The sequence below is a fragment of the Streptomyces sp. NPDC001415 genome (assembly GCF_053597395.1).
On sequence record NZ_JBSFIE010000042.1, the window covers coordinates 1 to 54,378 of the forward strand.

The following is a 54,378-nucleotide window of genomic DNA, read 5'->3' on the forward strand; positions in this document are numbered from 1 at the left end:
CCAGGGGGTACCCCCATCGAGGACGCTCCGGCGCCTTGCGATCGCACGCACCAGACGCCCCGGCCTGATCCGGACGGGGTTCAGACACAGGCTCTGAGAGCCTGCGTCTGAACCCCCGGGCCGCCGGCGCCCGCGGCACATGCGGAAGGGCCCGCCGGATACTTCCCGGCGGGCCCTTCTCACAGCTCGACAGCTCGGCTGCCGAATCGCTCAACTGCCTAGTGCGGTACGGGAGTTGTGTGCTTGACCGCGTTGGTGTCGGCGGCTGCCGGGCGGGGTGCGAGGACCCGGTCCGCCAGGTGGCCGAAGACCAGCCCGAAGGTGGTCCACAGGGTGAGCTGGATGGCGAGCGCCGCGAGGCGGAACTGCCAGAGCAGCGTGGCGGAGAAGTCCTTGGGGACCTCGTTGACGGCCGGAAGGAAGGCGTAGGCCAAGCCGATGACCAGCGCGAAGAACGCGCCGGCGGCGATGGTGGCGTTCCAGTTCCCCAGGCGCGGCGCGAGGCGCTTGCCGAGGATCACGGTGGCGATGGACAGCAGCACGCCGAGCGCCATCATCAGGAAGTACAGCAGGGTGCGTTTGCCGATGGTGTCGGGTTCGCCGACGGACGGCGGGTTCGCCGGGTACTTCAGGAACGGCACCACGTAGACCGCGATCAGTGCGGCCGACGACAGCAGCAGCGCCGTCGCCCGCGGGCCGAAGCGGCCGATCCTGCCGAGCGCGAAGCAGAAGGCGAGCGCCGCGATGCCGCCGAAGGCGACACCGTAGACGAGCACGCCGGTGGCCAGGCCGCCGGTGGACTGCATCGTGCGGCTGACGGCTTCCATGCCGTGTTCGTGGGTGTGGGCGTCCTCGTAGGCGATGGCCGCGTCCACCCGCGGCTCGCCGAGGAAGTACGCGACGGCGAGCGCGAGCAGCCCGGCGGCCAGGCCGGCGAGCATGCCGCGCACGAGGAGGCCCCGTACGGTTGCGGAATTCATGAGGTCGGGTCCGCTGCCGGTCAGTGGCAGGGGAAGCCGAGCAGGTGACGGCCGTCGTGCACCCATTCGTGCACGTTCTCGCCGGAGAGGAGAGAGGTGGCGCCCTGTTCGGCGCCGATGAAGTAGAGCAGGACCAGCATCAGGATGCCGAAGAAGGCCGCCCAGGGGGCGATCGCGCCGATCGGCAGCTTTGCGGGTACGGCGGTGGGCATGCTGGTCGGCTGGGCTACGGACTGCGCCATGGCAGAACCTCCTGGGGGAACTCGCGTCCCATCTTGGTGGTGCACACGACGACGGCTACGGGTCTGACTTGCTCGGCGTTCCCCACTCCCGAGGGAGGTGGATGGTGCTGGGCATACAGTGGCGCGACCGTGCCGGATTCTCACCGGCTTCCGTCCTGCCGTCGTCATCAACGACGAGACGGTAGCGCGAAGCGGAGAACCGGCCAAGGGCGCACGGCGGGGGCGGGGGCGCGCGGACCGGCCGAACGCCCCTGATAACAGGCTGTTTGTGCCGGATTACCGCTGAATGCTGTCGGCTTGTCGAGGAGTGCGATGACCACCCGGGTGATGTTGATCTCGCCTGCGTTCAGCAGGGCGCTGCGGGAGGCGCGTTTCGAGGACGGCGGTCCGCTGGAGGCGTCGGGTCTTGCCCGGGCGAGGTCGGCGGCGGCCGGCCTGCCCGCCGCGGACCGGTCGCTGACCTCGCCGACCGTTCGCTGTCGGGAGACGGCGGAGGCGTTCGGCGGGGAGCCCCGTGTCGTTGCGGAGCTGGCCGGTCTGGACGTGGGCCGCTGGCGGGGCCGAGCCCTGGCCGAGGTGAGCGAGGCCGAGCCGGACGCGGTGGGCGCCTGGCTGACGGACCCGGGTTCGGCCCCGCACGGCGGCGAATCCGTACGGGAGTTGTGCGCGCGGGCGGGGACCTGGCTGGACGGGGCCTTCGCCGAGGGCGGTCGCACGCTCGCGGTGGTGGAGCCCGAGATCGTACGGGCTCTGGTGCTGCGGGCGCTGGGCGCGCCGGAGTCGGCGTTCTGGCGCATCGACGTCGCGCCGCTGACGGCGACGGAGCTGAGCGGCCGGGCGGGGCGCTGGAACGTGGGGGTGGGCCGGCCGCTCTGAGAGCTTGTGTCTGAACCCCGTCCGGACCCGGGCGGGGTTCAGACACAGGCTCTGAGGCGGGTGAGGGTCGCGTTCGGGGGTCAGGCGGCGGCGAGGGAGATCTCGGTCGACTTGATCAGGGCGACGACGGAGGTGCCGGCGGCCAGGTTCAGGTCGGCGACGGCGTCCTTGGTGATGGCGGCGGTGAGCCGGCCGCCCTGGACGTCGAGCTTGACGGAGGCCATGGCGCCGCCCGTGGCGACGTCCGTGATCGTGCCCGGGATCTGGTTGCGGATGGACAGGCCCGCCACCGGACCGGTGGCCAGCGCGACCTCGGTGGACTTGATCAGGGTCTTGACCGCGGAGCCCTCGGCGAGACCGAGCTCCTTGACGGCCTCCAGGGTGATCGCGGCGGTGATGTCCTGGCCGCCGTCGAGACGGACCCTGACGGTCGCCATGACCTCGCCGGGGGTGACGGCGGTGACGGTGCCGGCGATCTGGTTGCGGATGCTCAGGCTCATGAAGGGATGCCTCACGTAGGTGGTTCCGAGTTGTCAGGCTTTGGCTTGCAGCATGCTTCACGCGGTCGGTATCCGGGGGCTCGTGGCGAGGGGTGTCGCAGGTCTCCACACGGCTGATTGAGCCTCAGGTACCCGAATGGCAGCCTCGGTGAGCGCTGCGGGAGATATCGGATTAGCCTCCAAATTGAGCGCAAAGTGGATCTTTTGGTGATGCGCTCCACTGACCTAAGGAGGAGCAATGCGCAAGCTCTACAAGGCCGCTGTCGCGGCCGCCATGCTCGGGAGCATGAGCTTCATAGCCACCGGCACCGCCACCGCCCAAGGCGCAGAAGGCAGGGGTGGCCACCACGGCCATGGCTCCTACTGCAAGAGCCACGACCTGAACGTCGACATCCTCGGCCAGGTCGGGATCCTGAACGGCCTGCTCGGCAATGCGCTCAACGGTGAGGGCAATCCAGGTGCCCAGTTCGACGGCGTCGGTTCCTCCTGCGACTGAACGACCGTCACTGATCAACAGGGAATCGCGTAACAACAGGGAATCGCGTAACGCAGTTCGCTGAAATGGGGCTCGGCGTCCGGGGCACAAACCCGGCGCCGGGCCCCGTCTGTTGCGCTATGCGGGCATATGGGCCCGGATTCGGGTCACCAAGTCCTAGGCGGCAAGGGGTAGTTGGGGTCGACCCTTGGCAGGTCTAGTGCAATGTGAAATATTACTGATGCCCTCACGGGAACTGCCGCACCGGCTCCGGGTGGGCCTGCGGGCGCCAGTCGGGGCGCCTGGCAAAACCCAGTAAAATGTCACATGCCATAGAGAGGCTTCCGTACATGACCGCCACCGCTTGGAACGTCACCCGCCCCTGGCGCGGCATCATGGTCGCCACCGCGCTGCCCCTGCGCGACGACCTGTCCGTCGACTACGACGCGTACGCCGAGCACGTCCGTTGGCTGATCGACAACGGCTGCGACGGTGTCGTGCCCAACGGTTCGCTCGGCGAGTACCAGACCCTCACCGCCGAAGAGCGTGCCCAAGTGGTCCGCGTCGCCGTCGACGCGGCGGGCGACGGCGCGCGGGTGATGCCTGGTGTCGCGGCCTACGGGAGCGCCGAGTCGCGCCGCTGGGCCGAGCAGGCGGGCGAGGCGGGCTGCGGCTCGGTCCTCCTGCTGCCGCCCAACGCCTACCGCGCCGACGCCCCGGCGGTCCGCGCCCACTACGCCGAGGTCGCCAAGGCCGGAGTGCCGGTCGTGGCGTACAACAACCCCATCGACACGAAGGTCGACCTCACCCCCGCGCTCCTCGCCCGGCTGCACCAGGACGGCAGCATCGTCGCCGTCAAGGAGTTCAGCGGCGATGTGCGCAGAGGGTACGAGATCGGCGAACTGGCCCCGGATCTCGACCTGTTGATCGGCGCCGACGACGTCCTGCTCGAACTCGCGACGGCCGGGGCGGTGGGCTGGATCGCCGGATATCCCAACGCCTTCCCGGCCACCTGCGCCGAGCTCTACCACGCGGCCGTCGCCGGTGACCTTCACACCGCGCTGCCGCTCTACAAGTCCCTGCACCCGCTGCTGCGTTGGGACTCCAAGACCGAGTTCGTGCAGTCCATCAAGCTGTCGATGGACCTCGTCGGCCGCCGCGGCGGGCCCGTGCGCCCGCCGCGCCTACCGCTGGCCGGGGAGATCGAGGCCGGGGTGCGCGAGGCCACCGAGAAGGCCACCGCCGCCGGCCACCGTTGACCCGTTCCCCGGCCGACCCCTCCCCCTTCCCCCCGGAGGCCCCCTCCCATGACCACCGCCGTCTCCCTCCTCACCTCCCGCAACCCGGCCGACCCCACGGACGTGCTCGTCCGGATTCCGGCCCCCGGCGCGCTCGCCGCGGTGGACGCCGTGGAGCGGGCCCGCGCCGCCCAGACCGGCTGGCTGTCCGGCGGGGCGGCCGCCCGCTCGGCGGCGCTCGGATCGGTCGCCGCCGCCGTCGAGGCGGCCGCCGACGAACTGGCGGCCCTCGCCGTGCGCGAGGTGGGCAAGCCGCTCACCGAGGCGCGCGCCGAAGTCGCCCGGACCGTCGCGATCTGGCGGTACTACGCCCAGGCTCCGTACGAGCCGACCGGCGCCGTCCACGAGCCCGCCACGGGAGCGGGGCTGCTGCTGACCCGCCGACGCCCGTACGGGGTGGCCGGGCTGGTCACACCCTGGAACTTCCCCTTCGCCATCCCGAGCTGGAAGTCCGCTCCCGCCCTGGCGACCGGCAACGCCGTCGTACTCAAGCCCGCCCCCGAAGCCACGGCGTGCGCCCAGCGCCTGGCGGAGATCGTCCAACAGGCGCTGCCCAAGGGGGTGTTCACCGTGCTGCCCGGCGGTGCCACCGAGGGCAACGCGCTGATCCACGCCGCCGACATCGTGTCCTTCACCGGCTCGACCACCGTGGGCCAGGCGGTCGCGCGGGCCGCCACCGCGCGGGGCATCCCCGTCCAGGCGGAGATGGGCGGCCTGAACGCGGCGATCGTCCTTCCGGACGCCGACATCGGGCAGGCCGCCACCCACATCGCCGCCGCGATCGCCGGGTACGCGGGCCAGAAGTGCACCGCCACCAGCCGCGTGATCGCGGTCGGCGCCGCCCTCGACCCGTTGCGGGAGGCCCTCTCCGAGGCGCTGCGAGCCACCCCGGTGGGAGACCCGGCCGACCCGGCGACCGTGTGCGGGCCGCTGATCAGCGAGCACGCCCGCGACCAGGTCGCCGACGCCTGGCACGGCCTGCGCACCCCGGCCGGAGGCGTCGTGCCCGACCGCTCCGGCTGGTACGCGGCACCGACCTTGGTGGAGCAGGTGCCCGCGGGGCACCGGCTGCTGCGTGAAGAGGTGTTCGGCCCGGTCGCCGCGCTGCTGCCCGCCGACGACCTCGCCCAGGCGGTCCGGATCACCAACTCGGTCCCGTACGGCCTGGTCACCTCGGTGCACACCGGAGACCTGGACACCGCGCTCGCCGGACTGGACCGGATCGACACCGGAATGATCCGCCTCAACGCCCCGTCCAGCGGCGTCGACTTCCACCTGCCGTTCGGCGGCGCCAAGTCCTCCAGCCACGGCCCCCGCGAACAGGGCCGCGCGGCCCTGGAGTTCTACACCTCCAGCCATACGTACACGCTGCTCCCGGCCCGTGAAGGGGACGCATGAACCCCGCCCACACGACCGTCGACCACGTCTTCACCGTCCCCCTGGACCACGCGGTCCCGCACGGTCCGACCATCCAGATCTTCGCCCGCGAGGTCGTCGGTGCCGGTCGTGAGGGCGAGCGACTGCCCTGGCTGCTCTATCTGCAGGGCGGACCCGGCGGGAAGTCGCCCCGCCCGTCGGCCGGTTCGCCGGGATGGCTCAGCCGGGCGCTCAAGACGCACCGGGTGCTGCTCCTCGATCAGCGCGGCACCGGCCGCTCCACCCCGGTCACCGCCAGATCGGCCGCCCGTTTCGCGGACCCGCGCCAACTCGCCGCGTACCTCGGTCACTTCCGTGCCGACGCGATCGTCGCCGATGCGGAGCTGATCCGCCGGGAGCTGTGCGGCGACGAACCCTGGGAGACGCTCGGCCAGAGCTACGGCGGCTTCATCACGCTCACCTACCTGTCCCGGGCGCCGGAGGGCCTGCGGGCCTGTTACGTGACCGGCGGCCTGCCCGGCCTCGACGCCACCGCCCGCGACGTGTACGCCCGCACGTATCCCCGGGTGCGCGACCGCGTCCTCGGCTTCTACGCCCGCTACCCGGACGACGCGCCCCGCCTGCGCGAGATCGCGGACCTGCTCGCCGCGACCGACGTGCGCCTGCCCGACGGCGACCGGCTCACCACCCGCCGGCTGCGCACCCTCGGCCTCGCCCTCGGCATGGGCGACGGCTTCGAGCGGATCCACTGGCTGCTCGACGAAGCCCTGGATACACACGGGGAGTTGACCGACACCTTCCTCCACCAGGTGATGGGCCTCACCGGCTTCACCGACAACCCGCTGTTCGTCGTCATGCAGGAGTCGCTGTTCGCACAGGGGGTCCGCGGCCCGACCGGCTGGGCGGCCGAGCGCGCGCTCGCCGACTTCCCCGAGTTCGCCGAGGACGCGGACCCTCTCCTGCTCACCGGGGAGATGATGTACCCCTGGATGGTCCGGGAGACCAGGGGCCTGCGCCCCTTCGCGGAAGCCGCCGACCTGCTGGCCGAACGCGCCGACTGGCCGCCGCTGTACGACCCGGAGCGGCTCGCCGCCAACCGGGTTCCGCTCGCCGCGGTCGTCTACCACGACGACATGTACGTCGACGCCGGGCTCTCCCTGCGCACCGCGAGCGCGGTCGGCGCCACCCGGGTGTGGGTGACCAATGAGTGGGAGCACGACGGAGTCTCGGCATCCGGGGGCCACGTCCTGGACCGCCTCATGGACATGGCCGCGGGCCGCGCGTAGCCCCGGCCCACTCTCGTCCCCCCACCCCCCGGCCCACTCTCGTCCGCCCGCCCACGGCCCTCCCGATCGGAGTGACATGCCCGCCCTTCCCGTCCGCCTGCGCCCCCTCGCCGCCGCCGTCGCACTCATCCCCTGCCTCGCCGCCCCCGCGACGGCGGCCACCCCGACGCCAGCCGCACCGGCACGCGTCAACTCGGCTGCCCCCGCCGCGAGTTGCGCCCTCCCCGGAAAGACCGGCTGGACCGACGAAGGCCACGACACCGACCGCGCACAGTTCCAGACCGCCACCGGCACCCATCGGGTCCTCACGCTCTTCGTGGACTTCCCGGACGCCCCGGCCGCCGACTCCACCAGCGCCTACGCCACCCAACTCGCCCCCGCCGCCGACTGGATGGCCAAGGCCAGTTACGGCCGCTCCCGGCTCGCCATCGGCTCTCTGCGCCGCTGGGTCCGCATGCCGGCCGCCTCCACCTCGTACGGCTTCGCGCGCGGGCTCACCTTCGAAGCCCATGAGAAGTACGTGCGCGACGCGATCACCGCCGCCGACCCGTACGTGGACTTCTCCCGCTACGACATGGTCTACGTCGTCCCCGACAGGGCGGCGACCGCGATCCCCTTCTCGCCGACGTACCTCTACGACCCGACCACGCCCGGCATCACCGCCGACGGCACCCGGCTCAAGTGGGCCGTCACCTTCGGCCAGGACATGTGGCACTGGGGACCCAAGGTCGCCGACCACGAGACCTCCCACACCTTCGGGCTGCCCGACCTCTACTCCTTCACCGGCGCCACCCACCAGTACGTCGGCGGCTGGGACGTCATGGGCAACATCGCGGGCCCGGCCCCGCAGTACCTCGGCTGGCACTCCTGGAAGCTCGGCTGGACCCGCGACGACCAGGTCGCCTGCCTGCCGGCACCCGGATCCCGCACGGTACGACTGACGGCGGTGGAACGCCCCGGCGGCACCAAGATCGCCGTACTGCGCACCGGCGGTACCACGGCGTACGTCGCCGAGTCCCGCCGAGCCGAGGGCGGTGACAGCTCCGCCTGCTCCACCGGGGTCCTCATCTACAAGGTCGACTCCGCCGCACAGACGGGCGCAGGGCCGGTGCGCGTCATGAACGCCGACCCGACCGCCACCCCGCCCGCCGGTTGCGCCCAGCTGGACCTGGCCGCGTACAAGCCGGGCCAGACCTTCACCGACCCGGACACCGGCGCCCGCATCGATGTCCTCGCGGGTGGCAGGGCGGGGGACACGGTGCGGATCAGCAAGGAGCGATGACGAGACGGGCGCCCCGGACCAATGCCGCCAATCATGCTAGTACCGTCAAAGCGGCTAGAACGTACGCAACAACCCTCCATCCAGAGTCTGTTGAAGCTCGATCACAGGGCGGAGAAAACGCTGGGGGGACGGTGATCGTTCTGATAGCTTTCAGTCGACCGTGACGCCGCGCGAGGAGGTGAGACCCGTGAACGCTGTATCGATGTGGGTGCTCCCCCTTGCTGTCACGGCCGGCGATTGACGTAGGTGTCGCCGGGAGCGCCTCACCAACCAGGCCCTCCCGAAAGGCAACACCCATGCACTCTCCGCACTTCACCGCCGAGTCCTCGTCGAACGGCATCCTTGAGCGCGACTTCACCGTGAACGGTGTCCCCGGCGTCCTGTGGTCGCCGGCCTCCGGCGCGGCCGAGCGCGCGCCCCTGATCCTGATGGCCCACGGCGGCGGCAACCACAAGAAGCACCCGGCGATGTCCGGCCGCGCCCGTCTCCTCGTGACCGGCTGCGGCTTCCACGTCGCCGTCATCGACGCGCCCGGTCACGGCGACCGGCCGCGCACGGCGCACGACGAGGCGGAAGTCGCCGAGCTGTTCCGGGCGAGGGCGGCGGGCGAACCGGAAGGCCCGATCGTCGTGCGCTACAACGACCACCTGGCGGAGCTCGCCGTGCCCGAGTACCGGGCGACCCTGGACGCGCTCCAGGAGCTCCCGGAGATCGGCACCGACGGGCCGGTCGGCTTCTGGGGCATCAACATGGGCACCGCGATCGGCATACCGTTCGTGGCGACCGAACCCCGGATCACCGCCGCGGTCTTCGGCCAGCACTGGCCCGATGTCCTGGCCGAGAAGGCGAAGCGGATCACCATCCCCATCGAGTTCGACCTGCAGTGGGACGACGAGCACATCTCGCGCGAGGAGGGCCTCGCGCTGTTCGACGCCTTCGCCTCGAAGGAGAAGTCGCTGCACGTGAACTCGGGCAGGCACAAGGAACTGCCTCGGTACGAGGCCGACAGTGCGACCCGGTTCTTCGCCCGCCACTTCGGCGGCGCGGCCACCACGTCGGCGTGACCCGAGCGGTGGCGGCGCCCGGCACACCGGCCGGGCGCGGCCACCTCGGCCCGGGTCCGCGATGTGAGGGCTCCGTGACCTTCCGACGCGAGTTTCGCGACGCTCTCACCGGCCCGGGGTGGAATCGCGAGGATTCGGAAAAGTCCTCCCGGGATGTCCTTGTTGAGCTCCCTGATCTCCCCTGCTTACGGTGCGAGTGCGGCGGAACGACCACCTGCCGCGAAAGCACGACAAACGGGATTCAGCATGCGCGCACTCGCACATTTCGCTACCGGCACCGCACTGATAGCCGGGATTCTCGGCGGAGCCGCCGGCGCTTACGCCGCAACACCCAGCAGCGCACAGACCACTTGCTGAGCACGGTTGTCTGTCGGCACGGTGTCGAACCGGGAGCGATCCACATGACCGAGGCTCACATGAGTGCAAACCGAATCAAGGCTCTCGCGATCGTGGCAGCGGCCTGCGCGGCGGGGGTCCTGGTGAACAACGTCGGCGGCTGGCTCGGATGGGTATCCGCCATCGCCACCGCGGCCGTCATCGGCGGTATTGCCCGCTGGTGGCAGCGAAGGTGAATGAATCGGCGTGAACCGGTTACGCCCCGGCCTTGTTGTCAAGGCCGGGGCGTTGCGGTGTCAACTTCCCTGTGGCAAAAGGGAGTTCGGCCGCGCAGCGCCCGCTGTTCGGCTCTGATGGACTTCCGGGCGCGGCCTTTCGCACCTTCGGCCACGCCGCGCGCCGGGCGGTGAAAGTCTCTAGAGTGCATGATCGTCAGGTGGCGAGCGCAGGGCGCGACAGAGGGTTGAGGGGGCTGTTGTGAGAGTCGAACTTCCGCCGGAGCCGGTGCACTTCGTCAATCGCGACCGCGAGCGGGAACGTGCCTTGCGCGCGGTGGCGGAGTGGCGAGGCCGCTCCCGACCGCTGGTCCTGTCGTTGAGCGGGCCGGTCGGTCTGGGCAAGACGGAGACGGCCGGCCTGCTCGCCCGGACCCTGATCGACAGCCACCGCTTCCCGGACGGTGTGCTCTCCGTCGACCTCGACGACTTCCGGGTGGACGGCATCCTGGACCCGGGCGATGTGCTCTCCCAGCTGCTGATCTCCCTCGACGTGGCGCCGGACCAGATCCAGGCCCAGTACGCGGCTCGGTGCAGGCAGTACTGGAACAGGACCTCCCAGGCGAAGCTGGTCCTGCTGCTCGACAACGCGCGGTACGCCTCCGAGGTCGTCCCCCTGCTTCCGGCGTCGGGCGACAGCGTGGTGATCGTCACGAGCCACGGTCGGCTCCACGATCTCGAAGGCGGGGCCGCGGTCGATCTGGTGTTGTCGCCGCTGGAAGAGCAGGCGGCGGCGGAGCTGTTCGAGCTGATCGCCCGCGATCACCGGCTTGCCGCGGACCCGGAGGCGGCAAGGGCGGTGGTCCGGCTGTGCGACGGGCTCCCCGCCGCGCTGCACGTGGCGGGCCGCTGGGTGCGCGCGCACCGCCTGCGCCCGCTCTCCCGCATCCTCGCCGACCTCCAGGCAGAGTTGGACGAGAAGGGCGTGTCCGGCGTGGAACACATCTGGGACACGGCCTACGCCGACCTGTCGCGCCCGGCGGCACTGCTCTACCGATTGCTTCCGCACCATCCCGGTGAGACGTTCACGCTCCACTCCGCCACCGCGCTGTCGGGACTCGGACCGGACGCCTGCGAGGACGCCCTGGAGGAACTGGACCGGGCGGGGTTACTGGACCTGCGTCTGCTGTCGCTGACGGAGGCGGGCCAGCTGAGACTGCCGGGACCACAGCGTGGGCACGCCTTGCGCAGGTCCCGCCGCGAGGCGGCCGAGGGCGAGGCGGCCGAGGCGCAGGTGCGGCTGCTGCGCTGGTTCGTACGGCAGGCGCAGCTGGCCGACCGGTTCGCCGCCGGCCGCCGCCTGACCGTCGTGGACCTCTTCGACCCCGTCCCCGGTGCGCCGGACGTCCCCCTTCAGGATCCGGAAGCGGCCGCTGACGACGAAGCACGGGCTGATCGCGCCGAACGCGCGGCCCGCTGGCTGGACGAGGAACGCCACGTCCTGTTCGGCTGCTCGCGCCTGGCCCACGGCCGTTGCATGGACACCGAAGTCGTGGCCCTGTCCGAGCCCGTGTGGACGCATGCTCTGGACCACCCCCACCAGTCCGAGGTGATCGAAGTCTTCCGGCGCGCCGTCGACTCCGCGGTCCGGGACGGGGGCGACGCGGGATGGCTGGTGCGCACGCGCTGCCAGCTCGCCAGGCCGCTGTGGGAGGCGGGCGAGCTGAGCGGGGCCGAGGATCAGCTCAACGCCGCGCTGTCCGCCCGCCGCCTGCTGGGGGACTCCGTACGGGACCGTAAGCTCGCCGCCTCGGTCGTCGAGCACTGCGGCATGCTCAAGGGCGCACGGGGTGAGTGGAGTGCGGCGCTGGCGGACTTCACCGTCTCCCGCGGCATGCACGAGTCGATTCCCAACCCCTATGGCGTCCTGCTCCAGACCTATCGGATGGGCGAGGCGAACGCGAAGGCGGGAGACCTTGAGACGGCGCACGGTCTGCTGCGTGAGGCACACACCGGGTTCGTGGCCGGGAACCGCGAGAGGCTGATCGGGCGTTCGGCGTTCGCCCTCGCGGGCGTCCTCCACCGGCTCGGGCGTACGGCCGAGGCGCGTGAGCTGTACGAGCGGTCGCTGGCGCGCGCCGACCGGCGGCGCTCGGGTTTCGACCGGGCACGCGTCCACGATGCCCTCGCCGAGCTGGACACGGCCGAAGGGAACCCGGCGGGTGCCGAGGAGCACCGTACGGCCGCCCAGGCACTCCGCCGCCGCAACGGCCTGACTCAGAACGGGTTGTCCTAGATCACTTGCGCCTCTTCGGCGTCCGTGGCCGGCCGGAGGGTGACGTGGAAGGCCCGTTCACCGATGAGGCAGGTCACGTGGGCCGGGCCGGCCGAGGGGGAGTCCGGCCCGGCGGAAAGAGAATTCGGGACGTCCGGGACGGAATTCAGTTCGGCGGAGAGGGAATTCGGATCGGCCGAAAGGGCATCGGGGGAGAGCAGCCGGGCATGCACGGCCGACAGCGCGACGAACGGGTCGATCCGTACGATCCGGCCTTCCTCTGGGCGCGGTTCGACCTGGACGGCGTACGCCTGCGCATGACCGCGAACTCTGAGCAGGCATTGACCGGAGGGCAGCAGCGCCGCGGCCGAACCGCAGCTCGGGTAGGCGGACAGGGCGTGCCGGGCCCATCCGTCGGCGGTCCAGGCCACGTCCACGGGTGCGGGGGACGCCGGGAAGTGGCGGCGGTACAACAGGCCGGCGGAGCGGGCGAGTTGTTCGCTCGCGGCGCCGTGTTCCACGGCCAGGTGGTGGCCCGGCGGCCCGGTGTGGGCCGGGTGTCGGCTGATCCGGACGCCGGCCGGGGTGGGCTCCACCCGGACGTCGAACGCCGCGGGGACACGCGCGGCGGGCGCGGGCGGGGGCAGCAGCCGGGGTGCGACGCGATGGGCGGGAGGCGCGAGACCGAGCAGGGCGTAGACCTCGGTGCGCAAGGAGTCCGCGGCTTCACCGCGGCCCGCGGCTTCACCATGGTGGGCGAACGCCATCCGGGCGGCGGTCCGCCCGGGCCCCGGCCGATAGGCGCGCAGAGTGTCGACGATGTCCTCGGCGCGCCCCAACTGCGGGACATCGCGCAGAAGTTCGTCCATCGGGCTGCCGGGAATCAGCTCGCCACCGGCTCGGTGGACACTCACGACGGGGCGATCCTGGGCGGCGCAGTAGTACAGCGCCGCCGACCCGTGATCGGTGACCAGGGCATCGGCGGCGATCAGCACGGAGGCCCACTCCTCGTGCGGATCGGGAAGGATCATCCCCGCGTCGAGGGCCGGCGCCAGGCGTTCGGCCAACTCGTACGTCCCGAGCAGGCTGCGCTCGTTGGGGTGGGCCACGAGTGCCAACTGGTATTGGTCATGAGGGAGTTGGGTGGCAAGCCGGGCCGGTAGGCCGGGGTGCTGGCGGAGCAGGGACTCGGGCCCCCAGGTGGAGGCCAGGACCAGCAGCTCGCGCGCTCCGGTGCCGAGCGCGGCTCGGTAGCGGTCGCGCAGGGACGCCGAGGCGAGGACGCGTGCCAGGGTGGGATCGCCGGTCACCTTCGCGCGCCGGGCGGCCTGCGGGTTCGTGGCGGCCAGCCTGGAGACCTGGTCGGGGTGGGCCAGGGCGTGCAGCGCTATCGGGGCATGGTGGTGGTTCCGTCGCAGATATGCCGGGTCAAGTCCGGACGCCGAGTCGGCGGAACCCTCCCCGGGGATCGACTTGTTGAAGCCCGCGCCATGCGGCAGGAGGACCTGCGGGCCGCGCAGCAGACCCAGATCGCCTTTCGGGCTCGCGGCGAAGACCAGGTCGTACTCGCGGCTGCCGGCTTCGCTCCAGGGGACAGTGCGGCCCCCGAGGGCGTCGATCGAGGAGAGGGCGTCGGCTCCGAAGTCGGAACCCGGGACGAGGGTGAACAGGCGGGTGATCCGGTCGTCACCGGAGAATATGGGGAGAACGTCGAGCAGGCGGTACAGCGCCACCGCCGACCGAGCCGCGAACAGAACCGTTCGCCCGTCGCCCGTCGCCCGTCGCCCGTCGCCCGTCGCCCGTCGCCCGTCGCCCGTCGCCCGTCGCCCGAAGTGTCCAGCTTAGTGGAATCTGGTGGGCGGTGGGGGCTGTTTCTGCAGGTCGGGGCGGGTTTGTTCGCGTCGTCGGACGACATGGCCCGATCCTATCCCGGGCTGTTCCGCACCTTGCCGGGAGTGATCCACGCCGCACAATCGGCATGGGGGTGCGGGAGGGCTCGGCCGCTCGCGAAGATGGCGGCATGAGTGACTGGGGAATCGCGGTGATTACCGCGGGGGCGGCGGTCGCGGGCAGTGTCGTCACTGGCTGGTACGGCCGGAGCGCGGGCATCCGGCAGGCCGTCGCGGCCCGGCATGCCGGTGATCGCCAGGCGGACGCACTGCTGGAATCCGTTCGCCTGACGCTCCATGCCGAGTCCCGCCACCGCGAGTTGGCGCTTCGCCGTCAGACGTACGCCGAGTTCCTCGGGGCCGCGGAGGCCAGGATCCTCACCGAGCGGAACGGGCGGGGGCGGCCTGACGACGATGTCGTGCTGCAGCGTGCCTTGGGTGCGGTGGTCCTGGAAGGGCCCGAGGATGCCGCGGCGGCGGCGCAGCGTCTCGTCGACTGCCTGCGCCGCCATGCGCGGCCGGACGAACTGCGAGAGGCGAAGCTGGCCTTTGTCGCGGTGGCCCAGGAGCACTGCCGACCTGGTGATCTCCCTTGACAGGCCGCTGACCTGGAGATGAAGTCGGCGGCCTCCGCCGGGACATGGCCCAGCTATTGCCCGGCGGCCACGGTCGGCTCCGCCTGCTGATAGAGCGCCACCAACACGCCGTGCACGGGCTGGTCCTCCGGGTTCTCCTCGGCCTCGTCGACCAGTTGGGCGAGGGTTTCGCCGAGTTCTCTTGCCTTCGCGGGACTGAGGCGTAGGTGACGCAGTGTCAGGTGGGGCTCGACGGGCGCGCGGTCCAGCTCCTGGGCGATCGCGGCGAGCATCGCGGCGGTGCCTGCCGCCTGGGGCTCGGCGACGACCATGTGGCGGGCCGTGCGCTGGTAGTACTGCTCGGTGCCGCCGCGGACCTGGCGGGTCTCGGCGATGTGGACAAGCCCGGCCTCGCGGAGCACTTTGAGGTGGTGGGCCACGTTGCCCTTCTTCGCATCGAGCTGCGCCGCGAGCCGGCTGACGGTGGCGGGCCGTTGGCCCAGGGCGAAGAGCAGTCGCTGACGCAAGGGATGGGCGAGCGCCGCGAACTGCGCGGGCGCACCGATCTCCAGGACGTCCTCGGGAGGCGGGGGGTGGGAAGGCTGATCTCGCATACCGAAAGTGTCTAAAACCTTTGACGCTTTCGCAAGGGTGGTGCTCTACTCCCTGCCATGACAACTCTCACGAAGCTTCAGCCCGCCCCCGTCATCGACGAGACAGCCCGACTTGTGACCGAGCACTACGTCTTCCCCGAGACGGCCGAGCAGCTCGCCGGCCTGCTGCGACGACGCCTCGCCGAGGGCGCCTACGACGTGGACGACGCGGAGGAGCTCGCCGGTCTGGTCACCGCGGACCTGCAGTCGGTCAACGGCGACCGCCACTTGAGACTGAAGCACCACGCCGAACCGGTGTCACCGAAGCAGGGGGCCGCCACCCTGGACGCCATGCGCCGGGACTTCGACACCTCGCTGGGCGGTGCGCCCCGGGTGCAGTTGCTCGACGGAGGGGTCGCCGTGGTGGAGCTGGCGCCCATGCTGTTCCCGCTGGAGTGGGCCGCCGAACCGCTCAGCGCCGCGCTCACCCTCGCCTCCCGCGCCCAGGCACTGATCGTGGACCTCCGCGCCAACCGGGGCGGCGACCCGGACACGGTCGCCTTCGTCTGCAGCTACCTGCTGGACGAGCGCACCCACCTCAACACCATGCACTGGCGCGATGGCGGGCGCAGCGAACAGTCCTGGAGCCTGCCGCACGTCCCCGGCGCACGCTTCGGCGGCAGCAAACCGCTGTACGTGCTCTCCAGCGGCGCCACCTTCTCCGCCGCGGAAGAGCTGGCGTACAACCTCCAGCAGCTCGGCCGCGCCATAGTCGTCGGCGAGCCCACCCGCGGCGGCGCCCACCCGTGCAGGGGCTGGACCGTACACCCCCACCTGGAAGCCACCGTCCCCGTCGGCCGCGCCATCAACCCCGTCTCCAGCACGAACTGGGAAGGCACCGGCGTGCAGCCTGACATCCCCTGCGCCGCCGCCGACTCCCTCGACCGCGCCCACGCGTCGGCCCTCGCCCACCTGTCCGGCTGACCCGGTCCACCGCCTCTACCTGCTGAGGAGCCCGTCGGCTGCTGGCCCTGCTGGCCCTGCGTGTCCTGGAAGGCGAACGTTTCAGCCTGCGCGACACGGCAGTTCCCGACGTGCCATGTTCGGGGAAGGGCCACCAGTCGTTCCGCGGCAGCGGTTCGCCGGGCCCTATTCCGCCGCCCTGGTCCGCAAGGTGCCAGGAGTTGACGCGGCACACGCTGTCGACCGGCGACGGACTGCCCCGGATCGCCCGCGCGGACGTCCGGGTTCGTCCCGACCGGCGTCCGACGCGGGAGAACCTGTACTGGCCGCTTACTGGGCGAGGAGGCGCTGCTCGTGATCGGCGTCCAACTCGGCACGCGGCCTGCCCTCCAGGACGGCATCGCGTGCTTCGCGAGGTACTGCTCCTGCAGCAGCTTGTGGCTCCCGCGGATTCCCACCGCGGGGAGCCGGCACGAGGCGGTGTTGATGCTCTCCAGAGCGGCATCGTGGTCGCGGACCATGTGCTGTCCAGAGGCGAGACGGAGATGGACTGGTCCAGGAAGCGCAGCCGCCAGTAGCGATACGCGCAGATCAGGTGCGCGTCTGCGGCGAAGTCCGAGGACGCCACATGGAACGGCGACTCCGTGTCGTCGGCGTACTGCGCCGCGGCGACCTCCTCGCAGACTCGGTCCAGCTCGCGTGAGTCCGATGGCAGTCGTTGCTCGACCAGAGCCGTACCGCATGGCGGGGCCGGTCCAGATCGACGGCCCGCCCGCCGACGTGCTCGACGCGCTGACGGAGTGCGGCGCCGCCGCCGCCGACCCGAGGGCGCACTCGGACCATGATTGGCAGCGCCACGGAGCGGCTGGGCTGGACGGGGTGGTGCGTGCCGGCCGGGCCCAACGCCAGAAGCGGCAGAAGAGGCAGAAGGGGCGGAGGAAGAAGGGAAGCGACCCTAGTGGTACGGCTATGGAGCGGGACCACCGAATAGGTCTGGACAACACAAAGGCCCCGGCTTGGGATCATGTCCCTGGCCTGGGCCTTGACTGCTGTAGCGAGTGACGGGAATCGAACCCGCGCTCTAAGCTTGGGAATCAACGGGTCTCGGAGCGCCGGAAGTGCTATTGACCTGCGAGAACAGTCACCGCGCGAGCCTTCCGGGCGGGCGGAATCACACCGCTGGTGACTGCATTTACCCGCCGCTTCGGGCACGGACTGGGCACGGGAGTTCTGTGGGGGGACCGACAGCGCCTGATCGCCCTTCGGGGTCCGCTTGGCTCCCCTGGGCGTGGTGAGGCAGGGGCGGAGGCATTGCAGATGCAAGCCGGGAGGGAGGTGTCGGTCTTCCGGCAAGACCGCCATGTCTGACCGAACCTGCCTAGGTGGACAGGAATTGAGAGCCTGTGTCTGAACCCCGTCCGGATCAGGCCGGGGCGTCTGGTGCGTGCGATCGCAAGGCGCCGGAGCGTCCTCGATGGGGGTACCCCCTGGTCTTCAAGACCTTGGGGGAGGAGCTACTAGGGCGTTTCGGCAACGCGGCATGGGGGTCCCCCCTGGCCCTTAAGGCCTTGGGGGAGTGCGTGCCAGGCGCCACGGGCCCGGGCGGGGTTTAGACACAGGCTCTGAGCCGGACGCCGGCTTCGTCCTGCCTCCACGGCCGGGGATACCTCTCGTCTTGAGGTCGCCAGTGCGTGATGGCCCAGGAAGCGAGGCGGCCGTGACGGTGCCGTTCGAACCTGCGACGCGCCCCGAAGTCCGATGCGGGCGCAGCCTGCGCTGCGCCTTTGGCCACTGGTTCGAGATCGTTCATGCGAAGCCTCTCAGGTCATCTGATCTGAGAATGGCTCAGGGGTCTCGCCCCAGTTGAAATATGCTCGACCGCTGACCGGATCGAAAGAGGCGGTGATCCCGGAGCTCGACAACTCGAACTCTTCGTGCAGCCATCCGTCCATTGTGCAGGCTGCTACCTCTGCCCGGTAGTCACTCAAAGGGAATTCAAGAGACAGGACTTTGATGTGAAGTCCTTGGGGGAACAGGGCGTCCAGCTCGCGGGCGTTCGCGGATACTCCGAAAGCAAGCCAGGCCGCATCCTTCCAGTGCAGGCCGGAGTCCGGAAGAGAGACCCATACTTTCCTGTGAACCTGCATGGCCCCCTTGGGCAGGGTCTCGAGAGGCCCTGCCTCGGCGGTAAGGTTCGCGGCAAGACCGGCCATTTTACCGTGAAATCGGAATTTAAAAACACGTGACATGTGCGCTCAATCGTGAAACTTTAGAAGGTGGAATATGTCTTTGGTGAAGTAGTGTTCGTCGCCCATTCCGGTGTGACCGCGAATGTAATCGAAGTCGTGAGGTTCTCCGTCGCCGTACAGCCGACTGTAGCGATCCATGAACGCCTCTGCCTCTGCAGGGTTCATTTTTGTCACATCGGCTCGGTTTAGTGAGGAGAAATCGTCGGCGGAAATCTTGAAGCGCAAGACTTCGACGTCGGCCCCCCGGCCCTGGAGGCGCTCAGCGTATCGGGCTGCCTCTTCTGCTGAACCCCAGGAATAGACTCCCTCGCCGTACTGTCCGCGAATGTCCTCGGTCGGCCAGGGCGTACCGTCGCCACGCAGGCGGGTCGCGTTGGGACTGTCCTGCACTGTGTGGAACTCGTGGTAGTCCGGTGCGAGTCCAAGAGGGTCAGCCCAGGTGTGCGGGTTGGTTACGTATGTGCTGGCGTTCGGCGCCGGAGCAAGACCGAGTGGGTCCGGGGTGAGGTACCTGGCTGTTTCTGGGTCGTAGATGCGGAAGTGATTGTGGTGGAGTCCCGTCTCCGGGTCGTAGTACTGGCCGGGAAACCGGAGGGGTGTATAAGCGGTGCTGTCCGCCGCCCATGTAGTCGTCCCCCAGAGGGTGGCTCGGGTGTGCCAGACGATGTCGCCCTGTTCGTCGACGAGTTCGCTGGGGGCACCGACGAGGTCAGTGATGATGCTGAAGAAACGGGAATCGATCTCTTCTTGGGATGCATCGAGGATGCGTTCGGTCTGGGCCAGCGGACGCAGGCCCAGGTGGTCCCAGGTCAGCGTGACCGGGCGGGGCAATCCGCCGCCCGTCGATGTCTGTTCGCACAGTGTCGTTCCGTCCCACGAGAACTCCACCCGCTCGATGACGGTGTCCGAACCGTCTGCGGCGAGGCGGAGTTTGGCGGTGCGGCGCCCCATCGGATCGTACGTGTAGCGCCAGCGGGTGCCGTCGGGTGTGCTCACCGCGGTGAGCCGGTCCTCTGGGCCCCACTCGTAGCGCCAGGTGTCCGGTTTGCGGGAGAGGCGGGTCTTCTGGCGGAGCACGATGCGACCGAGCGCGTCATGTTCGTAACGGATGCTGCCCGCGCGGGTGATGCGGGTGCCCTCGTAGGCGCGGGGGCCGGTGGCGTCGCGGCCGCCCGGGTGCTGTTCGGGCCAGTGGGCCTCTGTCTGGTTGCCCGCCGCATCGTAGGCGTACCGCTCGCTCCAGCCGTCCGCGTGTACGGCGGTGACGCGGCCGACCTGGTCCAGGTCGAAGGTACGGGTGCCGCGCAAGTGGTCGTCGATGCCCGTGAGGTTGCCGTCGGGACGGTAGCGATAGGCCCGGTGCGAGACTTTTTCGCCGGCCGTGGTGGTCGCACCCTGTGCCAGCAGTCGGCCGAGGGCGTCGTAGGTGCTGGTGAGGGTGAGAGTGTCTGCGATGCGGCGGTTGGTTTCACGGCCGGCCGTGTCGTGGTCGAAGGTAACGGCACGCCCTGAGGCGGTCAGGCGGACGCGGTTACCCGCGGCGTCGTACGACCAGGTGCTCACTGCGCCCGTGGGAGTGGTGCGGCCCGTCCGGCGACCCAGCATGTCGTAGGTGTACGTGGTCGTCCGGCCGTCGACGGTCTCGGAGCGCAGGCGGCCGTGGCGGTCGCGCAACAGAACCACGCTGGTGCCGGGGCCTTCGGCGTGGGCGAGTCGGTCGGTGAAGTCGTAGGTATACGTGGTGACGGTGCCGTGGGCGTCTTTGCGTACGACCCGGCCCAGCGGGTCGTGGTCGAAGGCGATGGTGCGGCTGAGTGCGTCAGTGCGGGTGGTCAGCCGCCCTGCTGGGTCGTACGCGTACGTCAGGGGACGGTCGTCGAAGTCGCTCTCCCGGATCAATCGGCCCGCCAGGTCGTAGACGTAATCCCAGGTCAGGCCCTGTGGGTTGTGTACCCGGATCAGGCGTAGTTCCGCGTCGTGCGTGAACTCGTAGCGGACGCCATCCGGTCCAGTGCGGGCGGTAAGGACGTCGAAATGGCTGTACTCGGAGCGGGTTATGCCGCCCATCGTGTCGATGTGGGTCGTGCAGTTGCCTTCACCGTCGTACGTCCAGGACTCACTTGTGCCGTCCGGCAAGATGCGACGGGCGAGTTTACCCTCGATGGTCCATTCCAGGCGGGTCGTGGCACCCAGTGGGTCGGTTACGGCGGTTGGGCGGCCGAAGGGGTCCCGCTCGTAACGGGTCGCCGCCCCAAGGGGGTTGGTGACCGCGACCAGTAGGCCGGCTCCGTCGCAGACGACGGTGGTGCGCTGCCCGAGTGGGTCCGTCACGGACGTGAGGTGGCCTGCCGCGTTGTACGCGTAGTGGGTGGTGGCGCCCGTGGAAGTGGTGGTCGAGGTGCGATTGCCCCGCTCGTCGTACGTGTGGCGCAGGGCCGTGCCGTCGAAGGCCTTGATCTTCACCGGCAGCCCGAAGGACGAGTAGTCGGCCCGGGTCTCCCGGCCGTCGGGCCGTACGGCTCGGACAGGGTTGCCCACCTCGTCGTACTCGAACGACGTGCGGTGCCCGAGCGGATCGATCCGCGCGAGCAACCGGTTGCGGGTGTCACGTTCGTAACGGGTGACCGCGCCGAGCGGATCGGTCTCGGTCACCACCTGCCAGTCACCGTTGATCAGGAAGTGCCGGGTGGCGCCCTCGCCGGTGACGGTGGTCGTCGTGCGCATCCCGGTGATCGGGTCGGGGCCGGTGTAGGACAGGCTCAGGGCCATGTGCCCCTCGGCGCCGCCCTCCCGAACGCAGCGGTCCTGGTCGTCGTACGCGTATGTGTACGAGCGGTCGTTGGTGTCGGTCCAGGACGTGACCCGGCCGCGCTCGTCGTAGGTGAAACGCAGTGGAAGGCCGGAGGAGTTGATGACCGTACTGACGTTGCCCGTGGCCTCCGCGTACCCGTACTCCAGCAACTGAGTTCTTGTGGAGCTGAGTTGAAGGCCAGTGATCCTTCCCTCATGGGTGGTGAATGACAGCCCCCGCCCGTCGCCCGCCGTCATTGCCAGCGGGGTGCCCTCGTCGTCGTACTCGAAGGTGATCCAGTTGCCGTTGCGGTCGTCGATCTGCTGCAGTACGGCGAGTTCACCCGTGACGTTGGTGAAGTGCCAAGTCCGTCCACTTTCAGGGGCGTTGACCGTGTAGCCGCCGTCTTCCCGGTCCAGCGGCCACTGCGGACCGTGGGAGGGGAGTGTGGGTACGCCGGTGGCCGGATGTGGGTAGGCGAGGAGGAGGCCGTCCTCGGTGACGAAGACGACGCCCTCGGAATCGATCTCCAGTCGCTGGTCCACGGTGGATGACCAGGAAGGACCGAACCACCGGCCCAGGTGGTAGCCGGATTCCACGCGCCGTGTGAAGACCAGGGGCAGGGTCCCGGGCAGGACCACATCGGTCTGGGGCAGGAACATCTTGCCGGTGGCCATGTCGACCGGGTCCGAGCCCTTGGTCTCGACGGCGTCGGGCTGTCGCGCGTGAGCGTTGGGCCGCTCGCCAACCGCGTCGCGAGCGGCCTTCCCCGCTCCGTTCTCGACGCCTGCTTCCAGGCCGTCCTTGAGGCCGAGGCGGAGTCCACCGCGGGCGAGGCCGGCGCCTTTGGTGCCGATGAGTTCGGGTATGAGGCGGCCGACGAACTCCGAGGGGTCTTTCATGAAGCCGTCGACCGTGGCCTGTACGACGCGCTCCGGGTGGGTGGCGGTCGAGACCAGCCCGGAAAGCGTCATGGAGACGTTTTGCGCGTAAGCGGCCGGGTGGGTGAGGTTGTAAGGATCGGTGGGATTGAGGCCGCGGGCGAAGTTGGCCAGGCCCGCGGCGCCCTTGATGACACCGCCGGCCACGTGAGTGAGTTCGGTATTGGCCGCCTGGTAGCCGTCGGTGATGTCGGCCCCCAGCCGGTTCAGGGGCGGCGGCTTGGCGGGGGCGTGGGCGAGCGCGGACTTCACGGCGGTCGCTGCCGTGCGGCCGGCTTCGTTGCGCTGGCGGCGCGCATCGGCGAGGGTCTCGGCGGCCTTCTTCAGGTCGGTCGTGCCCGGGTCCTGGAAAGGCTCGGGGCGTGGACCGGGGTCCTGATCGGCCTTCAGTTTGGTGTTGTACGCATCGACGCGTTGGTTGTACGCCTTCACTGCCGAATCGGAGGCGTTCTTGCCCTTCTTGTACAGCTCGATGGCGTCCTGGGCCTGTCCCTGTGCCCACTTGATCGTGTCTGCGTACCGCTCCAGGGCCCCGGCGGCCTTCTCGCAGGCATCCGCCGCGTGCGCCCACTTGACCGGGTGCATCTCGAACTTCTTGCGAAAGGAGTCCGCGCCGTTGCCGTGCCAATGACTGGAGTCGAGCCCTTTCATGCCCTGGCCGACGTGGTCGAAGGCGGTGAAGAAGTCACGCAGATGCTTGGCACTCGCACGGATCTTGGTGTCGTTGCCGTGGACGAGCTCGTTGGGCAGATCGGTCTGGCCCAGCTGCCGCTCTCCCGGGGTAGCGCCGAGGTCGGACGCCAACTGGTCGCCGAGGCTTTCGACCACGTTCGCGGCATTGTGCAGGCCGACATGGTCGAGCCCTTCGCCCACCTTGCCGGTGGCCCAGTCGATGCCCTTGCCGAGCTCCTTCTTTCCCGCGTCGATTCCGTCCTCGACGGCGCCGAGCCCCTTGTTGATTCCGTCGCCGACCTGGCTCAGGCCGTCACCTATATCGTCGAGCAGGCCCATCAGCCCTGGTCTCCGCCCTGCTGCTCGGCGGCCTTGGCACGTTCTTCGGGGGAGGGCCCGAAGGTTTCGTCGAGCATGTGGTCGTATTGGGAGTCGGAGACCCCGAATGCCGAGTGCAGATTTTCGGGATTCACCCCAGGCGCCAGGCCGATGGTCTTGGACGTGAGGATGTCGCGTCCCGCGTCCTTCCACCCCTGGGCGCTGTTGTCCGCCGCTTTGTCGAAGGATTCCTGGCTGTAGTCCGCATGCGCGTAGGCGTTGTTACGGGCCAGTTCGCCCCAGCCCATCTTGGTGATGTCGTCCTCGGACGCGTATGGATTGCCCGCCAGCGAATTCGCTCCGACCTTCAGCGAGCCCTCCACGTACTGGTCAGTCTCGTAGAAGGTGCCCGCCGACAACCCCACGTTCAGTGCGAACTCGTTCCCCTCGTGAATGAGCGTGCGTACGCCCCACTCCCAGCGCTCGCAGAAGGACTTGAAGGCATCGGTCAAGTCCTCGTAGCCCAGCTCGAACCCCGACAGCGCCAGATCAGAGAATCCTCGCCCGGCACCGGCCTCACCGACCATGCCGAGTTCCTTCAGCTCGCCCAGCGCCTCTGTAAGACCCTTGGCGATCAGATCGAGCCCGCTGGCCGCCAGGTCCTTCCCACCGTCCCCCGTCATGCCCGGCGCTCCCCCTCGTCGCCAACATCCACCGCCACCGCGTCCGGCACGATGCCCTTCACAGGCGGGAACACCATCCCGTCCTCCCCGTCCGCGGCGTCCAGTGCCACCCCGCAGGGCACACCTGCCGCCGGGACCGCCACATCCAACAGCCGTGCCCCCAGGATCCGCTGGTACGTCCACTCTCGTGCGGCTTCACCGCGAGCGACTGCGAACCGGGCCAGCGCCGCCTCGTCGGAGAACGCGTAGATCCACCGGATCCCATTCCAGTCGCCGGTCAGCACCCCGCGTTCCTCGTCTGCTCCTGGGCCGTCCCCCAGCGGTACCAGCACCGCTGTCCGCCGGAACTCTCCCAACAGAGCCGCGAATCGGCGCCGGATCCTGGCGCCCTCCGGTGACTCAAGCGGGTCGGTCGAAGGCTGCCGATCGCGTTGACCGGCCATCAGCGCAGGCACGACGGACCCGGAGTGCGCTGCAACGGCGATCTGCGAAGCAGGTGATTGCTCCTCGATGCCGCTCTGCGACAGAGAGTCGGCCATCGCCGCGTAGTCCGTCAGCCGCGAACGCTGCTCGGGTATGCCGCTGCTGTCCCCCTGGCCACTCATGCCTCAGAGGTTCACACGGCTGACTCCCCGGGTGCAACGGCGATCTCTGAGGGCCGGGTGGTTTCCAGACCGCTTGCGGCCGGTTCTGCGGGTGCGGGTGCGGGCTGGGCTCACTGGCCCCGAACCTCTCCCAACAACAAACAACCCCCAGGATGCAGACCTGGGGGTGGAGAGAATGGAGCGAGTGACGGGAATCGAACCCGCGCTCTAAGCTTGGGAATCGCGTGGGGCTTGAGGGGCTGGCATGTGGCCTGATCTGCGTAAACGCCATAGATTTGGGCGTTCTTCGGGAGGCCGAACGGAGCCCCTGCCAGCCGCTGTTTACCGTCCTGAATGGCACGTAGTGGCACGGGTGATGAACGCACCCGGCGCAGGCGCGGCGAGCGCCGCCCCGGTGGAGCCACTGCCGCTGCTGGCCGGGTGGGCTCAAGCGGTGATTTGCGGAGGCGGATTGCGATCGGTTGTCCGAACGGTCGGACCTGCGCCGGATCTGGCGGCGCGAGGGCGGGCGGCGTCCCTGGCGTTCGTCATCACCCCCGAGCAGTGGGGTGACGCCCCGCAGATGGTCAAGGTTCTCGCCGTCCTCCTCATCGACGGCCCCTCCGCGGCCTCCACCCCACCCAGGCCCACGACGTCGGCCAGCACGTCATCGACGTGATCGAACGCGGCATCTGACCCCACCACTAAGCCCGGCAGAAATCTCTCGACACCCTCGACTCATCAGACACGCTGTAGGGCCGTACTGGGCAGTGCCCGTTCTGTCCCGAGTCGGTCCGCCTGCTCTCGCGCGTACTGAGCGGCATGTGGAACTCGACCCGCCCCGACGCCCCAGCCGTGTACGGGCACTGGGACGGGGAGGAGAGGATGGGGAGATGGTCGATTTCAGGAAGGCTGCCGCGCACTGGCTGGACGGCGTGTCGCCGGGCGGTGCCAGGAGGAGGGGATGGCTGTGCAGGTCACGATGAGTGGCGAGGACCCGCTGTCCGACCCCGTTGCCGAGTCCGTCGCGGCCTATAGCGACCACGCGGGCGACTATGAGGCCACGCATGCCCCGAAGATGTCGGACCGAGTCGAGCGGTTCGCACGCTCACTGCCGACGCCCTCGCTGATTCTTGACGCCGGCTGTGGACCTGGCCGTGACCTGGCCCGGTTTGGGGCGTACGGCCATGCCGCACGCGGCGTCGACCTCAACCCCGTGTTCGTCTCCATGGCCCGCGCCCACGCGCCCACCTCGCAGTGCGATCTGCGCGAGGTCGGGGCGCGGTTTCCGGCGGGGACGTTCGACGGGATCTGGGCGTCCGCATCGCTCGTACACCTGCACGAGGCGGAGGCGGTGGACGTGCTCGGACAGTTCGCCGAGCTGCTGCGCCCCGGCGGCAGGCTGTATGTGTGCCTCAAGGCCACCGGGAGCACCGGATGGCTGGACGAGCCCGACGGGCGCCGCTGGTACACGGTCTGGGACGCGGAGAAATTCGCCGGGGCCGTTGCCGACGCGGGGTTTGAGGTCGAGCACGTGGACCGGGGCCCCTACGTCGAGGTGTGGGCAACGCGCGCCCGCTGAGCGTCGACGGGGATGTGGGTGGCCGCCTCGGAGTTCGGCCGTTTGGCGAATCGTGCACCGTCATGAGGAGGCGTGGGCGGCGGGGGCGACGTGCCTGAGACGGCTTGCTAGTGCTGTGACAGGAAGGGGTCACCGGGGTGGGCGGTCGGTGGGGCGGGGGAGATGCTGGGGGGATGACCGCAAGCTCACGCGCTCATTCGTTCAACGCGGCCGCTGACCAGTACGCGGCCAGCCGACCCTCGTATCCGCCCGAACTCTTCGACTTCATCGAAGAGTTCACGAGGCGTCCCTTGGCGCGTGCCCGCGCTGCCGATGTCGGCGCGGGCACCGGAATCGCCACCGCGCTGCTGCGCGAGCGCGGGGCCGAGGTGATCGCCGTTGAGCCGGGCGGCGCCATGGCCGCCAAGTTCCACACTCTGCTCCCTGATGTGCCGGTCATCAGAGGTGACGGCAACGCCCTCCCCCTCGCGGACGCCTCCCACGACCTCATCACCTACGCCCAGTCCTGGCAGTGGACCGACACCACCCGCTCGGTCCCGGAGACGCTGCGGGTCCTGCGGCCGGGCGGTGCGCTCGCGATCTGGTGGAACACCACCGCCTTCGACGTGCCGTGGATCCGAGAGCAGCACCAGAGGATCGCCCATCACTGCGGGGTGAAGCCGACTTCCCGGAAGCGTCCCGACGACAGCGACGCCATCCGGCTCGCGGGCCTCTCTGGGCTCCGGGTCGCCCGCCGCCAAGTGAGCTGGAGCCGCGTGATCCCGCTCGAAACGCATCTCGCCAACATCAGCAGCCGCTCTGCCTTCCTCGTCCTCGCCGAGGACGACAAGCGCGCCTTTCTCTCCGAGGAGCGTGGGCGGCTGCGCGACCTCTTCCCCGATGAGGCGGTGGAAGAGACCTACGTGGTTGATCTGCTGGTGGCCACTCGTCCGTGACCTGCCCGGTGTCCTGGAATCCAGAAGGGCGGCTATTCCGGCTGCGTGTCCTGTGCCGCGAGGATTTGCAGGCGGGGCCCGTCCGGAGGCAGACATGCTTTCCAAGTGTTCGGCTGGGGGCGGAGGCGTGCGGGAGTGCTCTGACCTGTGGTGCGGCGATCAAGCGGCCTCGGTGCCCAGCTCGGCCTCCAAGAGATCGGTAGCCGGATCAGGTTGGCGAGCTTGGCGTAATCCGGCTACCTGACCACGCGGGCGGTCGAAGCCCGGGTCGCCTGTGACGAGACGAGCGCGACGACCGCCCGATGGGCTGCGCCGTCCCGCCGTCCCGCCGCTGCCCGAGGACGCCCGGGACTCCTCGGGGCCCGGATCCGTCGACGGGTGCTTCCCCTACCTGATGTCCTGAACCTTCGTACTCCGGCCGGCACCCGTAGCAGCAGACGCGCCCAACGAGGTCTGTCCGCCGGTCATGCGCGACTGAGTACGCGCGTGAGCCGCCGGGTGCGGTGGCGGAAGACGGCCAGCCCCATCGTGGCGAACCCGGCCGCCCACAACAGGCCGAGGGCGAGGTGGCCCCACAGGGCGGTGTGGGCGAAGGCGCCGCCGACGGCGAACTGCATGGGCCCGAAGGACGGAAACCACTCCAGGACGGGTTTGTTGGCGATCGGGTTGCCGAGCGGGTTCTGCAGGAAGGTGTCCATCAGGCTGCCCATGATGATGAGGAAGAAGCCTTCGAGGTCGCTGCGGACCAGGACGCCGAGGAGCAGGCCGAGGGCGCCGTAGGTGAGGGCTATGGCGGTGAAGGCCGCCAGGATCGTGAGCCAGCCGCTGGGCGAGGGCAGCCAGAACGGCAGCAGGGCGAGCGCGGTGTAGCCGGCGACTGCCGTGGTGATCAGGGCGACGGCCAGCATCTTGGCGCCGATCAGGACGGGCTGGCGGTATCCCGCGTGGACGAGCCGTCGGTCGAAGGCGAGGGATGTGCGGACGGCGTCGAAGACGACGAACCCGCTGATCATGGTGAGGGAGTTGAGGCCGGCCGAGATCAGCGTCAGGTGTCCGCCGTCGACGTGCAGGACCCGGCCGGTGGCGAACAGTTTGAAGTCGAGGGGCTGGTGTCCGGCCAGGGTGACCATCATCAGGTACCAGGCGGGCACGAAGAGGACGAGCAGGAGTCCGGCGAGGCGGTTGCGGGTCTGGTCGCGCAGGCAGAACCGCAGGGCGGTGGGGAACTGCCCTGACGATGTGGGCAGTTGAGTGGCTGTGGCGGGTTCAGGCGTCGGCATGGTCGGCCGCCCTGGTCGTCGTGCGCGGGGTGAGCCGGCCGTCGACGAGGTCGGCCAGTGTGTCGAACCGGTCCTGCTCGAAGACGAGATGGGTGATGACGACGATGGCTTTGCCGCGCGAGCGCAGGTCCGCGACCAGGTCCCAGAACCGCAGGTAGGTTTCCCAGTCGAAGCCCTGGTACGGCTCGTCGAGGAGGAGGACGTCGGGGTCGTGCAGCAGGGCGAGGGTGAGGTTGAGCTTCTGCCGCGTGCCGCCCGACAGCTTTCCGGCGGTCGTGTTCGCGTACTGCCCGTAGCCGAGCCGGGCCACCAGCTCGCGGCCGTGGGCCAGGTCCGGCAGGCGGTAGGCGGCGGCGAAGTAGTGCAGGTGCTGGTCGACCGTGAGGTTGAGGTTGAGGACCGGGTCCTGGGGGCAGTAGCCGAGGCGCCCGGTGAGCCTGATCTCGCCGCGGTCGGCAGGCAGCGTCCCGGCGAGAGCTTTGAGCAGGGTCGACTTGCCCGTGCCGTTCTCGCCGACGACGGCGACCAACTGGCCGCGGTCGACCGTGAGGTCCGCGCCACGCAGCACGCGGTGCCTGCCGTATGCCTTGTGGAGGTCGTGGGCTTCGAGGGCGGGCGCGGCGATGGTGGTGGTCACGACGGTTCTCCTTCCGGTGGTTCTCCTTCGGGTGCGTCCGTGTCGGGCGCGGCGGTCAGACCGCCCGCGTAGATGCTGAGCATTTCGGGGGCCCAGCGAGCCATGCCCTCGGCCGACAAGGGGTCGGTGCCGAGCACGTCGGCGATCCGGTCGCGGAGCAGGAACAGCGCCAGGTCGCCTGCGAGCAGGAACGCCGCGCGTGCGGCGGGGTCGCGGCCGGGTGCGGCGAGTCCGGCCCGCGTGAGTCCGGTCAAGGCCACCGTGCTGAGCTCGTACAGGCGGCGGAACAGCATGCGGCCTGCCTCGGCGTCGGAGAGCAGCAGGCGGCGCAGGTAGCCGGGCAGCGGGGACTCGGCGGGCAGGTGCCGTGCCATCACCTCGCTCAGGGACCCGGTCTGGGCCTGCGGGTCGAGCAGGTCGGCCCCGCCCTCGCCGGTCAGCTCGGCCAGCATCGCCTCGAAGGCCGCCAGGACGTATTGGTCGACCTCTTCGCGCAGGCCGTCCTTCGAGCCGAAGTGGTGCACGACGAGCCCGGCCGAGACGCCTGCGGCGGTGGCGATCTGCCGCACGGTCACCGCTTCGGGGCCGCGCTCGGAGAAGAGTCTCAGAGCCTCGTCCCGGATGACTGCCCGAGCGGTCCGGTCGTCGGAGATTGAACGCATGTACAGCATGCTAAACGTGTGTTCAGTAGCTGTCCATGGGTATTGATATCGGGGCAGGTCAGAGCATCTGTGGCGGTCGCATGGGGCATCCCCGGGGTGCCTCCCCTTGACAAGCTTTGCATAATGCAAAATGGCGCGAGTAAGGGGAATGTGAACATGGCCGACACGACGACGAGGCCCGCTGCGGCGGCCGACGCACCAGGAGCGATACGCCCCCTCTCATGGCGGGAACGCGGCTCGGTGGGGATGCGCGAGGCGAAGTGGGGCCTCGCCGCACTCGCGCTCGTGATCGGAGCCGGCGCAGGGCTCGGCTCGATCGCCTTCCGCTGGCTGATCAGGACTTTCACCGGGCTGTTCTCCGGCCATGCCGACTATGCGGGAGCCGGCGGCTCGGCCAATCCCCATGTGCCGTGGCTGGGGCCGTACTTCGTGCTGCTCGCGCCGGTGATCGGCGGGCTGCTCTACGGGCCGCTGGTGGACCGGTTCGCCAAGGAGGCCCGCGGCCACGGCGTGCCCGAGGTGATGCTCGCGGTCGCCCAGCGCGGCGGCCGCATCAACCCGAACGTCTCCGTCGTCAAGGCCCTGGCCTCGGCGCTGACCATCGGCTCGGGCGGCTCGGTGGGACGTGAGGGCCCGATCGTGCAGATCGGCTCCGCGCTCGGCTCCACCCTGGGGCGCATCACGAAGGTCACCGAAGGGCGGATGAAGCTGCTGGTCGCCTGTGGTGCGGCGGGGGGTATCGCGGCCACCTTCAACGCGCCGCTGGCCGGGGTGTTCTTCGCGATGGAACTGATCCTGCGCAGCTTCACCGTCGAGGCGTTCGGCGCGGTCGTGCTGTCCAGCGTCGCCGCGAGCATCATCGGCCGTGCCGCCTTCGGAGATGTCGCCTTCCTTACCCTGCCGGCCTTCCACGTCGACCACGTCGCGCAGTACGGCCTGTTCGCCCTGCTCGGCATCGTCGCGGGCGGCGTCGGCATCGGCTTCACCCGCATCCTGTACTGGATCGAGGACGCCTGCGACTGGGCCTGGCGCGGACCGGAGTGGCTGCGCCCGGCCGTCGGCGGTCTGCTGCTCGGTGTGGTGCTGCTGGTGCTTCCGGAGATGTACGGGGTGGGCTACCCGGTCCTGGAAAACGCAGCCGAGGGCAAGTACGCCGCCGCCTTTCTGCTCCTGCTCCTGGTTGGGAAGATCCTGGCGACCAGCCTCACGATCGGCATCGGCGGCTCCGGCGGCGTCTTCGCCCCGAGCCTGTTCATGGGCGCGATGCTGGGGGCCGTCTACGGGGCCGGGATGCAGTCGCTGCTGCCCGGCACGACGGGCGCGGTCGGCGCCTACGCGCTGGTCGGCATGGGCGCGGTGTTCGCGGGCGCCTCCCGGGCGCCGATCACCGCGGTGGTCATCCTCTTCGAGCTGACCGGCGAGTACTCGATCATCCTGCCGCTCATGCTCGCCATCGTCACCGCGACCGCCGTCAGCAGGCTGCTGTCCCGTGACACCGTCTACACCCTCAAGCTGCGCCGCCGCGGCATCGACCTCGACGGCCCCGCCCCAGGTGCGCCGCTTGGTTCCCAGCGGGTCGACGAGGTGATGGAGGCCGCCCCCGGGGCACTCGCGGTGGACGCGCCGCTGTCCGCCATGGCTCTGGAACTGTCCCGGTCCGCGCACGGGGTGCTGCCGGTGGCCGACAAGAACGGCCGCTACGTCGGCACGATCACGGCCAGGTCTGTCGCGGAGGCCCTGGCTGATGAGCCCGGCTCCGCCGGCTGCGGCGCCCTTGCCGGGGACCTGGTGCAGCGGCCCGCCTCCCTCACGGCCGACCTGCCGTTGGCCGCGGCGCTGCACGCCCTGATATCCCACCCCGGCACCGGTCTGCCGGTACTCGATTCCGAGCGGTCGCACCTGGTGGGCTGGCTCACCCACCAGAGCGCGCTGCGCGCCCTGCATCCCGTCACGGGCCCGGCACCCATGTGCGCACCGGTACCCGCGGGCTGACGGCCGGCGCCTCAGGACCGGCCCGCACGTCCGCCGGGGCCCGGCCGCTCCTCCAGCCGCACGAAGGGGATCCGCTCGCCGGCCGCCCGGAAGCTCTCGGCGCTCCCGTCGGTCTCGAAGCCCATGTACCGGCACAGGACGCGGGCCGCGCGCGGGTGCTGCGGCGCGTACGCGGCCATGATCCGGCCGCCCTCCTCCGGCGGCAGGAAGCGGGCGGTCACCGCGTGGTAGCGGCGGCCGAACTGGATGGTGGCCTGCGGGGTGCGGCGCAGGTTCTGGTACCACTGCGCCTTCGGCCCGAAGCCGGACGCCACGGCCCAGGTCCGCCGCTCGGCGTCGTAGGCCACCACCTCCACCACCACCCGCCGGGCCTGGCCGGAGACCCGGCCGGTATGGATCAGCAGCAGCATCCGTCGGCCGAACAGGGGCCCGAGACCGGCCCGGTAGAGGTGCACGGGCAGCCGCGCCACCAGCCGTTTCCAGCTGGTGGGGAGCTTGGGCCGCTGAGGTTCGGAGCTGGTGTCGGCCACGGGTCTGCCTCTCTGGACTGTGGGCGAGCCGGACGCACCGGCATGGAATCAGTCACGATCCGGTCAAGAGAATGATTCAGCAGCACAACCTTTGCATAGTCTAAACGTGACGGGAAGGGGGTGTCCGATGGCTGCACACACCGGGTCGGCACAACGCGCCGGAGGCCGGGCGCAGGCCGCGCTGGCGACGCCGGGTCGCCCCAGTGCTGCCCTCCCCGCCGAGGCGCGGAGGGCCAAACGGACCGCCGCACGACGACGCCGCCATGCTGCTGCTGCGCCACCGGACTTGACGGACTCCACACCCTGCCCGGTGGCAGGAAACTGGAGGCGGCACGGTAGAAAGAGGGTATGAGTGAGCACCAGCAGCCTTCCGTCGGCGCCAGGGACGACGTCGACGCCGTGACTCTCGCTGTGCTGACCGCCTCTCGGGTGCTGGTCGCCGTCTCCGCCCGCTCTCTCGCGGCGGTCGAGGACCGTGTCACCCTGCCCCAGTTCCGGCTGCTGGTCGTCCTGTCCACCCACGGTACGGCCAAACTCGTCGCCCTCGCCGACCTGCTCGGCGTCAACCCGTCGACCGCGATGCGCATGGTGGACCGGCTCATCGCGGCCAACCTGGCCGACCGCCAGATCAACCCGGACAACCGGCGCGAGACCCTGCTGCGTCTGACCGACGACGGACGGCGGCTGGTCGAGGAGGTCACCGCCCGCCGCCGCGCGGAGATCGCCGCGATCGTCGAGCGGGTCGCCCCCGATCAGCGTGCCGCCCTGGTGGAAGCCCTGACCGCGTTCAGTGACGCGGGCGGGGAGCCGCAAGTCACCGACAACGACGGGGCGCTGTACCCGCTGGGATGGCCCGACACCCCGGTGCGCCGCACGGCCGAGAAGAGTTAAGGGGCCGTCAAGAAGCAGGCCGGCAAAGCCCTCCCGTGCGGTTTTGCCCTGTGCAAGGATGGACGCGTGGAGCCGTCCCGTACCGGATGGCTGCTGGCGCGCCGGGAAGTCTGGTCGGCACCCGAACCGACGCACGCCGGGAGTCGCTTCATGCACGCCGTGGACATCGCCGAGCCTCGCCCAGACCATGCTCTGCCTGGCCGGCGGCCACAGCCCGTATGCGGTGGTCGTCACGCGTGACGGTCGGCGCACCGAGGTGCGCGGCACGGTCACGGCACGCAGTCTGCTCCAGTACCTGGAAGGGGCAGCCAAGGCGGAGCGGCTCCTGGATGACGCCGCCTCCTGACCCGACGCCGGATCGCCCACCGGGCCGGCGAACCGGGACCGGGGCCGTCAGCGGACGTACAGCCACTTGGCCTGGGACGGGGTGCCGTGCTCGTCGGTGACGAACAGCATGTGCCAGCCGGCCGGTACCAGGCTCCGGTCGTTCGGCACGGTGACCGTGATGCTGTCGCCGGTCCGCTTGAAGCCGAGGGCGACGGAGCGCTGGTCGAAGTCCGTGACGTGGGTGGCTGATCCGGGGTGGATCAGCCGGACGCTCTTGATGCGGAGGGCGTCGGAGGTGGGGAAGGCGGTGCTCTGCCCGCGCCGCACGGAGCCGGGACCGGGACCGAGCCGGGGCCGGTCGTCGCGGTAGAGGTAGGGCGGGGAGTACACCTCGATGCGCTGCTCGAAGGTGCCCGGCCTGGTGTTGTCCTCGTCGCCGAAGAGCGGGTCGGAGCCGAAGACGGCGACCCGGCCGTCCGGCAGCAGCAGGGCCTCGGTGTGGTAATTCCGCCCGACGGCGGGCTCGGCGGCCGTGCGGAAGGCGTTGGTCTTGGGATCGTAGAACTGGGCGGCGAGGATGTTGCTCTGGCTGCGGCCGCGGTAGTCGCCGGAGCCGCCGGTGGTGAAGACGGTGTCGTCCGGCATCAGCACGGTGTTCAGGTAGCGGGTGGCGTTCGGCAGTTCGGGGCCTTGGGCGAAGGCCGGGTGGGCCGCCTTGAGGTCCACGAAGGCGGTGCGGGCGGTCACCTTCTCCGACTCGCCGACGCCGCCCCCGCCGAACACCATCACCTTCTGGTCCTGCGCGGGCGGCAGCAGCACCGAGCCCGAGGTCTCCAGTGTGTCGGGGTCCTTGAGCCCGGGCACGGCCCGGAAGGTGTTGGCGGCCAGGTCCCAGATGCCGGGCGCCCGTCCCTTGTCGGCCGGCCCGTACCCGGCGTTGGAGCCGGAGTAGAAGACCTTCCCGCCGTTCATCAGGAACAGCGAGGGATAGGTGGGGAAGTAGCGGGTGGGCGCGGTGCTCCAGGTGCGGGCGGCGGGGTCGTAGATCTCGTTCTTGCCGGGCACGACCTGTCCGACGTCGTCCAGGCCCGAGGTGGCGAGCACCTTGCCGTCGGCGAGGGTGAGCAGGGTCGGGTACCAGCGGGCCTCGCTCATGGAGCCGACCTTGGTGTACTTCTCGGTGGCCGGGTCGAACTCGTAGGCGTCCTTGATCCCCTGGAAGTCCTTCTTGTCCAGGCCGAGCTTGTTGGCGATGCCGTAGAAGTTGTCGTCGTCCTTCCCGGACAGCCCCTGGATTTCGTACTGCTCGGTGGTGTTGGTGATTCCCTCGGGGCCCGCCTGGTCGGCCTCCACGTACACCCGCGCCTCGTTCGCGGTCACCGTCGCCTTCCCGGTGTCCGGGTCGATGCGCTTGTGTGCGGCGGGGACGTGGACGGGGAACTGGGAGCGGTAGGTCTTGCCCGAGGCGGACAGGAACGCGGTGCCCTTGGGGAAGGTGCGGTCCTGGTCGGGGTCCTCGTTCTTGACGAGCATGGCCCCGCCGGCCCGCTTCACGTCCCCGCCCAGGACTTCGTAGCGGCCGGTGCCGCCCGCGATGAGCACCTTCCCGTCCGGAAGCTGGGCGTGCCCGGCGCAGAACATGTCCTTGGGAGTGTCGATCTTCTTGAAGGTGTTGGCGACCGGATCCCACAGCGTGCTCTTGAACGTGCCGCCCTCGAACAGCTTCAGGTTGTTCCCCGATCCGGCGATCAGCAGCACCTTGCCGGTGCGCAGCAGCACCGCGTGGATCGAGTTGAGCTGGTAGGCGGCGGGCATCGCCACCACGTCCCAGTGCCCCCGCTCCGCCTTGTAGCCGTCCGTCTCGATCTCGTACGCGTGGTACCGCTCCGTGGCGAAGCCGACCACGGCGGGCGCGTTGAGGCCGACGAGGACGAGCACGGCCCCGGCACCCAGCCAGGTCTTGCGGGACTTCAGACGAAACGGACGCACGGGCATGAGGGACCTCCGGGGTGGTCGGACCCGATCGAGGCCGGGCGTCCGACAACTACCTCAGGGGCGCGCGTGAGTCCCCGCGACCCGCATATTGCACAGTGCAAATTAGCTCGGAGGGTGCATGGGGGAGGTGGAGGAGGGGTGGCCGGCCCCTGATTCGCCCCTCTCTGGCAGGCACGGTCAGAAGGTGGTCAATCGCGGTGGTGATGTGCCGCCTTCGGTGCTGCGCCGCTCACTTGACAGGGTGGTTTTGCATAGTGCAAATGTAGAGCGTGGTGACGGTGGACGACACGGTCCGGGAGAGAGAGGGGGGCATCTCGGTGAAGGCAGTGATCTGCGGTGCGGGGATCGCCGGGCTCGCTCTGGCGGGGCGGCTGCACAACGTCCTGGGCTGGCAGGTCGTGGTCCTTGAGAAGGCCCCCACGCCGCGCACCGAGGGCTGCATGATCGACTTCTTCGGTCCGGGCTACGACGCTGCCGAGGTCATGGGTGTCCTGCCGTGGCTGCGCGAGCTCAGCTACCCGATCACACAGGCCGACTTCGTCGACGAGTGCGGGCGGTGCAGGGCGAGTCTGAAGTACGAGAGGTTCGCACGTACTGTGGGTGGCCGTCTGCTCAGCATCATGCGCCCCGATCTCGAACTCGCCCTGCGCGAGCGGCTGTCGTTCGCCGTGGATCTGCGCTTCGGTACTTGCCCCGCCCGCATCGAGGACCGCGGCAACGGCGTGCGTGTCACCCTCACCGACGGTCGTGCGATCGACGCCGACCTCCTCATCGGCGCCGACGGCATCCACTCCGCCGTGCGCGGTCTGGTCTTCGGTGACGAGCACCGCTATGTACGCCGGCTCGGGCTCAACGCGGCGGCGTTCACCATCGACGACTCTGACCTGCACGCCGAGGTCGGCGACCGCTTCGTCCTTACCGACACCCTCGGCCGGCAATTGGGCCTGTACGCGCTGCGCGACGGAAAGGTCGCGGTCCTTGCCGTGCACCGCAGCGCCCGACCCGAGCCGCCGGCGGATCCGCGGGCAGCCCTGCGCGAGATCTACCGAGGGCTCGGCGGGGTGGTGCCGCGCGTCCTGGAGCGCTGCCCGCCCGCCGGAGAGCTCTACTACGACCAGGTCGCGCAGGTCGAGATGGACAGCTGGAGCCGGGGCCGCGTCGTCCTGGTCGGCGACGCCTGCCACGCGGTGTCGCTGCTGTCGGGGCAGGGTGCGTCGCTGGGGATCGCGGGCGCGTACGTGCTGGCCGACCAGCTCGCCCGCACTTGCAGCGTCGAAGAGGCGGTGGGGCGCTACGAGCACATCTGGCGGCCCGTGGTGGAGCGCGGGCAGCGCGCCGCCCGGGGCAGGGTCCGTTGGTTCGTGCCCGATTCGCCGCTGCGGCTGCGCGTCAGGCGGGCCGCCCTCGACCTGGCCGGCCTGCCCGGGGCGAGCCGCCTCATCGGTGGCCGCCTTGCGGGAGGGAGGCTTCCGTCCCTCGGTGAACTCGCCGCCACCTCACCGTAGTTCCATGCTCAGTGCCCACGCCCGGGAACTCCTTCGCCGATCTGCGAGGTCTCTCATGGCAGTCAGTACCTGCTTGTGAACCCTGGACTGGGCGTTGGGTGGTCTGGTATTGCGGTAGCCAGGTGCGTAGCGCGGAACCGAGGGGAGGAGGCGCTGCGGATGCTGGGAAGTGGTGTGAGGGATTTGGTGGAGGCGCTGATCAGGGGCCCGCGGGAGGAGTTGGGCGCGGGGTGGGCGGGTGAGGCCGCTGCCCGGCTGGGGTGGGACGGCATGGCGGTGTCGCTGGCTTTTGACGGGCCGGAGTTGGTGTGGTTCAGCGATGAGGTCAGTGCCCGGCTGGAGGATGCGCAGTTCACGGTGGGGCAGGGACCGAGCCTTGAGGCCGCCCGGGACGGGGCGGTGTGCCTGGTCGGTGATCTGGGGCTGGTTCCGGGTCCGCGGTGGGTGGGGTTCCTGTCCGCGGCGGCTGATCTGCCGGTGGCGGCGGTGTTCTCCTTTCCACTGCGGCTGGGAGCTTTGAAGATCGGTGCGCTGACCGGCTACCGACGCCGCCCGGGACGGATCGACGAGGAATCCGTCGAGAACGCGCTGGTCCTCTCCGACGCCGTGGCGGAGTTCCTCCTGCGCACCCTGCTGCCTCCCGCCGGGGAAGAGGCCGACGGACCGGGCGGGGCGGGGACGGTGGACCTGCACCGGGCGGAGGTCCACCAGGCAACCGGCAAACTCGCTGCCCAACTGTCGATCACTCTGGCGGCCGCGATGGCGAGGCTGCGCGCCGAAGCCTTCGCCTCCGGCCGCGACATCACCGATGTCGCCCGAGCCGTCCTCGACGGCGAACTGCGCCTGCAGGCCCACCCGCACCCCGCCGACCCCGGCAGGGGGAACACCGGACATGACGAACCCTGCTAAGGAGACAGGACATGAACGACAGCCAGGACCGGCGCCAGGATAGGAGGCAGGCTGTGGACGAGCCTCGCGAGCAACGGGTGGCGGACACCTTCGTCCTGCTCGCCGACACCCTGACCGACGACTTCGACCTGGTCGAGTTCTTCCAGACCCTGTGCGAGCGCTGCATCGAACTGCTGCCCGTCACAGCCGCCGGACTCCTCCTCGTACGCCCCACCGACAACCGACTCCAGCCCTGCGCCTAGGCACCTCCCACTCTCAAGCTGAGCGACCTGCTGGCTCTGGCCGCCACTCGCAGCCCAGCCGCCCACACACACCTCCACGCACAGCCCCTGCCCGCCGTCGACCTGCGCACCACCGACTCCCGGTGGACCGATTTCGCCGACCGGGCCACCAACGCCGGATTCACCTTCGCCACCGCCCTGCCCCTGCGGCTACGCGAACAGAACCTCGGCAGCCTCCTGCTCCTGAGCAATGAGCCCCAACCCCTGCCCGAACCCCAAGTGCGCCTCGCCCAGGCCCTCTCCGACGCAGCCGCCATCGGCCTGGTCCACCAGCGCACCCTCACCACCGCCCCACACCACCACCGTCCAGCTGCGCACCGCACTCCACAGCCGCATCGCCATCGAGCAGGCCAAAGGCTTTCTCAGCCATCGCCTGGCCACCACCCCCGATACCGCTTTCGACCTCATGCGGCGCTACTCCCGCAGCCGCGGACATCGCCTCACCGATGTCGCCCACCGCGTCCTCGACGACGGCCTCCTGCCCACCTGACCGGGGTTGCGCGTCGGGACCGGGGAACGCTCCAGCCCTGATGCGGGCTCCGGTTGCCGCGTCCGGCGCATTGCCGGACGGGGGCGGCGATGTGGTCGAGGCAGGCTTGGAGGCCGGCGCCGGGGTAGCGGTAGGGACGGCGGCGTCCCATCCCCACTGCTCGTTGCGGGCGCTCCAGCCGATCTGGATGGGAGGACGGCTCCAACGGCTCTGGGCGACTACGGACTCCGGCACGGTCGCCTCCTGAACCTCGGTTGCCCGTGGGGGCTCGGGCCGGTCAGGAGTGCAGACGTCCGACCCGCTGTCGGCAACCTAGCCCTCCGAGTGGTCATCGGCCGTTCAGGAGCGTCCCGTGAGGTGATGCCGTGGCCACCCGAGTGGCACCGGAGTGCCACAGGCGCCGAAGTGCGATGTCGGGCATACAGTTCGCCCCAGGTGCGCCGGGAAGTCTGGTCGGCAAGGTCGCCCGCCTGCCCAGGAGGACTCGCCCGTGCCGCAGCACCCGCCCGGTCACGTCACCGGCAAGCACCATGCCGTTCCTTCCCTGTTGCGCAGACTGCTCCGCCACCCCTCATCCGCCGCCCACGTGGTGGTCCATCTGCGCGGCGACATCGGAGGCAGCAATGCCCGGCAGGTCGGCGCACTGTTCGACCGCGGTCTGCGTGAGCGGCCGGACACTTTCGAGGTGGACCTGGTCCAGGTGCGCCACCTCGGCCCCGACGGCACTGTCCCGTTCTTCTCCGCTCTGAGAGCCTGTGTCTAAACCCCGCCCGGGCCCGTGGCGCCTGGCACGCACGCGCGCGGCGTTGCCGAAACGCCCTAGTAGCTCCGCTACGAGGGCCTTCCGGCGCCTTGCGATCGCACGCACCAGACGCCGCGGTCTGATCCGGGCGGGGTTTAGACACAGGCTCTGAGGAAGGCGCGCGCCGCCGACGCAAAGATGGTGCTGGCGAACGCCTCCGCCGAGGTGGCGGCGGTGCTGCACCGGGTGGGCTTCGACCGGGCCCTCGGGGAACCTCCCAGGCTGGACGGCTCCTGACCCGAACCCGAGGGGCAGCTCTGCTGCCGGCCGGGTGTCGGTCGCCGTGGACGCCGGTCGCGACGAGCCTGCGGCAAAGGGCGTACGCCGGGGGGCGGGCCACAAGGTCAACTGCTTCTCCACCAGGGCGCTTTGATGTCTTCTTAACGCGATGGCAGCGATTTCTTGACGTACGCTCGCAGTGGTGTGCCGGGAAGCCTGGTCGGCAAAGCAGTCCCTCTTTTGTCTTTGCCAGGAAAGGCACCTCGCCATGAGCATCCACGAGCCGGTCCGCCCTGCCGTCGCCCCGGCCCTCGCGGCCCGCGGGCCGCGCCGCTCGGTCCTCTTCTTCGCGTTCGCCTTCGCGGTGATCGCCGACCCGGTCTCCTCGGTCGCCTACGCCATCGAGGCCGCCCTGCGCGCCCTCCGTGGCGACCTGGCGCTGCTGCTGCCCACCATGTCCCTGGTGATCGGCCTGGTCGTGGTGGTCACCGCGAACTACTGGCAGCTGGTGCGCCGCTTCCCCAGCGGCGGCGGCGCGGCGGCCGCGGCCGGGCGGGCCTTCGGGCCGCGCTGGACCTTCCTGCCCATCGGCGCGCTGGTCGTCGACTTCGTGCTGACCATCGGGATCTCGATCGCGGCCGCCGCCAGCGCGGCGATCGCGCTGTTCCCCGCACTCGCCCCCATCCGGATCCCCCTGGCGCTCGCCCTGCTGGTGCTGGTGGCCGGGCTGACCTGGTTCGGGCACGGCGGCAGGCTGCTGTTCGCCGTGATGACCGTCCTGTTCGTGGCGGTCTCCACCGCCGTCCTGGTCCTCGGCTTCACTGCCCCGCACGCGATGGGCCATGCCGCGACCACGGCCGACCCGGGACACTCCGCCACCCTCGCTGTGGTGCTCGCCTTCCCGGTGGCGATGGCCCTGGCCACCGGCATCGAAGCCCCCTCCACCGCCATCGCCCAACTCGGGCAGCTCGACGACACCCACCGTCGGCGCTTCGGCCGCGGCACCCTCGCCCTGCTCCTGGTCATCGTCGGCGGCCTCACTCTGGCCCTGACCGCCCTCGCCGTGAACCTGCGCATCGGCATCCCCGGCGCCGACTCCACCCAGATCGCCGACATCGCCCACGCCGCCGCCGGACCGGGCTGGCTCTACGGCGCGTTCCAGCTGACCAGCTCGCTCCTGCTGCTCGCCGCCGCCAGCTCCTCGTTCCAGGCCGGACCCGGCCTGCTCAAGGCCCTGGCCGGGACCGAGAAGGCGCCGGGTGTGCTGCCGTCTGTCCTGGGACGCGCCAACAAGCACCACACCCCGTACTGGTCGGTCCTCGTCTACCTGGCCGCCGCAGCCCTGATCATCATCGCGGCGGCGGGGAAGGAGCAGGAACTCGTCCTCTTCTACGCCGTGGCCGTCTTCGTCAGCTTCCTCGTCGGGCTCATCGCCATGGCCCGCTTCGCCCGCACGGAGAAGAAGCAGACGCTGGCCTGGGTCAACGGCCTCGCGGCGGCAGCCGTCGCGTTCACCCTCGCGGTGAACCTGCTGCGCGGCTGGCCCATGCTCTCCCTTGCCGCGACCCTCCTCATCGCCGCCGGCCTGTACGCCCGCTGGGTCCGGGCCGGACGGCCCAGCGGCATCGAGGACGTGGAAAGCCGGGCCGAGCAGCCCGTGGAAGCCGCCAGCGGCAGGTGAGAACACCCCACTCCTTGGTACCAGTGGCTTCCCGGTCAGGGTTCCGCTGCACGACGCCGACCGGGCGCAGCGTCCTGTGAGCCGCGCGATACCTCACATTTCAACCATCCCGTTAGGATGCCGACCAATTGCGGCGGACCGATGGCATCGGTATCCACCGCAGCCGACGGGCCGCCACGCGCGGCACCGATCTTCACGTGCCCCGCCGGAGCCCCCGCCCATGACGACCATCGAGTCCTGGCTCGTATTGAGCCTCTCCGCCGTCCTCCTGCTGCCGGGCATCGCCCTGCTCGCAGGATGGGTTCCGGTTCGCGTCCGCCACCGCCCCGGGCCACTGCGCCTCCTGGGCGTGGCTGCTCTCGGCTGCTTCGCGGCTCTCCAGTGCGACACCGTGCCCCGCTTGTCCCAGACATCCCCCGGGATCATCTCGCTCTTCGCTCACGCCGGTCTCGCGCTCGCCGCAGTCGGCGTGCTCCTGGGTATCGCTTACGACCTGAAGACCGGCCCGTCACCGCACCACACCGCCCTGCGCTGACCCCCTGGACCGCCGACCCTCCCCGAGGCGTCTGTGCCGGGCACGCGGTCAGATCTGCCGCAGGGTGCCCATGTGCGCGGCGAACGCCGCCGGGGTGCCGCCGAACCCCGCGGACCATCTGGTGAAGCTCCGACGCCCCGGAATCGTTCCTGCTGAACTCGGCGACTGCCGCCGCGGTCGATCCGGCAACGGTCGCGAAACTGTCCACCAGTAGCTGGGTGTAGCGCTCGACGATGAGCACGCCCGGGTTCGCTATGTCGCCGAAGGTGCGCGAGCCGTGGTCTTGATGGATGGCCACTCCGACCACGACCCGCCCGAAGGAGGAGGCCAGTCCCACCTCAAGGGCACAGCGTTCTGTATCCGCTGCGAGGAGCGCTTTGGGCTCAGTCCGGCCAAGGGCGGCGCGTACTGGTACTTCTACTGCTCAGGCCGCCACCGAGGCACCGGCTGTGATCCGCCGTACGTACCGATTGATGAGGCCGACGAGTTGGCAGCCGAGGCGTACAGCCTCTTCCCAACCGCCCACGCGCTGGAGCTGCATCGAGACGACCTCAAGGCGCTGCTGGACGCGAACGCGGCTGAGCGCAAGCGAGAGGCCGATGTCCAGCGTCGGCGACTGCTCGACCTCAAAGATCAGAGCACGAAGCTCCTGCGAGCGCACATGGCCGACGCTGTGCCGCTCGACGTGATGAAGACGGAGCAAGACCGTATTCGGCAGGAGCAGGCACAAGTTGAGGAAGTCTTGGCCGGGTTGGAGACTGACCATAGCCAAGTGTTGGCGACGTTCGACAAGATCGTGAAGCTCCTCGCCAGCCTGAGCCCGGCCGTCTACCGCAGCCTGCAACCGGCCAGCAAGCGCACGTTGAACCAGACGTTCATGCAGCAACTGCTGATTGACCACCGCGACCACGGGCGACCAGTACTCCGGTTCACGGAGCTGGGCCAGGTCATAGACAGCGTCGCGGGCGTACCACCGTCGCAGGGTCTACAGCCGGGCCGGACCCTCGGGTCGGGCTCTGTGCCAGATGCAAAGAACCCGCAGCTCACCGGAGTGGCTACGGGTTCTAGTAACGCGCGTTTGGAGCGAGTGACGGGAATCGAACCCGCGCTCTAAGCTTGGGAATCTGCGATGATCTAGGGCTGATCCGGCCGCTGAGCTGGCGAATTAAGGGAATCGCGGGTTGCGTTGGTGCTCGGGGCGGGACCTTGATTCCCTGCGGCTCCCCGCTCGATCTGGTGCGGCTGTGGTGCGGCTTTGGGCCCCGACCTGAGCCGGGGCCCTGGGTGCGTCAGCCCTCCGTCGCGTCGTGGTTGTAGTCGTCGCGGGGGTCGGTTCCGTGGCTGCATTCCGGGCAGATCATGACGTCTTCGGGGTCGTCGGAGTACGGGTTAGGGACGAGACCGTCGTCGCACTGAGGGTCGGGGCAGGTCATGGTGTGCTCCTTCGAGGTCGGGGCCGTTGTCCTGATGGGCTTCGCCCAGCTCGGTTCTTGTCGGGCGTCAAGGTGGAGCACTCCACGACTGAACGACCTTGGCGCCCGACAAGGTTCGTGCTGCCCTCGGGCATCAGGACAGCGGTGCCGACCGGCGGCCACCCCCACCACGTCTCTCCCCGCGTCTACGCACCGGATCTCCGTGCTCAACCGCCGCATGCGGCCGGTCCGGCGGGCGTTGCCGACTGCCCAAGCGGTGCGAGGTGCGTTCACTGCGTGAGGTCGGCTGTGCGGCTTTGGCCGGTGTCCTGCCCGGTTTGGGGTTGAGCATGATCAGGGGGCCGTACGCTTGCTGGCCACTCGGGCAGGCTTCACCCCTGCCCGCAATGTGTCCGAGTGGCCCCCTGGTCTTGCTCAACGCGGGACCCGAACCGGGGAGGTGGGTAAAGCCGTGGAGCCGACCGTCCCCACCCCGGCCTTGCATTTCGCCCCTCATCGGGCGCGCCGGGCGACGGCGCGCGGCCCCGGTGGCGCAGACAAGGAGGGGCAGGCGCGACGGCGTCCGGCGGCGCCGCCGCGCTGTGCGCGGCACCTTTGACCCCTGCGTCAAACCGCTACGCGGTTCAGGAGGCCGGGAACGCCGACGCCTCAGCGTCCAGTGTGTGTTTCTCCCGAGCGTCCACCGTGATCCCCCGGTAGCGGCGCCCCTGGTGTTGTCGCTGCCTTCGGGGGCCACTCGGACGCATTGCGGGACGGGGTGGAAGCCACCGGGTGGCTGGCTGCGCGGCGGCGGCCGGGTTGGCGATGATCTGATGCACCACCCCGTCCCGTGCCCGGACGGTCGGCCGGGCAGCGAGCGCAGCGAGCCTTGAACCCGTAGAGAAGATTTCTACTCACTCCGGCGAGGCAAAACAGATCGCCTCTATCGCCTGGTTGTCACCGTAGGCATGTGAGGTCGCGCCTAGACGGACCCAGCCCAGTCGTTCGTAGAGGCGTATTGCAGCGGCATCCTTGGTCATCACCTCGAACACCATCTTCGTTCCTTGCTCGCGTCCGAACTGGGTTACCGCGCGCATGAGTTGCTCCCCGATACCCTTTTTCCGAGCCTCCGGGGCTACGAAGAGCCGGACAGGAACGGCGACTGCGCGTTCTGGGTCGTTGCTTTGGCTACGCCAAAGGTCTACCGCGTCCTCGCCGTTCGGGCGGCAGATCGCCGCATGCCCCACGATCTTTCCTGCGGACTCCGCAACCCAGGCTTTCAGCATCCCGGGGGGAGTGAGCCACTCCTCAGGCCGATCGACGCCTTCCACGGGATAGCCATCGGCGGCATGGACCCGGACTAGAACCATCGCGGTTTCAGCAATGTCGCTGTCCCGGCGTGTGCGAATTGTGAGGTCATGCTTATGACTCATGGCTTCCGCCCTCCGGATCTACTCAACAGGAACGTTGTAACTAAGCCCGTTCATGTCTGCGCGCATCACGAAGAGAGTGACTTCGTATGGATCGCCGTTTTGATCGAGGCTTGTATGGAGTACTTCAATTACCGGCACGCCTTCAGGGAGTTCGAGATGGCCTACTTCCTCAGGAGTGGGCATGCGCGCGGAGATCTCGTCATTGATCCGCGCCATCACATGGCCATTTTCTTCAAAGACGCCATGAATCCCGTACTGGTGCGGCACTTCTGCTTCTACGAGTCCGGTCCCTCGCGCGATTTCCCACGGAATCCAGGTTGTCACTCGGTATACGGGGTCATCATCGGCGTAGAAAACGTTCTCGCGTCGGAGTACAGATTTGGTAGTGGCTGAGACGTTCAGTCTTTGCGCGAGTTCGCGATCAGGCTTCATTTGCTTGATTCCCAGAACTTCGAAGCGGCCACGTTTTCCCTGCCTGGCGCATTCAAGAAGAAATGGCGACAAGCCTGTATCGCGATGCTTATGGGAGTACCTATCACTGCCGAGGCGGATCAGGGTTTGCTTTTTCCTGACGAACGCGCCACGTCCCTGTTGGGACGTAATGAGGCCCTCACGGCTGAGGATGCTAAGCGCTTCATCCACAGTGTTCCGCGCGGCGGCGTAGTGCTTGGCGAGTGCGCGCTGCGAGGGAAGTTGCGCCCCCGGCTCGTACGTACCGTCCCTGATCGCATTACGCAGATCGTCTGCGATCTGCTGGCTGCGCGGCCTGGTGTCTGCATCGGTGTTGGTCATGCCCACCTCTCCTGACTGGCTCTTACCACCCTACCGCCTGGCTTGAGCCAGTTGCCTCTGAAGGGTTGACGAACTGGCTTGAGCCAGTTCTACTGGTGGTGCAAGCCAGTTCAACTGGCCTGAGCCAGATGGGACTTGGCAGGCAACTCCACATCCGCCCTTACGAGGGAGTCCCGCAATGCCGTCCTTCAAGATCGATACTTCAACTGCCGTGGTGTTCGTGGCAGTTGAACCGAAGTTCAAGGTCATCAACAAGCAGACCGAAGAGGTCGCCGTGGACCGGGAGACCGGCGCGAAGATGATGACGGTCGGCCTGACCGTCGCGGACGAGGGTGAGGCGAACCTCTTGTCCGTGTCGGTGCCGGAGACCGGGGTCCCGGACGGGACCAAGCTCGGGATGCCGGTCAAGGTCGTCGGGCTCAAGGCCCGGGACTGGGAGAACACCTTCAACGGTGAGAAGCGGTTCGGGATCGCGTTCCGTGCCGTCGCCCTGATCCTGCCGTCCGCGTCCGCGAAGAGCTGAGCGTCGTGTCCGGGAGTGTGCTCTTAGCGCTGGTGGTCCTGGCCGTGGCCGCGTTGTGGGTGGCCCGGCTCAGGTTCCCGGCCGTGTACTGGTCGCTGGTCGGCCTGCCCGCCGCACTGTTCCGGGTGCTGTCGTCCTACCGCCAGACCATGGAGGCGTGTGACCTGACGGTCTCCCCGCCGTGGTGGCGTGTGTTCGGCAACAAGCTCTCTGGCGCCGAAGTGATCCGGCCCGGCATCCCCAGGATTCGGGGCATCCGCCCGACCACGACCGGGCTGCGCCTCCGATTCAGGCTCGCGGCCGGGCTGGCCCCGGACGATGTGGTGGTGTCGGCGGAACGGCTGCGGCATGCCTGGGGTGTCTACTCGGTGCATGTCCGTGAGGTCCGGCCGGGTGTGGTGGATCTGCGGATGACCGGCTTCGACATCCTCGACCGTGTCCGGATGCCGCGCCACCTGGCCACCGGGCCCCTGTCGGCCGTGGTCGGCCTGCGCGAGGACGGCCTGCCGTTCGTCCGGGACTACCGCAAGATCCCGCACGCCCTCACCCTGGGCGCGAACGACACCGGCAAGTCCACCTACCAGCGCTGCCTGGTCAAGGGTCTGGCTCCGCTGGGTGTGGCGCTGGTGGGGATCGACTGCAAACGCGGTGTGGAGCAGACCCCGTTCGCCCCGCGCCTGTCCGCCCTGGCCATCACCCCGGATCAGGCCGACGGCCTGCTGGACGCGCTGGTTGCGGTCATGGAAGACCGCTTCGATCTGCTGTGCCTGCACCAGGGCATCACCCCGGGCACCCCGCTGGAGACGATCACCTCCGACATCTGGGGCCTGCCCAAGCACCTGCGCCCGGTCCCGATCGTCGTGCTGATCGACGAGATCGCGGAACTGTTCCTGATCGCCTGCAAGGTTGACGCGGAACGCCGGGACCGCATGGTCACCCAGCTCATCCGGCTGGCCCAGCTCGCCCGCGCGGTCGGCATCTACCTGGAGATCTGCGGGCAGCGCTTCGGCTCGGAACTCGGCAAAGGCGCCACCGCCCTGCGCGCCCAGCTCACCGGCCGGGTGGTACACCGCTGCAACGACAAGCAGACCGCCGAGATGGGCCTGGGCGACATCAACGACCTCGCCGTGGCCGCCGCCACCAGCATCCCGGACAACCGGCGCGGCACCGCGATCGCCGGGGACTCCTCCGGCGGCTGGTCCCGCATCCGCACCCCCAAGACCACCCTGGGCGAAGTAGCCGCCACCTGCCGCGAGTTCGCGCACCTGACCCCGGACCTCCCGGCCCTGGCCCCGTGGCGCCCGGCTCCTCCAGTACCCGTCCAGAGCCCTGCTCCGGCGCCCGTTGAGAAGGCTTCGAGCACCCGGTAACACCCCGCTGCATCCCGGTCGGCGTGACCGTCTCGCGCCAGGTCCCTACCCGCTCCATGCCCGAAACCTAAAGGAGAGATCACCATGTGCGACTACTGCGAGGACTTCACCCGCACCGTCGCCCTGCTCGGTGACCTGGCCCTGTACGGCCACCTGTCCGGCGCGGACTGGGTGTTCATCGAGATCGTGGGCACGTCCCTGGCCGCGTCGCTGTCTGAGCCGCCGCCCGGCTTCCTCCCGCCCGGCTACGACCCCAACGACGGCCCCGAGTACCCCGGTCAGGGGTGGTGACCATGCCCGCCGCGAAGAAACCCACCGCCCGCCGTGCTGCGAAGAAGCCGACCCCGTGCCCGGACTGCCAGACCGGTCAGGTCCTGGAGTCCTTCCAGGTCGGCGGACGCAAGAAGCACACCAGCGCCGACAAGCAGGAAGCCCTGTGCCCGACCTGCCTGGGCACCGGCCAAGCCCCGACCGACTGAAACCCGGGACCGGGCGGCCGGAGCACCCATCCCCGCCCGGCCCTGGCCATCACAGGAAGGCACGCCATGAAGGTACGGATCACCATCACGCTGGACGTGGACGCCGAAGCCTGGGCCCACGAGTACGGCCTGGAACGGCGGGACGTGCGCGACGACGTCAAGGACTACGTCGCGCACCTGGTCATCGGCTCTCACCACTTCGAAGAGAAGACGTTCACCAAGGTGGAGTGGCGATGACCGCCCGCACGGTCCGCCCGGATGCCGTCCTGATTCAGGCCGTGATCGCCGGTGCGCTGTCCTTCGCCCACCTGCACGACATCGCCGAAGCCGCCGGACAGCACGGCTGGAAAGCCTGGGCCTACCCGATCAGTGTCGACCTGCTGCTGGTCGCGGCCTGGCACCGGCTCCGCACCCTGCGCACCACGCAGGAACCGACCCGCGCGGCCTGGACCTGGTTCGCCGTCGCCCTGGCCGCCTCGCTCGGCGCGAACATCGCCACGGCCGGGCTCCTGGACCTGTCGGCGGTACCGGCCTGGCTCCGCATCCTGGTCGCCGGATGGCCCGCCCTCGCCTTCCTCGGCGGCACCCTCCTCGTGCACACCCCGAGCGCCAGCCCCGAACCCCGGGCGCAAGAACCCACGGATTCCGTGGCGGTCATGCCCGTGCCGGCCGAATCGCTGCCGATCTCCGAGTCCGCCCCCGCCCTGCCCGCTGCCGCCCCGCTGGACGTGCCGCCCGCCCTGATCGACCACGCCCGCAAGCTCGCCGACTCCCACCGCACCGCGACCGGCCGCCCGATCGACGCCGACACGCTGCGCGCCCGGCTCGGCCTGCCCGGCCCGATGGCCGACCAACTCGCCGCCCACCTCACCTGACCGGAAGGAGCACCCGCCATGGACGTACCCCTCTGGCTCGCCCTGATCGTCGTCGGCTGGCTCGGCGTCCGCCTCGCCCGCCCCCCGGCCTGGCTGGTGATCGTGCTCCTGCTCGGCGGCTATCTCCTCGCCGACAGCTTCCTGGCCCCGGCCATCAACACCGCCGTCCACAAGTAACCCGCCCCGCAAGGAGATCACTCATGCTCAAGCCCAAGTACCCGCCCACCCAGACCTACACGGCCGCGCCGCTTGTCACTCAGCACGTCGCACAGCCTGTCCCCGGCCCGGAGGCACGCCGTCAGGCGGTGCATGTGCCGGTGCGTACGGGCGTCGGCGGACTGGTGCAGTCCCGGCCCGGCACCGCGCTCCTGGTGGTCTTCGGCGCCATCGCGGGCGTACTGGCCCTGGCGGCGGTCGCCGTGTCCCTGCTGCTGGCCGTCGCCGTCACCGCCGTCGCGCTCGCCGTCAGCGGGCTGGTGGTGCTGTTCCTGGTCCACGCCGTACGCGACGAACTCCACCGCTAACAGCCCTCCGGGCGGCCTCAACGACCAAGCATCCGCCGCCCGGACGGCCCCGATCTTCCCGATCCCGAAGGACCGACAAGGAGACCTCCATCATGCCCCAGCACCACCCCGGCCCGGCCCGGATCTGCCCCAACTGCGACGGCTTCGCCTCCGTCGCCATCACCTCCGGCGGACGCGACCGCAACGGCCACCTGCACACCGTCACCGCCCACTGCCAGACCTGCCAGGGCACCGGCACCGTCCCCAACCTGCGCGCCCGCCTTCAGGCCGCCGCCACGGCTGTCTTCCCGCTCCAAGGGGCCCACCAATGACGGCCACGCCCCCGGTCGGAGACCTCGCCTTCCTCGCCTCCCTGGGCACCATGCCCGGCCTCATGCGGCAACTGCGCGGCCTGGACGGCTGCGCCAACCCGATCCGCCTCGACGGACACCGCACCGAACACGCCCTCAACACCACCACGGGCGAGATCGGCCCGGTCCTGAGCCACCTCGACGCGGCCGACCTGCCCGCCGGACACCTCCTCGTGCGGTGCAACAACCGCCGCGCGACCCGCTGTCCGTCCTGTGCCGAGACCTACCGGCGCGACACCTACCAACTGATCACCGCCGGACTGCGCGGCGGCAAAGGCACCCCGGACACGGTGGGCACTCACCCGAGGGTGTTCGCCACCTTCACCGCCCCCAGCTTCGGCCCCGTCCATAACCGCCCCGCCTCCGGACGCTGCCGCTGCGGCACCCAACACAGTGCCGACGCAGACGAGTTAGGCACCCCGCTCGCTCCGGAGACCTACGACTACGACGCGGCCGTGCTGTGGAACGCGCACGCCTCCAAGATCTGGGCCCGCTTCTCGATCTACCTGCGCCGGGAAGTCGCCAAAAGGGCCGGACTCACCCAGCGCGAGGTTGCCGACCACGCCCGCGTCTCCTTCGCCAAGGTCGCCGAATACCAAAAACGCGGCGCGATCCATTTCCACGCCGTGATCCGCCTCGACGGCCCCGAAGGCGGCGACACCCCGCCCCCGCCCTGGGCCACCGCCGACCTCCTCACCGACGCCATCCGAGCTGCCGCCAAAGCCGCGCACGTGGACGGCCCGGTCCTCGACGGACGCGCCCACACCTTCGGCTTCGGCCGACAGCTCGACATCCGAACCATCCGCTCGGCCGACTTCGCCGCCGGGACCGAACTCAGCGACCGGGCCGTTGCCGCCTACATCGCCAAGTACGCCACCAAGGGAGCCGAGACCGCCACCGGCACCCTGGACCGGCCGGTCAAGTTCCTGGCCGAACTCGCCCGCCTGGCCATCCCCGAGCACGCCCGCCGCATGATCCGCACCGCCTGGGCCCTCGGCGCCCGCCCCGACCTCGCCCACCTCCGCCTCCGGGCCTGGGCTCACATGCTCGGCTTTAGGGGCCACTTCTCCACCAAGACCCGCCGCTACTCCACCACCCTCGGCGCGCTGCGCCAGGCCCGCGCCGACTGGCGACGCGTCCAGGCCACCAACGCGCACGCTGGCACCGGCCCCGCCCTCGACGCCGACGAAACCACCCTCGTTCTCGCCCACTGGGCCTTCGCCGGAACCGGCCTCACCCGGGGTGAGGAATGGCTCGCCGCCTCGATCACACCTGAGAGCACGGAAGGAGAGTACGACCATGAGTGAGACGACCTTGGATCGTCTGCTGACCGTCCGGCAGGCCGGTGAACTGCTGGGCGGAGAGCGCTACGTCCGCCGCCTCATAGAGGAACGCCGCATCGAGTACGTCAAGGACGACCGACGGGTGTTCATCCGTGAGTCCGTCGCTGTGGCCTACGTCGCGGCTCGGGTGGTCCAGCCGATCCCGCGTCGTCGGCAACTCCGGCAGCGACGGTATCGGAGGGCCGCCTGATGGCGAACAGCAAAGGCAGTCGTCGCCGTTTCGGTGCTGTACGGCAGTACCGCTCCGGTCGCTGGACTGCTTCCTACCTCAGCCCGGAGGGGCTGCGTGTCCGGTCGGAGGAGACCTTCGAGACCAAGACCGATGCCGAGATCTGGCTGTCCCAGACGGAAGCGGATCTGACCCGGGGCGACTGGCGAGACCCTGCTGCGGGTGCGGTGAACTTCGGTGTGTACGCCGCGACATGGGTGGATGAACGCGGCCTGGCGACGCTCACCGTTGATCTGTACAAGATGCTGTTACGGCTGCACATCCTGCCCACGTTCGAGGCCTGTGACCTGGACGAGATCACCGCTCCCCGGGTCCGGCAATGGAGAGCGGAGCGTCTCCGCTCAACCGGCGCTGCCACGACCATCGCGAAGGCCTACCGACTGCTGAAAGCCATCATGCAGACCGCTGTTGACGATGACTTGATCGGCCGCAATCCGTGCCGGATCAAAGGGGCGGGTATCGAGACTGCGGTAGAGCGCCCGGTCGCCACGGTGGAGCAGGTGGATGCGGTTGCCGAAGCCGTCGGGCTGCGCTGGCGGCTCATGATCTATCTCGCGGCCTACGGTCCGATGCGGCCGGAGGAACAGGCCGGACTGCGCCGCCGGGATGTCGACCTGGACGATCTCATCATCCGGGTGCGGCGGGCCGAGCCGGAGCGCATGAACGGTCGGCGGGCTCCCGGGCCCACCAAGTCTGAGGCGGGGACGCGCGTTGTCGTGCTGCCGGAGTTCCTGCGCCGTGAGGTTCGGCGTCACCTTGACTGGTACGCGCAGAAGGGGTCGGACGGTCTCCTCTTCGTCGGGGAGCGCGGTGCTCCCTTCCGGCGGACGACCTTTGGCCGGAGATGGCGGGCAGCGTGCGCGACGGTGGGTCTGCCGAAGGGGTTCCGGCCCTACGACCTTCGTCACACCGGACACACCCTGACGACTCGATCGGGCGCCACCCTGAAAGACACGATGGTGCGTGCCGGGCAGTCGTCCGAGAAGGCGGCCATGAAGTACCAGCACTCGGACCACGAGCGGCAGCGTCACGTAGCGGCCGGGCTGGACGGGATGGTGCGCGCCGACCGGGCTCAACGCCAGAAACAGCAGAAGCGGCAGAAGGGGCGCAAGAAAAAGGGGAAACGGCCCTAGTGGTGCGGCTATGGTGCGTGGCCGTCGAATAGGTCTGGACAACACAAAGGCCCCGGCTGGGGATCATGTCCCTGACCTGGGCCTGAGTATGTGGAGCGAGTGACGGGAATCGAACCCGCGCTCTAAGCTTGGGAAGCTTATGTTCTACCATTAAACTACACTCGCGTGATCGTTTCCCATGGGGAAGCGGTCGTCGCTCACTCTACCCCATGCTCGGCTCAGGCTCGGCCCCCTTCTCGGCCCTCGGCGGATTCGCCGGGGGCCGTCGCGGTGTCGTAGGCCGGGATCGCCGTGCGGGCGGGGGGAGTTGGGGCGTACGGTGGAGGGCGTGTGCGTGGCCGGAGTGCCGCGTGGGTCGCCGTTCCGTTCATCCCCTAATGTGGTGTTTTCTCCGTCCAGGCTTGTTGGGGAAGGGACTTGAGCGACTTGATGGACTCGTTGGAGCGCACCGTCGTCCGTTGCGCCGGAGGGCATGTCTTCACCACGGATTCGTTTCCGATGCAGCAGCTCGGCACTGGGCGGATCGGGCCCGGCCGGCTGATCCGCTGTCCTCGGTGCGCGCGGCTGCGTCATGCCGTGCCCGTATTGCCCGAACAGCGATAGCGCCCCCTTCAGCACTGGGGCCCACAGGCGCGCGGGCCGTCCGATTGGGGCGGGGCCGCGCGCCTTGCGTATCCTCGGGGAGTGCTTCTCTCAGACAAGGACATCCGGGCCGAGATCGACGCCGGGCGGGTACGGATCGATCCCTACGACGAATCCATGGTGCAGCCGTCAAGCATCGACGTGCGCCTCGACCGCTTCTTCCGGGTGTTCGAGAACCACCGCTACCCGCACATCGACCCCGCCGTCGAGCAGGCGGACCTCACCCGGCTCGTCGAGCCGGACGGCGATGAGGCGTTCATCCTGCATCCCGGCGAGTTCGTGCTCGCGTCCACCTATGAAGTCATCACGCTTCCCGATGACCTTGCCAGCCGCCTCGAAGGCAAGAGCTCGCTCGGGCGGCTCGGGCTCGTCACGCACTCCACCGCCGGGTTCATCGACCCCGGGTTCTCCGGCCACGTGACCCTTGAGCTCTCCAACGTCGCCACGCTTCCGATAAAGCTGTGGCCCGGGATGAAGATCGGGCAGCTTTGTCTGTTCCGGCTGTCGTCGTCCGCCGAGGAGCCCTACGGGTCCCAGCGGTACGGCTCCCGGTATCAGGGGCAGCGCGGGCCGACCGCCTCGCGGTCCTTCCTCAATTTCCATCGGACCCAGGTGTGAGCATGAACGACCAGAACGACGTGCGCGAGAACCTCACCTACGAGAAGTTCGGCGGCGCGATCCGCGAGCTCGCGCAGACCATCGCCGACGACGGCTACGAGCCCGACATCGTGGTCTCCATCGCGCGCGGCGGCGTCTTCGTCGCCGGCGGGCTCGCCTACGCCCTCGACTGCAAGAACATCCACCTGGTGAACGTCGAGTTCTACACCGGTGTGGGCACCACGCTCGAAATGCCGGTCATGCTGGCCCCCGTGCCCAACGCCATCGACTTCTCCGGCAAGAAGGTCCTGATCACGGACGACGTGGCCGACACCGGCAAGACGCTCAAGCTGGTCCACGACTTCTGCCTCGACCACGTCGCCGAGGTCCGCAGCGCCGTCATCTACGAGAAGTCCCACTCGCTGGTGAAGTGTGAGTACGTCTGGAAGCGTACCGATGAGTGGATCAACTTCCCTTGGTCTGTCGAGCCGCCGGTTGTGCGGCGTGAGGGGCAGGTGCTGGACGCCTAGTCCGGCCCCCAGGAACCGCGAAGGGCCCCGCCGGGTCGTACGACCGGCGGGGCCCTTCCACATACGTACGGCTAAATACGTACGCCTAGATCGTGCCCAGTTTGATCAGCGACAGCAGCGCGATCAGCTGGATCGCGGAGGCTCCCAGTGCCTTCGGCCACGGGAGGTCGTGGGACTTGCTCACCATCGAGGTGAACAGGGCGCCTGCCGCCAGCCAGGTCGCCCAGCCCAGGATCTGGACCACGCTGTTGTTGCCGCCCAGGAACAGGGCCAGAAGCAGGCGGGGGGCGTCCGTCAGGGACATGATCAGCATGGAGAGGCCCACCGTCGGCTGCCACGCGCCGTCGCCGCCCAGCTGGCGGGCCAGGGTGTGGGTGACCGCGCCGAGGATCAGGCCGCCGACCACGAACACGACGCCGGTGGTGAGAA

The 54,378-nt window shown here is 69.5% G+C and carries 56 protein-coding genes, 1 tRNA gene, 1 pseudogene and 1 riboswitch (1 of these 59 only partly in view); of the genes and pseudogenes, 39 read left to right on the forward strand and 19 right to left on the reverse strand.

From position 1 onward, the window contains the following. Positions 1–218: 218 nt before the first annotated feature. The gene (locus ACWC2B_RS33665; RefSeq protein ID WP_450723372.1) at positions 219–980 is read right to left on the reverse strand and encodes a CbtA family protein; all 762 of its coding nucleotides are present in this window, start codon (positions 978–980) and stop codon (positions 219–221) included. 20 nt (positions 981–1,000) lie between these two features. Further along, positions 1,001–1,222: a CbtB domain-containing protein gene (locus tag ACWC2B_RS33670; protein ID WP_450723374.1), complete on the reverse strand. Its 222-nt coding sequence runs from the start codon at positions 1,220–1,222 to the stop codon at positions 1,001–1,003. Positions 1,223–1,259: 37 nt separating this feature from the next. Beyond that, positions 1,260–1,419, reverse strand: a riboswitch (cobalamin riboswitch). A gap of 115 nt (positions 1,420–1,534) precedes the next feature. Between ACWC2B_RS33670 and ACWC2B_RS33675 the strand changes: the two genes are divergently transcribed. Beyond that, entirely contained in the window at positions 1,535–2,098 is a 564-nt protein-coding gene (locus tag ACWC2B_RS33675) for a histidine phosphatase family protein (RefSeq protein ID WP_450723376.1), read from the forward strand. A gap of 80 nt (positions 2,099–2,178) precedes the next feature. On the opposite strand, the gene ACWC2B_RS33680 is transcribed toward ACWC2B_RS33675, so the two are convergent. Next, the gene (locus ACWC2B_RS33680; protein WP_450723378.1) at positions 2,179–2,598 is read right to left on the reverse strand and encodes a TOBE domain-containing protein; all 420 of its coding nucleotides are present in this window, start codon (positions 2,596–2,598) and stop codon (positions 2,179–2,181) included. Between the two features lie 238 nt (positions 2,599–2,836). Between ACWC2B_RS33680 and ACWC2B_RS33685 the strand changes: the two genes are divergently transcribed. The 8 genes from ACWC2B_RS33685 to ACWC2B_RS33720 all read left to right on the forward strand — a co-directional run bounded on the left by ACWC2B_RS33685 (position 2,837) and on the right by ACWC2B_RS33720 (position 12,227). Next, complete coding sequence (locus tag ACWC2B_RS33685; RefSeq protein ID WP_450723380.1) at positions 2,837–3,094, forward strand: hypothetical protein; 258 nt, start codon at positions 2,837–2,839, stop codon at positions 3,092–3,094. A 329-nt stretch (positions 3,095–3,423) separates the two neighbouring features. Beyond that, complete coding sequence (locus ACWC2B_RS33690; RefSeq protein ID WP_450723382.1) at positions 3,424–4,332, forward strand: dihydrodipicolinate synthase family protein; 909 nt, start codon at positions 3,424–3,426, stop codon at positions 4,330–4,332. Positions 4,333–4,380: 48 nt separating this feature from the next. Further along, entirely contained in the window at positions 4,381–5,769 is a 1,389-nt protein-coding gene (locus ACWC2B_RS33695; RefSeq protein ID WP_450723384.1) for an aldehyde dehydrogenase family protein, read from the forward strand. After that, the gene (locus tag ACWC2B_RS33700) at positions 5,766–7,034 is read left to right on the forward strand and encodes an alpha/beta fold hydrolase (protein WP_450723386.1); all 1,269 of its coding nucleotides are present in this window, start codon (positions 5,766–5,768) and stop codon (positions 7,032–7,034) included. Before ACWC2B_RS33695 ends, ACWC2B_RS33700 begins: the two co-directional genes overlap by 4 nt. Before the next feature lie 76 nt (positions 7,035–7,110). Further along, positions 7,111–8,316: a M6 family metalloprotease domain-containing protein gene (locus tag ACWC2B_RS33705; protein WP_450723388.1), complete on the forward strand. Its 1,206-nt coding sequence runs from the start codon at positions 7,111–7,113 to the stop codon at positions 8,314–8,316. Positions 8,317–8,612: 296 nt separating this feature from the next. Then, entirely contained in the window at positions 8,613–9,380 is a 768-nt protein-coding gene (locus ACWC2B_RS33710) for an alpha/beta hydrolase (RefSeq protein WP_450723390.1), read from the forward strand. A 416-nt stretch (positions 9,381–9,796) separates the two neighbouring features. Continuing rightward, positions 9,797–9,952, forward strand: a complete 156-nt coding sequence (locus ACWC2B_RS33715; protein WP_450723392.1) for a hypothetical protein — start codon at positions 9,797–9,799, stop codon at positions 9,950–9,952. 241 nt (positions 9,953–10,193) lie between these two features. After that, positions 10,194–12,227: a hypothetical protein gene (locus ACWC2B_RS33720; RefSeq protein WP_450723394.1), complete on the forward strand. Its 2,034-nt coding sequence runs from the start codon at positions 10,194–10,196 to the stop codon at positions 12,225–12,227. Here the strand turns inward: ACWC2B_RS33720 and ACWC2B_RS33725 are convergent. Then, the gene (locus ACWC2B_RS33725; RefSeq protein ID WP_450723396.1) at positions 12,224–13,939 is read right to left on the reverse strand and encodes a translation initiation factor 2; all 1,716 of its coding nucleotides are present in this window, start codon (positions 13,937–13,939) and stop codon (positions 12,224–12,226) included. The two genes, ACWC2B_RS33720 and ACWC2B_RS33725, sit on opposite strands and share 4 nt — an antisense overlap. 287 nt (positions 13,940–14,226) lie before the next feature. On the opposite strand from ACWC2B_RS33725, the gene ACWC2B_RS33730 reads away from it, so the two are divergent. Continuing rightward, entirely contained in the window at positions 14,227–14,691 is a 465-nt protein-coding gene (locus ACWC2B_RS33730) for a hypothetical protein (protein ID WP_450723398.1), read from the forward strand. 53 nt (positions 14,692–14,744) lie between these two features. Here ACWC2B_RS33730 and ACWC2B_RS33735 read toward each other — a convergent pair whose 3' ends face one another. Then, positions 14,745–15,284, reverse strand: coding sequence for an ArsR/SmtB family transcription factor (locus ACWC2B_RS33735; protein WP_450723400.1), 540 nt, complete (start codon positions 15,282–15,284; stop codon positions 14,745–14,747). 57 nt (positions 15,285–15,341) lie between these two features. On the opposite strand from ACWC2B_RS33735, the gene ACWC2B_RS33740 reads away from it, so the two are divergent. Beyond that, complete coding sequence (locus ACWC2B_RS33740; RefSeq protein ID WP_450723402.1) at positions 15,342–16,247, forward strand: S41 family peptidase; 906 nt, start codon at positions 15,342–15,344, stop codon at positions 16,245–16,247. Between the two features lie 1,799 nt (positions 16,248–18,046). Here ACWC2B_RS33740 and ACWC2B_RS33745 read toward each other — a convergent pair. From ACWC2B_RS33745 to ACWC2B_RS33760, 4 genes are read right to left on the reverse strand one after another with little or no spacing between them, the layout of a single operon-like run. Then, a complete protein-coding gene (locus tag ACWC2B_RS33745) occupies positions 18,047–18,475 on the reverse strand; it encodes a hypothetical protein (RefSeq protein ID WP_450723404.1) in 429 nt (142 codons plus the stop codon). Positions 18,476–18,481: 6 nt separating this feature from the next. Next, positions 18,482–23,218: a putative T7SS-secreted protein gene (locus ACWC2B_RS33750; RefSeq protein ID WP_450723405.1), complete on the reverse strand. Its 4,737-nt coding sequence runs from the start codon at positions 23,216–23,218 to the stop codon at positions 18,482–18,484. Beyond that, a complete protein-coding gene (locus tag ACWC2B_RS33755; protein WP_450723407.1) occupies positions 23,218–23,880 on the reverse strand; it encodes a hypothetical protein in 663 nt (220 codons plus the stop codon). Before ACWC2B_RS33755 ends, ACWC2B_RS33750 begins: the two co-directional genes overlap by 1 nt. After that, positions 23,877–24,485, reverse strand: a complete 609-nt coding sequence (locus ACWC2B_RS33760) for a hypothetical protein (RefSeq protein ID WP_450723409.1) — start codon at positions 24,483–24,485, stop codon at positions 23,877–23,879. Before ACWC2B_RS33760 ends, ACWC2B_RS33755 begins: the two co-directional genes overlap by 4 nt. Positions 24,486–25,428: 943 nt before the next feature. Here ACWC2B_RS33760 and ACWC2B_RS33765 point away from each other — a divergent pair. Then, positions 25,429–26,046: a class I SAM-dependent methyltransferase gene (locus tag ACWC2B_RS33765; RefSeq protein ID WP_450723411.1), complete on the forward strand. Its 618-nt coding sequence runs from the start codon at positions 25,429–25,431 to the stop codon at positions 26,044–26,046. Between the two features lie 173 nt (positions 26,047–26,219). Further along, positions 26,220–26,981, forward strand: a complete 762-nt coding sequence (locus tag ACWC2B_RS33770) for a class I SAM-dependent methyltransferase (RefSeq protein WP_450723413.1) — start codon at positions 26,220–26,222, stop codon at positions 26,979–26,981. 464 nt (positions 26,982–27,445) lie between these two features. Here the strand turns inward: ACWC2B_RS33770 and ACWC2B_RS33775 are convergent, their stop codons facing one another. The 3 genes from ACWC2B_RS33775 to ACWC2B_RS33785 are packed head-to-tail and all read right to left on the reverse strand — an operon-like array spanning position 27,446 to position 29,560. Then, complete coding sequence (locus ACWC2B_RS33775) at positions 27,446–28,261, reverse strand: hypothetical protein (RefSeq protein WP_450723415.1); 816 nt, start codon at positions 28,259–28,261, stop codon at positions 27,446–27,448. Next, positions 28,248–28,898, reverse strand: a complete 651-nt coding sequence (locus ACWC2B_RS33780; protein WP_450723417.1) for an ABC transporter ATP-binding protein — start codon at positions 28,896–28,898, stop codon at positions 28,248–28,250. The genes ACWC2B_RS33775 and ACWC2B_RS33780 overlap by 14 nt, the downstream gene beginning before the upstream one ends. Next, positions 28,895–29,560: a TetR/AcrR family transcriptional regulator gene (locus tag ACWC2B_RS33785; RefSeq protein WP_450723419.1), complete on the reverse strand. Its 666-nt coding sequence runs from the start codon at positions 29,558–29,560 to the stop codon at positions 28,895–28,897. Before ACWC2B_RS33785 ends, ACWC2B_RS33780 begins: the two co-directional genes overlap by 4 nt. Positions 29,561–29,806: 246 nt before the next feature. On the opposite strand from ACWC2B_RS33785, the gene ACWC2B_RS33790 reads away from it, so the two are divergent. Beyond that, on the forward strand, positions 29,807–31,552 hold the full coding sequence (locus tag ACWC2B_RS33790) for a chloride channel protein (RefSeq protein WP_450723488.1): 1,746 nt from the start codon (positions 29,807–29,809) through the stop codon (positions 31,550–31,552). 11 nt (positions 31,553–31,563) lie between these two features. Here ACWC2B_RS33790 and ACWC2B_RS33795 read toward each other — a convergent pair whose 3' ends face one another. After that, complete coding sequence (locus ACWC2B_RS33795; RefSeq protein WP_450723421.1) at positions 31,564–32,082, reverse strand: nitroreductase family deazaflavin-dependent oxidoreductase; 519 nt, start codon at positions 32,080–32,082, stop codon at positions 31,564–31,566. Between the two features lie 348 nt (positions 32,083–32,430). Between ACWC2B_RS33795 and ACWC2B_RS33800 the strand changes: the two genes are divergently transcribed. Together ACWC2B_RS33800 and ACWC2B_RS33805 are read left to right on the forward strand one after the other, a co-directional pair. Continuing rightward, on the forward strand, positions 32,431–32,973 hold the full coding sequence (locus ACWC2B_RS33800; protein ID WP_450723423.1) for a MarR family winged helix-turn-helix transcriptional regulator: 543 nt from the start codon (positions 32,431–32,433) through the stop codon (positions 32,971–32,973). A gap of 187 nt (positions 32,974–33,160) precedes the next feature. Next, complete coding sequence (locus tag ACWC2B_RS33805) at positions 33,161–33,319, forward strand: hypothetical protein (RefSeq protein ID WP_450723425.1); 159 nt, start codon at positions 33,161–33,163, stop codon at positions 33,317–33,319. 47 nt (positions 33,320–33,366) lie between these two features. Here ACWC2B_RS33805 and ACWC2B_RS33810 read toward each other — a convergent pair whose 3' ends face one another. Further along, on the reverse strand, positions 33,367–35,295 hold the full coding sequence (locus ACWC2B_RS33810; RefSeq protein ID WP_450723427.1) for a galactose oxidase-like domain-containing protein: 1,929 nt from the start codon (positions 35,293–35,295) through the stop codon (positions 33,367–33,369). Between the two features lie 317 nt (positions 35,296–35,612). Between ACWC2B_RS33810 and ACWC2B_RS33815 the strand changes: the two genes are divergently transcribed. The 9 genes and pseudogenes from ACWC2B_RS33815 to ACWC2B_RS33855 all read left to right on the forward strand — a co-directional run bounded on the left by ACWC2B_RS33815 (position 35,613) and on the right by ACWC2B_RS33855 (position 42,831). Beyond that, positions 35,613–36,800 carry an FAD-dependent monooxygenase gene (locus tag ACWC2B_RS33815; protein ID WP_450723429.1) on the forward strand — a complete coding sequence of 396 codons (1,188 nt, stop codon included), beginning with the start codon at positions 35,613–35,615 and terminating at the stop codon, positions 36,798–36,800. A gap of 174 nt (positions 36,801–36,974) precedes the next feature. Then, positions 36,975–37,709 (forward strand): GAF domain-containing protein, encoded by a 735-nt coding sequence (locus ACWC2B_RS33820; RefSeq protein WP_450723431.1) that lies wholly within the window; start codon positions 36,975–36,977, stop codon positions 37,707–37,709. Positions 37,710–37,720: 11 nt separating this feature from the next. Next, positions 37,721–37,951 carry a hypothetical protein gene (locus tag ACWC2B_RS33825; RefSeq protein WP_450723433.1) on the forward strand — a complete coding sequence of 77 codons (231 nt, stop codon included), beginning with the start codon at positions 37,721–37,723 and terminating at the stop codon, positions 37,949–37,951. Between the two features lie 102 nt (positions 37,952–38,053). Further along, positions 38,054–38,191: pseudogene (locus ACWC2B_RS33830) on the forward strand (transcriptional regulator); the annotation flags it as partial. Continuing rightward, on the forward strand, positions 38,181–38,480 hold the full coding sequence (locus ACWC2B_RS33835; protein WP_450723435.1) for an ANTAR domain-containing protein: 300 nt from the start codon (positions 38,181–38,183) through the stop codon (positions 38,478–38,480). The pseudogene ACWC2B_RS33830 and the gene ACWC2B_RS33835, both read left to right, overlap by 11 nt. A gap of 490 nt (positions 38,481–38,970) precedes the next feature. Beyond that, positions 38,971–39,243, forward strand: a complete 273-nt coding sequence (locus ACWC2B_RS33840; RefSeq protein ID WP_450723437.1) for a hypothetical protein — start codon at positions 38,971–38,973, stop codon at positions 39,241–39,243. 526 nt (positions 39,244–39,769) lie between these two features. Beyond that, complete coding sequence (locus tag ACWC2B_RS33845) at positions 39,770–41,182, forward strand: amino acid permease (RefSeq protein WP_450723439.1); 1,413 nt, start codon at positions 39,770–39,772, stop codon at positions 41,180–41,182. Between the two features lie 220 nt (positions 41,183–41,402). Beyond that, a complete protein-coding gene (locus ACWC2B_RS33850) occupies positions 41,403–41,717 on the forward strand; it encodes a hypothetical protein (protein WP_450723441.1) in 315 nt (104 codons plus the stop codon). A gap of 286 nt (positions 41,718–42,003) precedes the next feature. Next, complete coding sequence (locus ACWC2B_RS33855) at positions 42,004–42,831, forward strand: zinc ribbon domain-containing protein (protein WP_450723490.1); 828 nt, start codon at positions 42,004–42,006, stop codon at positions 42,829–42,831. A gap of 175 nt (positions 42,832–43,006) precedes the next feature. On the opposite strand, the gene ACWC2B_RS33860 is transcribed toward ACWC2B_RS33855, so the two are convergent. From ACWC2B_RS33860 to ACWC2B_RS33870, 3 genes are all read right to left on the reverse strand, one after another. After that, the gene (locus ACWC2B_RS33860; RefSeq protein WP_450723443.1) at positions 43,007–43,150 is read right to left on the reverse strand and encodes a hypothetical protein; all 144 of its coding nucleotides are present in this window, start codon (positions 43,148–43,150) and stop codon (positions 43,007–43,009) included. Positions 43,151–44,043: 893 nt separating this feature from the next. After that, a complete protein-coding gene (locus ACWC2B_RS33865; RefSeq protein ID WP_450723445.1) occupies positions 44,044–44,562 on the reverse strand; it encodes an N-acetyltransferase family protein in 519 nt (172 codons plus the stop codon). An 18-nt stretch (positions 44,563–44,580) separates the two neighbouring features. Beyond that, complete coding sequence (locus tag ACWC2B_RS33870) at positions 44,581–45,354, reverse strand: GntR family transcriptional regulator (RefSeq protein ID WP_450723447.1); 774 nt, start codon at positions 45,352–45,354, stop codon at positions 44,581–44,583. Between the two features lie 178 nt (positions 45,355–45,532). On the opposite strand from ACWC2B_RS33870, the gene ACWC2B_RS33875 reads away from it, so the two are divergent. The 12 genes from ACWC2B_RS33875 to ACWC2B_RS33930 all read left to right on the forward strand — a co-directional run bounded on the left by ACWC2B_RS33875 (position 45,533) and on the right by ACWC2B_RS33930 (position 52,180). Beyond that, positions 45,533–45,877 (forward strand): SCO3933 family regulatory protein, encoded by a 345-nt coding sequence (locus ACWC2B_RS33875; protein ID WP_450723449.1) that lies wholly within the window; start codon positions 45,533–45,535, stop codon positions 45,875–45,877. Beyond that, the gene (locus ACWC2B_RS33880; protein WP_450723492.1) at positions 45,874–47,247 is read left to right on the forward strand and encodes an FtsK/SpoIIIE domain-containing protein; all 1,374 of its coding nucleotides are present in this window, start codon (positions 45,874–45,876) and stop codon (positions 47,245–47,247) included. Before ACWC2B_RS33875 ends, ACWC2B_RS33880 begins: the two co-directional genes overlap by 4 nt. Positions 47,248–47,331: 84 nt before the next feature. Then, positions 47,332–47,538 carry a hypothetical protein gene (locus ACWC2B_RS33885; protein WP_450723451.1) on the forward strand — a complete coding sequence of 69 codons (207 nt, stop codon included), beginning with the start codon at positions 47,332–47,334 and terminating at the stop codon, positions 47,536–47,538. A 2-nt stretch (positions 47,539–47,540) separates the two neighbouring features. Continuing rightward, entirely contained in the window at positions 47,541–47,726 is a 186-nt protein-coding gene (locus ACWC2B_RS33890) for a hypothetical protein (RefSeq protein WP_450723453.1), read from the forward strand. 66 nt (positions 47,727–47,792) lie between these two features. Further along, positions 47,793–47,963, forward strand: coding sequence for a hypothetical protein (locus ACWC2B_RS33895; RefSeq protein ID WP_450723455.1), 171 nt, complete (start codon positions 47,793–47,795; stop codon positions 47,961–47,963). Beyond that, a complete protein-coding gene (locus tag ACWC2B_RS33900; RefSeq protein WP_450723457.1) occupies positions 47,960–48,601 on the forward strand; it encodes a DUF2637 domain-containing protein in 642 nt (213 codons plus the stop codon). Before ACWC2B_RS33895 ends, ACWC2B_RS33900 begins: the two co-directional genes overlap by 4 nt. 18 nt (positions 48,602–48,619) lie before the next feature. Then, complete coding sequence (locus ACWC2B_RS33905) at positions 48,620–48,778, forward strand: hypothetical protein (protein ID WP_450723459.1); 159 nt, start codon at positions 48,620–48,622, stop codon at positions 48,776–48,778. 23 nt (positions 48,779–48,801) lie between these two features. Beyond that, on the forward strand, positions 48,802–49,125 hold the full coding sequence (locus ACWC2B_RS33910) for a hypothetical protein (protein ID WP_450723461.1): 324 nt from the start codon (positions 48,802–48,804) through the stop codon (positions 49,123–49,125). 92 nt (positions 49,126–49,217) lie between these two features. Further along, entirely contained in the window at positions 49,218–49,436 is a 219-nt protein-coding gene (locus tag ACWC2B_RS33915) for a hypothetical protein (protein WP_450723463.1), read from the forward strand. After that, complete coding sequence (locus tag ACWC2B_RS33920) at positions 49,433–50,782, forward strand: replication initiator (RefSeq protein WP_450723465.1); 1,350 nt, start codon at positions 49,433–49,435, stop codon at positions 50,780–50,782. Before ACWC2B_RS33915 ends, ACWC2B_RS33920 begins: the two co-directional genes overlap by 4 nt. Further along, a complete protein-coding gene (locus ACWC2B_RS33925) occupies positions 50,775–51,008 on the forward strand; it encodes an excisionase (protein WP_450723467.1) in 234 nt (77 codons plus the stop codon). The genes ACWC2B_RS33920 and ACWC2B_RS33925 overlap by 8 nt, the downstream gene beginning before the upstream one ends. After that, complete coding sequence (locus ACWC2B_RS33930; RefSeq protein WP_450723469.1) at positions 51,008–52,180, forward strand: tyrosine-type recombinase/integrase; 1,173 nt, start codon at positions 51,008–51,010, stop codon at positions 52,178–52,180. Before ACWC2B_RS33925 ends, ACWC2B_RS33930 begins: the two co-directional genes overlap by 1 nt. Positions 52,181–52,271: 91 nt before the next feature. Here the strand turns inward: ACWC2B_RS33930 and ACWC2B_RS33935 are convergent. After that, positions 52,272–52,345: transfer RNA gene (locus tag ACWC2B_RS33935), tRNA-Gly, on the reverse strand. 519 nt (positions 52,346–52,864) lie between these two features. Here ACWC2B_RS33935 and dcd point away from each other — a divergent pair. Both dcd and ACWC2B_RS33945 read left to right on the forward strand, forming a co-directional pair. Next, on the forward strand, positions 52,865–53,440 hold the full coding sequence (dcd, locus tag ACWC2B_RS33940) for a dCTP deaminase (protein WP_450723471.1): 576 nt from the start codon (positions 52,865–52,867) through the stop codon (positions 53,438–53,440). A gap of 2 nt (positions 53,441–53,442) precedes the next feature. Next, on the forward strand, positions 53,443–53,949 hold the full coding sequence (locus tag ACWC2B_RS33945; protein ID WP_114040692.1) for a phosphoribosyltransferase: 507 nt from the start codon (positions 53,443–53,445) through the stop codon (positions 53,947–53,949). A gap of 85 nt (positions 53,950–54,034) precedes the next feature. Here ACWC2B_RS33945 and ACWC2B_RS33950 read toward each other — a convergent pair whose 3' ends face one another. After that, positions 54,035–54,378 carry the 3' portion of a YIP1 family protein gene (locus tag ACWC2B_RS33950; RefSeq protein ID WP_450723474.1) on the reverse strand. Its footprint extends 625 nt past the window's final position, so only the last 344 of its 969 coding nucleotides appear in the window; its start codon lies off the right edge, out of view; it ends in the stop codon at positions 54,035–54,037.

Excerpts from the sequence above, each read along its gene's own strand:
- ACWC2B_RS33665 (WP_450723372.1), bottom strand. The coding sequence starts at position 980 with ATGAATTCCGCAACCGTACGGGGCCTCCTCGTGCGCGGCATGCTCGCC.
- ACWC2B_RS33670 (WP_450723374.1), bottom strand. The coding sequence starts at position 1,222 with ATGGCGCAGTCCGTAGCCCAGCCGACCAGCATGCCCACCGCCGTACCC.
- ACWC2B_RS33675 (WP_450723376.1), top strand. The coding sequence starts at position 1,535 with ATGACCACCCGGGTGATGTTGATCTCGCCTGCGTTCAGCAGGGCGCTG.
- ACWC2B_RS33680 (WP_450723378.1), bottom strand. The coding sequence starts at position 2,598 with ATGAGCCTGAGCATCCGCAACCAGATCGCCGGCACCGTCACCGCCGTC.
- ACWC2B_RS33685 (WP_450723380.1), top strand. The coding sequence starts at position 2,837 with ATGCGCAAGCTCTACAAGGCCGCTGTCGCGGCCGCCATGCTCGGGAGC.
- ACWC2B_RS33690 (WP_450723382.1), top strand. The coding sequence starts at position 3,424 with ATGACCGCCACCGCTTGGAACGTCACCCGCCCCTGGCGCGGCATCATG.
- ACWC2B_RS33695 (WP_450723384.1), top strand. The coding sequence starts at position 4,381 with ATGACCACCGCCGTCTCCCTCCTCACCTCCCGCAACCCGGCCGACCCC.
- ACWC2B_RS33700 (WP_450723386.1), top strand. The coding sequence starts at position 5,766 with ATGAACCCCGCCCACACGACCGTCGACCACGTCTTCACCGTCCCCCTG.
- ACWC2B_RS33705 (WP_450723388.1), top strand. The coding sequence starts at position 7,111 with ATGCCCGCCCTTCCCGTCCGCCTGCGCCCCCTCGCCGCCGCCGTCGCA.
- ACWC2B_RS33710 (WP_450723390.1), top strand. The coding sequence starts at position 8,613 with ATGCACTCTCCGCACTTCACCGCCGAGTCCTCGTCGAACGGCATCCTT.
- ACWC2B_RS33715 (WP_450723392.1), top strand. The coding sequence starts at position 9,797 with ATGAGTGCAAACCGAATCAAGGCTCTCGCGATCGTGGCAGCGGCCTGC.
- ACWC2B_RS33730 (WP_450723398.1), top strand. The coding sequence starts at position 14,227 with ATGAGTGACTGGGGAATCGCGGTGATTACCGCGGGGGCGGCGGTCGCG.
- ACWC2B_RS33735 (WP_450723400.1), bottom strand. The coding sequence starts at position 15,284 with ATGCGAGATCAGCCTTCCCACCCCCCGCCTCCCGAGGACGTCCTGGAG.
- ACWC2B_RS33740 (WP_450723402.1), top strand. The coding sequence starts at position 15,342 with ATGACAACTCTCACGAAGCTTCAGCCCGCCCCCGTCATCGACGAGACA.
- ACWC2B_RS33745 (WP_450723404.1), bottom strand. The coding sequence starts at position 18,475 with ATGTCACGTGTTTTTAAATTCCGATTTCACGGTAAAATGGCCGGTCTT.
- ACWC2B_RS33750 (WP_450723405.1), bottom strand. The coding sequence starts at position 23,218 with ATGGGCCTGCTCGACGATATAGGTGACGGCCTGAGCCAGGTCGGCGAC.
- ACWC2B_RS33755 (WP_450723407.1), bottom strand. The coding sequence starts at position 23,880 with ATGACGGGGGACGGTGGGAAGGACCTGGCGGCCAGCGGGCTCGATCTG.
- ACWC2B_RS33760 (WP_450723409.1), bottom strand. The coding sequence starts at position 24,485 with ATGAGTGGCCAGGGGGACAGCAGCGGCATACCCGAGCAGCGTTCGCGG.
- ACWC2B_RS33765 (WP_450723411.1), top strand. The coding sequence starts at position 25,429 with ATGGCTGTGCAGGTCACGATGAGTGGCGAGGACCCGCTGTCCGACCCC.
- ACWC2B_RS33770 (WP_450723413.1), top strand. The coding sequence starts at position 26,220 with ATGACCGCAAGCTCACGCGCTCATTCGTTCAACGCGGCCGCTGACCAG.
- ACWC2B_RS33775 (WP_450723415.1), bottom strand. The coding sequence starts at position 28,261 with ATGCCGACGCCTGAACCCGCCACAGCCACTCAACTGCCCACATCGTCA.
- ACWC2B_RS33785 (WP_450723419.1), bottom strand. The coding sequence starts at position 29,560 with ATGCGTTCAATCTCCGACGACCGGACCGCTCGGGCAGTCATCCGGGAC.
- ACWC2B_RS33790 (WP_450723488.1), top strand. The coding sequence starts at position 29,807 with ATGCGCGAGGCGAAGTGGGGCCTCGCCGCACTCGCGCTCGTGATCGGA.
- ACWC2B_RS33800 (WP_450723423.1), top strand. The coding sequence starts at position 32,431 with ATGAGTGAGCACCAGCAGCCTTCCGTCGGCGCCAGGGACGACGTCGAC.
- ACWC2B_RS33805 (WP_450723425.1), top strand. The coding sequence starts at position 33,161 with ATGCTCTGCCTGGCCGGCGGCCACAGCCCGTATGCGGTGGTCGTCACG.
- ACWC2B_RS33810 (WP_450723427.1), bottom strand. The coding sequence starts at position 35,295 with ATGCCCGTGCGTCCGTTTCGTCTGAAGTCCCGCAAGACCTGGCTGGGT.
- ACWC2B_RS33825 (WP_450723433.1), top strand. The coding sequence starts at position 37,721 with ATGAACGACAGCCAGGACCGGCGCCAGGATAGGAGGCAGGCTGTGGAC.
- ACWC2B_RS33835 (WP_450723435.1), top strand. The coding sequence starts at position 38,181 with ATGAGCCCCAACCCCTGCCCGAACCCCAAGTGCGCCTCGCCCAGGCCC.
- ACWC2B_RS33845 (WP_450723439.1), top strand. The coding sequence starts at position 39,770 with ATGAGCATCCACGAGCCGGTCCGCCCTGCCGTCGCCCCGGCCCTCGCG.
- ACWC2B_RS33850 (WP_450723441.1), top strand. The coding sequence starts at position 41,403 with ATGACGACCATCGAGTCCTGGCTCGTATTGAGCCTCTCCGCCGTCCTC.
- ACWC2B_RS33855 (WP_450723490.1), top strand. The coding sequence starts at position 42,004 with ATGGATGGCCACTCCGACCACGACCCGCCCGAAGGAGGAGGCCAGTCC.
- ACWC2B_RS33860 (WP_450723443.1), bottom strand. The coding sequence starts at position 43,150 with ATGACCTGCCCCGACCCTCAGTGCGACGACGGTCTCGTCCCTAACCCG.
- ACWC2B_RS33865 (WP_450723445.1), bottom strand. The coding sequence starts at position 44,562 with ATGAGTCATAAGCATGACCTCACAATTCGCACACGCCGGGACAGCGAC.
- ACWC2B_RS33870 (WP_450723447.1), bottom strand. The coding sequence starts at position 45,354 with ATGACCAACACCGATGCAGACACCAGGCCGCGCAGCCAGCAGATCGCA.
- ACWC2B_RS33875 (WP_450723449.1), top strand. The coding sequence starts at position 45,533 with ATGCCGTCCTTCAAGATCGATACTTCAACTGCCGTGGTGTTCGTGGCA.
- ACWC2B_RS33885 (WP_450723451.1), top strand. The coding sequence starts at position 47,332 with ATGTGCGACTACTGCGAGGACTTCACCCGCACCGTCGCCCTGCTCGGT.
- ACWC2B_RS33890 (WP_450723453.1), top strand. The coding sequence starts at position 47,541 with ATGCCCGCCGCGAAGAAACCCACCGCCCGCCGTGCTGCGAAGAAGCCG.
- ACWC2B_RS33895 (WP_450723455.1), top strand. The coding sequence starts at position 47,793 with ATGAAGGTACGGATCACCATCACGCTGGACGTGGACGCCGAAGCCTGG.
- ACWC2B_RS33900 (WP_450723457.1), top strand. The coding sequence starts at position 47,960 with ATGACCGCCCGCACGGTCCGCCCGGATGCCGTCCTGATTCAGGCCGTG.
- ACWC2B_RS33905 (WP_450723459.1), top strand. The coding sequence starts at position 48,620 with ATGGACGTACCCCTCTGGCTCGCCCTGATCGTCGTCGGCTGGCTCGGC.
- ACWC2B_RS33910 (WP_450723461.1), top strand. The coding sequence starts at position 48,802 with ATGCTCAAGCCCAAGTACCCGCCCACCCAGACCTACACGGCCGCGCCG.
- ACWC2B_RS33915 (WP_450723463.1), top strand. The coding sequence starts at position 49,218 with ATGCCCCAGCACCACCCCGGCCCGGCCCGGATCTGCCCCAACTGCGAC.
- ACWC2B_RS33920 (WP_450723465.1), top strand. The coding sequence starts at position 49,433 with ATGACGGCCACGCCCCCGGTCGGAGACCTCGCCTTCCTCGCCTCCCTG.
- ACWC2B_RS33925 (WP_450723467.1), top strand. The coding sequence starts at position 50,775 with ATGAGTGAGACGACCTTGGATCGTCTGCTGACCGTCCGGCAGGCCGGT.
- ACWC2B_RS33930 (WP_450723469.1), top strand. The coding sequence starts at position 51,008 with ATGGCGAACAGCAAAGGCAGTCGTCGCCGTTTCGGTGCTGTACGGCAG.
- ACWC2B_RS33945 (WP_114040692.1), top strand. The coding sequence starts at position 53,443 with ATGAACGACCAGAACGACGTGCGCGAGAACCTCACCTACGAGAAGTTC.